This window comes from Bacillus cereus group sp. N12 (genome assembly GCF_016483575.1).
GTDB lineage: Bacteria > Bacillota > Bacilli > Bacillales > Bacillaceae_G > Bacillus_A > Bacillus_A toyonensis.
Genome location: NZ_JAEHBO010000004.1, coordinates 115,344 through 173,014 on the forward strand (window position 1 = coordinate 115,344; position 57,671 = coordinate 173,014).

Sequence of the window (57,671 nt, forward strand, 5' to 3'; positions counted from 1 at the left end):
TCTGGATAAATAAGTGCTCTTCTACGCTCTGCGTAAGGCGTTGCACCATCAAATTGCACAGCAACATCTCCTTGTCCAATTACCATAGAAACAATTTGTTGCTGTCTTGGATCAAGGAAATCTGTTAGTTTCACTTGATGGTACTCTGCTGCTCGCTTCCACTCTAGCACTTTATCTACAAAGACCTCTTCATCAGGTCTGAAATGTTCGTAAATGCTCATGTATTTAGCCTCTTATTACAAGAAATAGCTGAACAAACTGAACAAACCACTTTTAGCAAGTTTTAACGCAAAAATCGCAACGAGTGGAGAGATATCAATCATACCAAACGGCGGAATAAATCTGCGAAATGGTTCTAAATACGGTTCACAAATACGTGCAAGAAAATCTCCAAAAGTTGATTCCTTTGCACCAGGAAACCATGATAGGAGGATGTAAATGATAAGTGCCCACGAGTAAATCTCGATAGCAGTAAGTAAAACATTTAAAACGGTTGTCATGGCGTATTACCACCTCTTTATATTTGTTTCTTCTTCTTCGCCGAATAATTCTGAAATTGCACCAACAATATCTACATTTTCAGGTGTACACATAAATGTTTTCGGTCCTATTTTTTGAATGTCCCCGCCTATAGCGTATACAGTACCACTTAAAAAGTCAACGATACGTACTGCTTGATCAGTAGACATTCTTTGCAAATTAATTACAACAGCTCGTCTACCTTTCAAATGGTCCGCAATACCTTGCGCTTCCGAATACGTGCGTGGTTCTAATAAAACAACTTTTGAAGATTGCTTTGCCGTTTCAATACTCACAACATTTTGTTTCGGTTGTGCTTTCGGAAACGTAACATCTTGTTGTTCCGGCGGATCTTGCTGCTTCTTCATGTCCGTTTGCTCCTTTTCATAGCTATATTGAGCTGCTTCTCTTTCTTCTGGTGTATCAAAAAAGAAGTATTTTACTTTTGACCAACTCATAATAAGATTCTCCTTCCTTTTACGCTTTTCCTACTAAAATCGTTCCCAAACGAATATATGTAGCACCTTCTTCAATTGCAATCGTGTAATCATTGGACATTCCCATTGATAATTCTTTACATGGCGCATGTAATAGATTTAGCTCCTGCACCTCTATTTGTAGCTTGCGCAAGTCCTTAAAGCAGCGACGAACTTCTTCCTCTTCTTCTGTAAATGGCGCCATCGTCATTAGTCCAACCACTTCAATCTTATCCAATTCTTGCAAACTTTGAATAAAAGAAACTGTTTCTTCTATTGCCAATCCTTGCTTTGATTCTTCAGATGAGGTTTTCACTTGAATAAAGCATTTCACTATCTTATCAGCACGTTTCTGAATTTCTTTCGCCAGAGAAAGACGATCTAACGAATGTAAATAATCAATTTCATTAATGATTTCTTTTACTTTTCTCGTTTGTAATGAGCCAATAAAGTGCCAATTAACTTTTGAGCCAAAATGCTCGTATTTCTGTAAGAAACCTTCATTTCTATTTTCACCTAAATCGATAATTCCAGCTTCCATTACTTCGTTTGTTTTTTCAATCCCTACAGTTTTTGTAACTGCAACAAGTTTAATATCTTGCAACGAACGTCCAGCTCGTGTGCAAGATTCTTTAATAGCTTCGTTTACAATTATTAAATTTTCTTGTACTGTCACTTGTTTTCTTCCTCCTTAAAACCTATGAAACTCAACATTCTCCCTGTCTTCCCTTGATCACGACGATGAGAGAAAAATAGTTGTTCTTCACAGCTTGTACAAAGAGATGACATTACAATATGCTCTTCTTTTATGCCTGCTTGTACACATAATATACGATTAATTTCTTTTAAATTAATTGCGTACTGTCCATCAGAAATTTTTTTATATGGGACAGAACCGTTTACTACTTGCTGTGCCGCTGTTAACACTCTATCATCAACAACATAACAACAAGATCCGATTGCCGGTCCAATTGCAACATGAATTTCATCACTTGAAATCCCTTCTGCACTCCATTTTTGAATCATTTCATTTGCAATCTCTTTTACAGTCCCTTTCCACCCAGCATGCGCAAGTCCTATCATACCATGTGATGGTGCATAAAAATAGAGTGGGACACAATCCGCGTAACAAGACGTTAAAAGAACATCGTTATTAGTCGTATAAATGCCATCTGTTTTTGAAATGCCATCCTCATATGAATAGACGCCACTTCCCTTTTCTTGTTGTCCTACTTTTTCAACATGGTGATCATGAACTTGTTCAGAGCAAATCCAGTTTTCCAATGGTTTTTGTAACTTATTTGCTAAAATGCGTCTGTTTTCATGAACGTTCTCCACGATATCATTCACATGTAATCCTAAATTCATCGCATGAAAGGAGCCCGTACTTATCCCACCATCTTTTGTCGTAAATCCAGCAGTAATGTTTCCAAGTTCTTTCCACGCTTGTAAATACAGTATACCGTCCACATATTTAAATGGTTCTCTCATAAAGCGGCTCCTTTTTAATTAAAATAACAGAAAAAAGCATGGTACTTCCTGTCTATTTTACCATACTTTTATTTTTTCATAATACCAACAGAAAAAAAAGAGGAATTTGTAATATTCTTTATGAAATTGTCGGTGTTTGTATTGATTCTGTTACAGAATTAACAGGATTTACTCTTACAAGTATGACATCTTCCCCGATTTTCATAACTTCCTCCCAAGGAACTATAATTTCTACGTCTTTCCCAAAAATCCCAAGCATACGTGCCTGTTTGGAAATAATAATAGAGCAAATCTTCCCTGTATCGATATCAATCTCAATATCTCCAATATTTCCAAGCCTTTTCCCATCTGAAATATTTATAACATCCTTCATCTGTAACTCTGAAATCCGTATCACTCTCATCCTCTCCCTTATATGGCGAATTGGAAGTACACAGACTACTGTATTTCATATTAACAGGAAGTAACCGCTACTAAGGTTCATATTATTTTCATTATATGAACACGACCTCATTGCTATGAACGCAAACTATAGTACATATAAAAAGACCTCACCATAAATGGTGAGACCTTATCCTTGAATCGTTTTATTCATTTGTTTAATAGCCGATTTCTCTAAGCGTGATACTTGAGCTTGAGAAATCCCGATTTCTTCTGCAACTTCCATTTGTGTTTTTCCTTGAAAGAACCGTTTTCGAATAATCATCTTTTCACGATCATTTAAACGCTTCATGCCTTCTTTCAGCGCTAACTCTTCAACCCACTGCTCGTCCTTTTGTTTTTCATCACTTAATTGATCCATAACAAAGATAGGATCTCCCCCATCGTTATAAATCGGCTCAAATAATGACACTGGATCTTGAATCGCATCTAAAGCAAATACAATCTCTTCGTGAGTCACTTCTAGCACTTTTGCAATATCCATTGCTGTTGGTTCTTTTGAATTTTCTGCGATCAATTTTTCTCTTACTTGCAACGCTTTATACGCAATATCTCGTAACGAGCGAGATACGCGAATCGGATTGTTGTCACGCAAATATCTGCGTATTTCTCCAATAATCATCGGCACAGCATACGTTGAAAATTTTACATTTTGGCCTAAATCAAAGTTATCAATGGATTTCATAAGTCCGATGCAACCAACTTGAAATAAATCGTCAACATATTCCCCTCTGTTATTAAATCTTTGGATGACGCTCAATACAAGACGTAAGTTTCCATTCACTAATTTCTCTCTTGCGCTTATCTCTCCACTTTGCATTTCACGAAATAATTTACGCATTTCTTCATTTTTTAGTACTGGAAGTTTTGCTGTATCAACACCGCAAATTTCTACTTTGTTTCTCGTCAAAGTGTTCCCTCCTATCGGGAGTTGCTGTACAGTGTAAAGTATTTCCTTTGAAGGGGATTTTATGCATGTGGTTTTCTCTTCATTTTTCATTTTAATTCCCCCTTCTTCTACAACTAAACAGAATAAGACCAGCCTACATAAAGGCTGGTCTTATTCTTTACACCATTTTATTAAATTCTTTTCGTAACCTTTTTATGATTCTTTTTTCTAAACGTGAAATGTATGACTGTGAAATCCCAAGCATATCCGCCACATCTTTTTGCGTCTTTTCCTCTTCTCCAGCAAGCCCAAATCGAAGCTCCATAATTTGTTTTTCCCGATCATTTAATTGGTGCAATGCTTTCATTAGAAGATGACGATCTACAGTAGCCTCTAAATCTTTTGTAATAATATCATCATCTGTACCTAATACATCTGATAACAACAGTTCATTCCCATCCCAATCAATGTTAAGCGGTTCATCAAAAGACACTTCCGAACGATTTTTATTATTTCGGCGCAAATGCATTAAAATCTCATTTTCTATACAACGAGATGCATATGTTGCTAATTTTATTTTCTTTTCTGGATTAAATGTATTTACCGCTTTAATAAGGCCAATTGTTCCTATACTGATTAAATCTTCAATATTTATCCCTGTATTTTCAAATTTCCTTGCTATATATACAACTAGCCGTAAGTTGCGTTCAATAAGTAATGACCTTGCCGCTTGATCGCCTTTTGGCAATTTATTCAAAAGAACTTCTTCTTCTTCTTTCGTTAACGGCGGTGGCAACGCTTCACTTCCACCAATATAATAAATTTCATCGGTCTTAATTCCTAGTTTCAGCAATACTTTATACCAAAGGTATACTAAATAAAATTTTAATTTCATCATATTATCCCGCCTCTCATAATTAAGCAATTACCATTTTTTGCGAAATCAACATTTTTGGATGTACAATGCATTGATACTCTCCATTGGTAGACAGTTGTTGTGTATTTAACCCAATCAATACTTTGTTTACAACGATTGAACTACCTTCATGATCAACTTGCACACTATCCGGCTTAATTGCCCACAAAAATTGACTCTCTACTCCTACTGCTCGGAAAGGAATTAAGCGTAATTTTGTCGCCCATCCAGAATCTTTTTCTGGTATTTGAGGAATTTCTGTTTTGGAATAAATTTGTTCTGTTAACCAAGATGGCAAACAATGTTCTAATGATGAAATATGCATAATCATTACGGGTGTTTTTGTTAACGGGTCGTAAAGTTGATTCCCACTGTCAATTAAACCTGCTAGTTCCAATTCTTCTTCAGCTAATTGAATTTTCACTTTCACGATTTGGTCATAGTGTATTTTCGTGATTTCTACGCTTTCAATACGCTTTTTAGAAAAATAATAAATTACTGGAAAACCTAAAATAACAAACAACCAACTAATTGGATCACCGTAAGAAATCGATTGAGATCGAACCAATCCATTTACCATCTCATTCGTTTGCAAAAAGAAATGAGTTCCCATTAATCCTCCACCAACCATAAAAGTGACAAAGTAAAAAGTAAAAACAGTTTGTGTATAATTTCTAAACGTTGTAAACCCAAAGGCTGTATACACAATAAGTAACGAGTACAGTAGTTTCATAATCGGATGTGTCATCATAGAAGCAAAAGGAGTAAAGGCAAAAATAACAATGGTGGAACCTATAAATGCCCCTAACACAAGCCTCCATCTTTTGATCTTCTTTTTTAACACGGTAGCTGTTAATAAAAGTAAAAGAAAATCAATGCAGGCGTTTAACAACCAAACAACGTCGGCGTAAACAACCAAACAATTCACCTCTTTTTTTAAGTTGAGACTAGTATAATGCATATCCAATGGGAAAGTGTGTCAATTTGCGGAGGTGTTTTTTTGTTATTTTGTGATTTCTAGACATAATCTGTCGGTAAAAAATAAAAGTATAGTTTCATAGAATGATATGTTTTTATTTTTTACCGACAGATGGGCTGAACTATATGTAACGAAAATTAAAAATCCTGTACTACAACTTTAACGCGCAATTTTAATCAGTAGAATCGGTTCCTTTTAACCCACATAAACCGAGCTTTTACGGGCAGTTAATGCGAGATAAATTTAAATATACAAAATAAAAAAAGACCTGCTTAGCAGGTCTTTTCCATTCAGAAACAAAAAAGGAGCATGAATGCCCCTTTTTTTATCGTCTACGACGGTTACGTAAAAATGCTGGAATATCGATATCATCTGAATCTGAATGACGCTCATGTACAACCGGCTCTTCACGCTTCATTTCACGTTTTACTTCACGTTGTTTTGAAGGCTGAGCTACTGGTTGTTGCTGTTGTTGCGTGTGATTCGCATTCGGACGAATCATTGGTTTTGGTGGTTGAGTTGCAATACTATCATCAAAACCAGTTGCAATTACAGTTACAATGATATCATCTTTTAATCCTTCATTAATAACAGAACCGAAGATCATATTTACTTCTGGATCCGAAGCTGAAGCTACAATGTCTGCTGCTTCTTGTACTTCGTATAAGCTTAAGTTAGCTCCACCCGTAATATTCATAATAACACCTTGAGCTCCATCAATAGATGTTTCTAGTAATGGACTAGAAATCGCTTTTTTCGCAGCTTCAGCAGCACGATTTTCCCCATTACCAGAACCGATACCCATTAAAGCAGAACCTCTATTAGACATAATTGTTTTTACGTCTGCGAAGTCTAAGTTAATTAGACCTGGTGTAGCAATTAAATCAGAAATACCTTGTACACCTTGACGTAATACGTTATCTGCTTCACGGAACGCTTCTAACATTGGCGTATTTTTATCAACAATCTCTAATAAGCGATCGTTTGGAATTACAATAAGTGTATCTACATTTTCTTTAAATGCCGCAATACCAGATGCAGCTTGTGTTGCACGCTTACGTCCTTCAAACGTAAATGGACGTGTTACAACACCAACTGTTAATGCACCTAGTTCTTTTGCAACTTGAGCAACAACTGGAGCTGCACCAGTTCCAGTTCCGCCGCCCATACCAGCAGTTACGAATACCATATCTGCACCACGAAGTGCTTCTTGGATCTGTTCTTTACTTTCTTCTGCCGCTTTTTTCCCTACTTCAGGGTTTGCGCCTGCACCAAGTCCACGCGTTAATTTTCCACCAATTTGCATTTTTGTTTCAGCTTTTGATAGATTTAACGCTTGTGCATCAGTATTCACAGCGATAAAGTCAACACCTTGTACACCGTGCTCAATCATACGGTTTACAGCATTGTTTCCGCCACCGCCGACACCGATAACTTTTATATTCGCTAATTGATCTTGAGTAGTATCAAACTCTAACATGTCGAAATCCCCCTAGAACCTCATTTTTCGTGTCCAATTTTAATCCCATAAATAACGGAATACACGTTTTACTTTTGACATCATACGGTCATCATTTTGATTATTATTGTTTTGATTACGGGTTTTTTGTTTCGCAGGTTGTTGTTGTACCGGCATTGGTGCTGGTGCTGGTACTGGTTCAAAATGTTCTTGCTTTTCCTGCACATTTTTCCCACGTAATTTAGCTTTTTGATATGAATGTTTAATTAATCCAACTCCACTTGTATATTGGGGCTCACGCACACCAATATAGTCAGGAGTTGCTACACGAACATTTTCATGTAAAATATCATATGCAAGATCAAGAACACCTGGCATAGAAGCTATTCCACCAGTTAGTACATACCCAGAAGCTACTTGCTTTACTCCTAACTTACGTACTTCATCTTGAACAAACATTAAAATTTCCTCTACACGAGCCTCGATAATATCCGATAACTCCAACTGAGAATATTGTTCTGTTTGATCGCTTCCCATAATAGGAACCGTAAACATTTCTTCTTCCGATGCTGTATCATAAAAAGCATGTCCATATTTCAACTTAATTTGATCTGCATTTTCTGTTGAAGTTTTCAACCCAATCGCAATATCCTTCGTTATATGGTCTCCACCTAATGGTAATACGCTTGTCGCTTGTAACTCTCCATCTTTAAAAATAGATAAAGTCGTAGATCCTCCCCCCATATCAACAAGGGCTACTCCTCTATTTTTTTCATCCGAAGATATAGCAACTGTTGCAGCCGCTAAAGGTTGAAGACAAATATCAACAATTTCAAGACCTGCTTTTTCTACACAACGAAGTAAGTTATGTAGTAAGGTTCTCGATCCTGTAATAAGTGTACCTTCCATTTCTAATCTTACACCGATCATTCCACGTGGATCGTTAATCTCGTCAAGACCGTCTACGATGAACTGTCGAGGTACCACATCAATAAACTCACGTTCTGGAGCAATTGACACAACTTGTGCTGCATCTAGAACGCGTAAGACATCTTCATTCCCGATTTCACGATCTTCATTTGAAACAGCGACTACTCCATGACAAGGAAGTAGCTGTACCTGGTTTGCATTGACACCTACTACAACTTGCTCAATGTGGATTCCCACCATGCGCTCAGCTTGTTCAATTGCTTTTTTAATTGATCGAACAGTCTCATCTATATCGACTATCGATCCCTTCTTTAAACCATTCGATTTTACATTTCCAACACCAATAATGTTTAAGCTGTCATTAACCATTTCACCAATGATGACTTTAACATTGGATGTACCGATGTCAAGACTAACATATATTTCATTGCTGTTCATTCTTTGGCACCTCCTTCTTTATTTATACCATACAACTCAATATATGGAACAACAATCGCAACTTTACTATTTATAAGAAAAATATTCAACGTCTTTATACGTTTCCCTTTTTTAACCCTATATTTTTCTTATTTTTATTTAACATTCATTTAAGAATATCGCAGTAACCTGTGAAGAACTGCTTATCTTGAAATAATTTTATTTCAAGTGTAAAAATTACCGCCAAGTATAAGTCTACACTAAGATGTACTCATAGAAAAGTGAAACTTGTACCAATCCTAGTATGAATCTAAGAATTTTTACATATTTTTCATCAAATGAACCATTCTAGTAAATTCATATGCATATGATAGAACATTCGTTTCTCTTTTTTCTATATTAATGCAGTGAATACTACCGTTCTATTCTTTTTTTTCTTCTACACCTAACTCTTTCGTATATGCACCTACTTCTAAGTCAATTAACACCTTCTTACCTGGCTCAATTGTTTTTAAAATAAGTGGATAAGTTTCCATGCGCTTTGCGAAATTTTGAATCGTAGTGCTCACTTCATATCCTTCATTCATATATAAAGTAAGATGGTCTTCATTCGCATTCGTCGGTGAATAACGAATTTCAGAAATAGACCTTAAAATAGTCGGAGTTAACTTTTCTAGTTCAGCAATTAGTCCCTTCATTTTCTCCTCTTTAAAAGGTTCAAAAATTGGTGCTGCAACAGGAAGTTTTCCATTCGGGAGTACATCAAGTGTTTTCCCATTTTCTAATAACGGTTGTAATTTTCCATCTTTGTTTATATAACCAATCGTTACATATTCTTTAATATGAACATCAATTTTGTTTGGAAAACGCTTTTTTACATTTACTGCTTTAATTTCTTTTCGTTTCGTTAAATTTTCTTCCGCTTTATGTGCTGTCACTCGGAAATAACTTGTATCATATGTCACACCTGATTCCTTCATTACTTGGTCATCTGTCATATAATGATTTCCATACACACTTATCTTTTTTATATTACTAAGCGGAGACCGAAAATAAATTAAAAAGAGTACTAATAAAAATAAAATTGATATGTATAAAATCAACCGATGATTAACATTTTTTTTGTTTTTTTTCTTTTGATTTTTTAATTTTGGTACACGATCTTGTAGTTTAATCACTTTACTATTTTTCATGTACGATCCCCCTATGTAACATAAAGAACGGCATGTTCCTCATGCCGTTCTTATCTTCTTATTATAACATAAATGATAATGAGCGGAATGAATAACCGTTATCTTCCAATGATTTCTACTTCTGTGTGCATTTCTACACCAAATTTATCCTTAATTGTATGCTTTATTAATGAAATCAAATCTAATACATCTTGCGCTGAGGCTCCCCCAGTATTAATAATAAAATTCCCATGCATTTCAGAAATTTGAGCTCCACCTATTTGATAGCCACGAAGCCCAGCTTTCTCTACTAAATCTCCTGCAAAATACGGGATTGGATTCCGAAACACACTTCCAGCACAAGGATGATTCCACGGTTGTGTTTCACGGCGGTAATCTTTATTCTTTTGCATGTTTCTTACGATTTCCTCACGCTCTCCTACCTGTAATTGAAACTCCGCCTCCAAAACAATACCAGGACGTTTCGTTTGCAATACAGATGTACGATATGAAAACTCCATTCCTCTATTCGTTAACCATTCAATTGTTCCGTTTTCAAATAGAATTAGAGCCTTTGACAATATGTTTGATATGTCTGATTTATGTGCTCCAGCATTCATATACACTGCACCACCGACACTCCCTGGAATACCACTTGCAAATTCCAATCCAGCCAACCCTTGGCGACTAAGTAATGTTGACAATTTAATAAGGGGATATCCGCCACCAACTCTTACCCTATGTTTTTCGACCTCTAAGTGGTCTAATCCTTCTCCTAAACGAATAACAACGCCTTCTATCCCTTTATCAGATACAAGAAGGTTTGAACCTCGACCAATTACAGTCCACTTTATTTTATATTTCTTTACTAACTGCAATATTTTCTCAATACCGGCAACATGCTTTGGCACAATTAAAATATCAGCTGGTCCACCTATCTTCATAGTTGTATAACGTGCTAACGGCTCGTTAACTAACACGCGACCAACATTTGCTTCTATAAGCTCATTTACTAATTGTTCCATAGACGCTCTCCCCCAATATTAAGTTTCCTTATTACAGTAATATGCAGGGCGTTCACCTAACGTTATTTTTTCACAAGCTTATTCATTACTCCATACAACTTATTTGCTGCATCAGGAATACCTAGTTGCTTAGCAGCTAGCTTCATATTTTGTAATGTTTGTGTATCTAATAAAATCTCATCAATATCACGAATAAGCGTTTCAGCTGTTAATTCTTTTTCAAGTAACATTTTCGCCGCTCCTTTATCAACAACTGAAAGTGCATTCTTCTCCTGATGGTTATTTGTTACGTACGGACTCGGAATTAACACACTCGGCTTACCTAATGCTGTTAATTCTGCAAGTGTTGTTGCTCCGGCTCTTGAAACAACAAGATCAACGCCAGTTAGTACCTCTGGCATATTATGAATGAAAGGTTTAATAATAACATTATTCGGATTGCCTTTTTCCTTCACAGCATCCATCACTTTTTCATAATGCACTTCACCTGTTACGTACAATACTTCGTAACTTTTATTTCCAAACTGTTCAATCGCTTCTACGAAAGCATCGTTAATCGGTCTAGCTCCGCGACTTCCCCCAAAAATAAGTACGGACTTTTTAGGAAGAGATAGACCAACTGAACGTTTCCCTTTCATTCCGTTTTGATCCATTACCTCTGATGCTCGCGGATTACCTGTCATTACCACTTTTGACTGTGGAAAATGTTCTGTAGCTGCTTCAAAACAAACCGCAACTTTATCAACGTAACGACTTAAAAATTTATTCGTTACACCTGGTACACTATTTTGTTCATGTACAATAGTTGGAATATCTAGTTTTGCTGCCGCATATACAACAGGTCCACATACGTATCCACCCGTTCCAATCACTATATCCGGATTAAAACGACGAATATATCGTTTACTATCTTGTACACCCTTTAGAAAACGCATAACCGTTTTCACATTATCTAACGATATTTTCCGTTTGAATCCACTTATAACAATAGATTGGAACGGAATACCAGCTTTTGGAACGATGGTACTCTCTAATCCATTTTCTGTACCAATGTATAAAAATCTTGCTTCCGGATTTAATTTTTTTATTTCTCTAATTAAAGCAAGAGCTGGATAAATATGGCCTCCAGTACCCCCACCACTTACTAATACTCGCACTACTAATTCCTCCACTTCCCTGTTCTTATTCAATTGTATTTATTTCCATATACATATTGTATTTTCCACACATACGAAAAACCCTGTCTTTTAAACAGGGTTTAATAGCGAGAATGGCGACTTATATTCAATAATACACCTACTGCCATTAACATTAAGGTCAAACTTGATCCACCATAACTTAAAAATGGCAAAGTAATACCTGTAACAGGCATTAGTCCCGTTACAACACCAACATTAATCATTACTTGAATCGCAATCATCGCCACAATACCTACTGCTAAAAACGTACCATATAAATCTGGCGCTCCTAATGCTATACGAATCCCGCGCCATAGTAATAGACTAAATAATAATAACACAAATGAACCGCCAATAAAACCTAATTCCTCGGATAAAATTGCAAATATAAAGTCTGTTTGTGGTTCAGGTAAATAAAGAAATTTTTGTCTACTTTGCCCAAGTCCAAGCCCAAATAAACCACCAGGTCCAATTGCGAGTAACGATTGAATAATTTGAAATCCACTTCCGAGTGGATCCGACCACGGATCTAAATATGATGTGATGCGTTTCATTCGATATGGTGCTGATGCAATTAATCCTACAAATCCTGCTACACCAAGCAAACCAAACATTGCAAAATGAAAGACCCTTGCTCCCGAGATAAATATCATAATAATACATGTCCCAACCATTACCGTTCCCGTACCAAGATCTGGCTGTAACATAATCATCCCAAAAGCAAGAAATACAAAACTAAGAGCAGGTAGTAATCCACGTTTAAACGATGTAATTAACTTTTGTCGTTCCGCTAAAAATTTCGCTAAAAAAATAATCATCGCGAATTTCATAAACTCTGACGGTTGAATGGAAAATGCACCGATTCCAATCCAACTTCGTGCTCCCCCACGGACAAGACCTACTCCTGGAATTAGAACGAGAATAAGAAGAACGAAACAAACTAGCAAAATTACTTTTGAATATGTCCGCCACACCCAATAATCAATTTTCATGATAAAAAACATAGCCACTACACCAATACTCGCAAACAACAATTGTCTTTTTGCAAAAAAGAATGAATCCCCCATTTTATAAGAGGCCCAAACCGCACTCGCACTATAAACCATAATCATTCCGATTGTTAACAACGCAAGTGTAACGATAATAAGAATATAATCAGGCGTCTTCTTCATTAGCCATGAACACCACCTCTTTAGGCAGAATCTTTTGCCCTATGTAACAAAACATCAGTAGGTGTTAGCCTACTGATGTTTTGATTTACTTTATATAAGTTTATGCACAGCTTGTATAAAAATGTCTCCTCTTTCTTCAAATGTTTTAAATTGATCCCAGCTTGCACATGCTGGGGAAAGAAGAATTACATCGCCCTCCGTAGAATGAGCATAAGCTTTCACTACTGCTTCATCTAAAGTGTCGACACTTTCAATTATATCTAATCCCACTTTTTCTGCTGCTCTTACTAATTTTGGTGCTGTTTGTCCAAATGTTACAAGCGCTTTTACATTTTTGAAATATGGAATTAAATCATCGAATTCATTTCCACGATCAAGCCCACCTGCTAATAAAACAATTGGTTGTGTAAACGCAGATAAAGCTTTCTCAGTCGCTAACATATTCGTCGCTTTTGAGTCATTATAAAACTTACGGTTGTTAATAGTTGTTACATATTCTAAACGATGTTTTACACCTGTAAAACGTTTTAACACAACCGTAATAGCTTCATTAGAAACACCTAATAGTTTCGCAATACTCATCGCAGCTAAAATATTCTCTAAATTATGCTGACCAGGTAAAACAATATCGCTTACTTCAACAACTTTTTCACCTTTGAAATAAAGAGCGTTATCTTTTATACACGCACCATCTTCATTTTCTTTCGCTGTCGAGAATAGTATTTTTTGACCTTTACTATAAGCAGATAAAGCCATCACATCTGCATCATCTGCATTTATTACACTATAATCGTTTTCTGTTTGGTTTTTAAAAATATTAGCTTTTGCTAAACCATATTCTTTCTTCGTCCCATGATAATCTAAGTGGGCCTCAAATAAGTTTAAAAACACAGCGATTTTAGGCTGGAACGATTCTACTCCCATCAGTTGGAACGATGAAAGTTCTGTAACTACAACTTCATTCTCTTTTGCATCCTGTGCTACTTCACAAGCTACAGTGCCTATGTTCCCTGCAATAATAGGATGCTTTCGTCCTTCTTTTAGCATTTCAAACGTAAGCATTGTCGTCGTCGTTTTACCGTTAGACCCCGTAATACCAACAAATGGCGCTTCTGAAATACGGTATGCTAATTCAACTTCCGTAACGATTGGAATCTGCTTTTCTTTCGCAGCAACTAATATTGGGTTAGAATACGGAATCCCTGGATTTTTTACTACAAGAGAAATATTTCTCTCTAATAATTCCAAAGGATGCCCCCCGCATACAACGTCCATTCCTTTTGCTTGTAATTCTGCAGCAAGCGTATTTTCTGCTAAAGGCTTTCCGTCATTTACAATAACATTTGCCCCTAATTTTTGTAACAAGGTAGCTGCTGCATAACCACTTTTTGCAATGCCTAATACAAGAATATTTTTATTTTGAAATTCAGTTACAGTTTTCAATTACATCCACACCCCGATATAAATTCCTAACATAGCTAATAAAAATCCTACAGACCAAAACGTCACAACGACGCGCCATTCTGACCAACCACATAATTCATAATGATGGTGTAATGGACTCATTTTAAAGACACGCTTTCCGGTTGTTTTAAACGAAATGACTTGAATAATAACAGATAAAGTTTCCATTACGAATACTCCACCAATAATTACAAGTAACAATTCTTGTTTTAGTAAAATTGCTACAGCTGCGATCGCTCCACCTAAAGCTAAGGAACCCGTATCTCCCATAAATACTTTCGCTGGATTCGCATTGAATACTAAAAATCCAAGTACAGCTCCTACAACTGCCATACAGAATATTGCTACTCCGAATTGCTCTTGTGCCACAGCAATAATACTAAACGCTCCAAATGCAATAGCGGCAGTTCCCGATAATAAACCATCTAAACCATCAGTTAAGTTAACTGCATTCGACCCACCAATAAGCATAAATAATACAAGAACAAAATACGCCCAGCTTAGTTCAAACTTAACATCCGTCCCTGGAATCATAATGTATGTGTGAAATGCTTGCCCTTTTCCAATTAAAAAGAACGCAATTGCAATAATAAGCTGTCCTAGTAATTTTTGTTTCGATGTTAAACCAAGATTTCTTTTCTTAACTACCTTTATGTAGTCATCTAAAAAACCAATTAATCCATAACCAAATGTCACCAATAATAGTAACGAAACCTCTGCACGTAAATGATTAAACTTAATTGCCATAATTAAGGTCGTTACCATCATAGATACATATATGACAATACCGCCCATCGTTGGTGTCCCTGATTTTTTTTGATGTGACTTCGGTCCCTCATCACGAATACTCTGTCCGAACTTTAATTTTCTTAAAAATGGAATAAACAGTGGCGAAAGGGCAACAGAAATTAAGAATGCTACCCCTGCCGTTACTAATAAACCTTGCTCAAGCACATGTAGTCCTCCTCTCACGTTGTTACTCTTCGTTGTTTAGACGCCCTGTAATTGCTTCTTTAGCAACTTCACGATCGTCAAAATGATGAACTTCTTTACCAATAATTTGATACGTTTCATGCCCTTTACCAGCAATAATAATAATATCTTCTGCTTTGGCTTTCGAAATAGCATAACGTATCGCTTCTTTTCGATCAACAATTACTTCATAATTATTCCCTTTTGCATCTTTTATCATATCATCTAGAATAGCCACTGGATCTTCGCTTCTTGGATTGTCTGATGTATAAATCGCTTGAGTTGCATATTCTACCGCGACACTTGCCATCACTGGCCTTTTCGTGCGATCTCTATCACCACCACAACCAACGATACAATACACATCACCGTTCGCAAACTGTTTCGCTGTTTTTAGAACGTTCTCTAAGCTATCAGGTGTATGTGCATAATCCACAATAACTGTGTAATTTTGTCCTCCATCAACAACTTCAAAACGTCCAGGCACACCAGCAAGCTCTTTAATTACATCAATAATTGTTTGTAAGCTTACGCCCGAAACAAGGCCTGCTGCTGTAGCAGCCAACACATTGTATACATTAAACTTACCAATTAATTTCATCGTAACATCTACACTTTCATACGGTGTTACAAGTGTAAATGTCGTACCACCGCTCGTCATAACGATATCTTTAGCCATAATGTCACTTGAAACATCTATACCGTAAGTTACAACAGTTGCCGCTGTGCTTCTCATATACTCTTCCGTAACTGGATCATCGCTGTTCAATACAGCGTATTTTTTACGATTATGATTATAACTATTGCCAAGCTGTGCAAAAAGCAAGCCCTTCGCATGTTTATATTCTTCCATCGTTTTATGATAGTCTAAATGATCTTGTGTTAAATTCGTAAATACTGCAACATCATAATCGCATCCGTGTACACGCCCAAGATCTAAAGCATGAGACGAAACTTCCATTACTGTGCTATCTACACCTTGTTCAACCATTTTTGAAAACGTCTGTTGAAGTGTTAGTGCATCTGGTGTTGTATTTTTCACCTCAAATGTTTCATCACCGATTTTCATATTAATCGTTCCAATTAGCCCTGTTTTGTGACCATGTGCGCGCATAATTTCATCCATAATATGCGATGTTGTTGTCTTTCCATTTGTACCTGTAATACCGATTAAATGTAACTTGTGTGTTGGTTGACCATAAAAATAATCAGCTAAAACCGCTAACGAACGAAAAGTATTTTTCACAAGTACAACTGGAACGTCAACATCAATTGGTCTTTCCGCAACAATAGCAGCCGCTCCTTGTGCCGCTGCTTGCTTAGCAAAATTATGGCTATCAACCGTATACCCTTTCATACATACAAATAAGCTTCCTTCTTTCACTTTACGTGAATCAGCTTCAATAGATGTGATTTCTGGATTTTCTTTTGGAACAACTGGAAAATCATGCAAACATGATACAAGTGTATGCAACTTCATTTCACTAAACCCTCTCTACATTGTTTATTTATCTCTTTTTTAGTAAGCAACACATTACCTCCTAGTTAATTTAAATAGGAGGTACGTGCTACTATCGTCTAATACATAGACCTATTTATTAATGAGACACTTCCTGTCTCAAATTAAGTAACTCTTCTATAAAGAACTCACTTCCACCAATTGTACCATAAAACACATTATGTTACCTTTAATTCCCGAAGTAAATTCTAATTTTTGAGCCTTCTTTTACCTTGGCCCCAGCTTCTGGTGATTGTTTAATTACTTTCTCTCCATCTCCGCTTATATCTAGCTTCAAATCAACAAGTTGAGTTTGTAAATCTTTCTTTTTCATGCCAATTAAATTCGGAACTTCAACAGTTGGTGTGTCGCCCCATTTATATTCTTTCTCAACTTGTTCTTTTCTAGGTTTCACTCCCATAACAGGAAGTGCATCCCGAAGAATATTCCCAACAATTGGAGCCGCTACTACTCCACCAAATTGAGTGACTCCTTTTGGATTATCGACAGCTACATAAACAACAATTTGCGGATCATCCGCTGGAGCAAAACCAATAAAAGATACTATATAGTTATTCTCTAAATATTTACCATCTTTCACCTTTTGAGCAGTACCTGTTTTTCCACCTACACGATATCCGTCAATAAACGCACCTTTACCAGATCCCTTCGCCACAACATTCTCTAATGCATAACGAACTTTTTCTGAAGTTTCCTCGGAAATAACTTTCCTTTTATCAACAGGTGTTTTTTTACTAACAACTTGATTATTTTTCGGATCAATAAATTCCTTAGCTATATATGGTTGGTATAACGTTCCACCATTTACAGCCGCTGCTACAGCTGCTACTTGTTGAATTGGTGTAACAGAAACACCCTGCCCAAATGAAGTTGTTGCTTGCTCAACTGGACCCACTTTATCTAAATTAAATAAAATCCCACTACCTTCACCTTGCAAGTCGATTCCAGTCTTCTGTCCAAAGCCGAAGTTGCGAATGTATTTAAACAATCTGTCTTTACCAAGACGATCACCAAGTTCAATAAACCCTGGGTTACACGAGTTTTGAACGACTTCTAAAAACGTCTGGCTACCATGACCTCCAGCTTTCCAACATTTTAATCTGGCTCCACCAACTTCAGCTGCTCCATCATCATAAAACGTATCTTTCTCTAAGTCTACTAAATTTTCATTCAAAGCGGCCGCTAACGTAATGATCTTAAATGTTGAACCAGGCTCATACGTACTCCATACAGGTAAATTTCTATTATACACTTCTGGAGAAACACTTTGAAAATCTGCTGGATCAAAACTCGGTCGACTCGACATGCCTAAAATCTCACCATTTTTTGGATTCATTGCAATTGCAATCATACCGTCGGGATTATATGTTGACTCTGCGATATTCATTTCTCTTTCCATAATTCTCGTAATACGCGCATCAATTGTTAAGCCTAAGTTCAATCCAGCTTCTGGTTTTTTGAAATCATCACCAATATTAGGCATTCTTTGTCCTTTCGCATCTGCAAAAAAACGGACATGACCTTTATCACCATTCAGCTCTTTATCATAATATTTTTCTAACCCCATAAGACCTTGATTATCACTACCTGCAAACCCTAATACGTGTGATAAAAAATTCCCAAATGGATAGTACCGGATAGAATCCTCTGCAATATAAACTCCCTTTAAACTTAATCCTCGTACCTCTTTCGCTTTGTCATGCGATATTTTCCTGCCACCCTTATCTAATCTTACAATTGATTCCTTTTTTGTAACCCTCTTATAAATCTCGTCTTTTTCCACACCTAATACTGCAGCTAACTTCTCTGCAGTCTCTGCTGGTTTTTCAATTTGCCTCGGCACTACAAATACCGTTGGGGCACTTTTATTTGTGGCAAGTTCCACACCGTTTCGGTCTAAAATTTTCCCTCTTTCAGGCTCAAAAGTAATATTACGACTCCACGAATCTTTCGCGCGATCCGTTAACATATTCCCAAGAAAAAACTGTACATATCCAAGACGAATATCGATGATAGTGAAAATAAGTATACCTGATATAAGTATAAAAATAAGTCTTTTTCTAACCGTTACATTTGATACACGCATATTGGAACAAGCCTCCCTTACGCCTAGCTTGTTCCAATATATGCTTGTACTTATTTAATTAGAACTCCTTGCTTCTTACCATTATGGTTTTTCTGCTTCTTGTTGCGGTTCAAGTGGCGGCACTAGTGTTACACCTAATTCTGTACCCGGTTGCAGTAACGTTCCTTCTGCTACACTTTGTTCAGTTACGTATCCGGTACCAGAAGGTTTTAAGTTAAGCTGTAATGTTTTCGCCAAATTCATAACATCACGCAGTGCCCACCCTTGTATATTTGGCATTGTTGGCTTATCTCCCACTAAGAAGACTCGATCGCCTTTTAATGTTTGTTCAGTTGCTTTCGGTACTTGTTGCTGCACTTTTCCTTCACCAAGTATGATTGGACGGAGTTTTGCTTTTTCAATTGCTTTCCCCGCTTCAGCCATCGTTTTACCAGTTACATCCGGAACAGCAGTTTGTTGCTCTTTTAAATGTTTCTTCGGATCTTTCACTTCATTTGGCTTTATCTTTAAATACTCTAAACTATTTTTTGTTACATATTTAAAAATATCAGCTAACGGCTGTGCACCGTTCTCATCATCTTTCAATTTCGGCTGTTTAACAGCTACATACACAACAAGTTGCGGATCGTCCATCGGCGCCATCCCTAAGAATGAGAATATATAATTCTCTCTCCCTGTCATATAGCCACCTTTTCCATCCGGAATTTGCGCTGTCCCTGTTTTACCACCAACTGAATATCCATCGACTTTATAAGCAGTTCCTGTTCCTTTTGGAGATGTAACAACACGTTCTAACAACTGTCTTACTTGCGCTGCTGTTTCTTTTGTAACCGGCTTTCCTACTTCTTCTGGTTTATGCTCTAATTTTACTTCCCCTGTTATCGGATCTACAATTTTGTCAATCGCATATGGTTTCATCATTTTCCCATCATTTGCAATTGACGTTGCAGCTTGTACAAGCTGAATTGGCGTTACAGTAGAACCTTGTCCAAAAGCCGTTGTTACTTGCTGTATTTGCTGATCAAATAAAATTGTATTAGAACCTTCACCAGGTAAATCAATATTTGTTTTCTCATCTAGCCCAAAAGCATTAATATATTTACGGAAACGTTCTGGACCAAGTTTTTGATCACCTAAAATAGCAAACGCTACGTTTGAAGATCTCTCTACCCCTTCATCGAAGGTAATAGAGCCCCAGCCAGCACCGCCATTATGATCTTTTATTTTCCGGTTTCCAACTTGATATGTACCAGACTGATAATAATCTTGTCCTTTGTACACACCTTCATTAATAGCTGCCGCTAATGTGAAAATTTTCATTGTTGACCCCGGTTCAAATGCATTTGAAATCGCATCATTGAAGAAATATTTAATTTGACGATCATTAGGATCATAACTAGGTTTAGTAGACATCGCTAATATTTTTCCAGTTTTCGGATCCGCAACAATCCCTATTAAACTTTCTGGATCATATTGTTTACTCGCCGCTTTCATCGCATCTTCTAAATAACTTTGAACCCGTTGATCCATTGTTAAATACACGTTATCTCCATTTTTTGGTGCCTCTACGTTCACTTTGCCACCATCAAGAGATACACCTTTACGATCGCCTGTATATGCTACCTTTCCGTTAGAAGCGCTTAAATATTTATCCAAACTTTTTTCTAAGCCAAATTGTCCTACCGAAGTTCCCTTTTCATTTGGTTTCGCATGACCTATGACGTAAGACGCAAAATCACCGTTTGGATACACTCTTGCATTTTCTGTAATAAAAGATATTCCCGGCAAATTCAGTGCCTCTATTTGTTTCTTCTGTTCTCTCGTCAAATCCTTGCCTAGTGTTCCAAATTCGACTTGACTTCTGCCTTCCTTATTTAATGCAGCTAAAATATCCTCTTCGCCTTTTCCTAGTACTCCCGCAATTTTCTTTGCAGTATCCTCTTTATTCTCAACAGGTTTCGCACCTTTTAATTCAGCTACAAGTTTATAAGAGTTTGCATCTTGCGCTAACACATGACCATTTTGGTCATAAATCGTTCCTCGATTCGCTTCGAGAACTCCTGTTTTACTATGTTTTTGCCTAGCAAGTTCATCCAAATCCTGATTATGCACTGTTCCTGTCGCTTGTATGTAAAAAAATCGGGCTAATAACAGCAAAAAGAGCAGGAGGAAAAATATCATAAAATAACCTGCTCCTTTATTGGTATGAAATTTAGTCATATTTTTCTTCATCTTTCCTTCACACCTATTGCCTTACTTGAGGCCTTTCACATTATTCGCATTAATTTCTAGCCCATGTTTTTTTGCAACTTCAGCGATTCGTTCATAGCGACTTAGCTTCTCTACTTCAGCCTGCAATTCTTGATTTTCTTTTTGCTGCTGTACAATTTTTTCTTCGATCGTCGCTGCTTCTACATTAACTTGATAAAGCCCTGCTTTATTCCCAATAAACGCTACACAGGCATACAATAAAAAGCCAATAAACGCTACATACATCAGTTTTTCGACCCTTGTAATCTTTGCTTTAACCTTCGGCTTAACCATCTGCTGCGGGGGCGTTTGAATTTGTACCTCTTCTTGCGCTTGTTGTTTGTACTTTACAGCTAAATTAGTCATACCTCTCTCTCCTTTTTATCGTTTTTCAGCGATTCTCAACTTCGCAGAACGCGCTCGATTATTTTCTTCCAGCTCTATATCAGAAGGTAAAATCGGTTTTCTTGTAATAAGCTTTAATTTCGGCTTAAATTCATCTGGGATAATTGGTAACCCTGGCGGCAATTGCGGCGTTGTACTATTTCGCTTAAATGTTGTTTTACAAATACGGTCTTCTAATGAATGGAATGTTATAACACTAACTCTTCCACCAGGCTTGACCATCTCAATAGCAGATTCCAACGCTTCTTCAAATACTTTCAATTCATCATTTACAGCAATACGGATTGCCTGGAAAACTCGCTTCGCAGGATGTCCACCAGTTCTACGCGCAGGAGCCGGAATACCTTCTTTTATTAGTTCCACTAATTCTCCTGTCGTTTCAATAGCTTTATTTTCACGATACGCTTCAATTTTTCTTGCTATTTGCTTTGAAAATTTCTCTTCACCATACTGGAAGAAAATTCTTACGAGTTGTTCATATGACCAGCTATTTATAACATCATATGCTGTTAATGGGGCATCTTGATCCATCCGCATATCTAACGGTGCATCATGATGATAACTAAAGCCTCGCTCTGGTGTATCTAATTGTGGGGATGAAACACCTAAATCGAATAAAATACCGTCTACCTCTGTTATGCCTAATTCCTGTAGTTTTTCAGATAAGTAACGGAAATTGCTCTTTACCGTTATAAACTGCTCACCGTATGAAGAAAATTTTTCTTTTGCATTTTGAATCGCTATCTCATCTTGATCAAAAGCAATTAATTTTCCCCCATCAGTCAATTGGGATAATAAATAAGAACTATGTCCTCCTCCCCCCAGTGTACAATCTACATATGTACCATCTGGCTTTATATCTAAGCCGTCTACTGTTTCTTTCAAAAGTACTGTTACGTGTTTAAACATTGTTGCACCTACTCTTTTTCCAATTAATTTATGTTAAATGTATTTCTTCCTCTAAACGTATTTCTCACGATCAGAGAACGAAATACTACTAAAGAACGACTCAGTTAACTTACCAACAAAGGCAGCATACTATACAAATCGCTATTTTCTTTTATTATATACTAAATTTTATCATTTTTTGCGGGAATTTAAATAAAAAACTGTCGAAAAAGAGAATAATACGTTTACATTTTGTGTGATTTTGTCATATATTTAAGTATCCTACATATATACAATCTCTACCAGTTATAAAATGATAATTCAGAAAAATTTCACTTCACAGTAAATTCAACAGAATAAAAATAAAATCCTGCTCCAAAGAGCAAGATTCTATAGTTTTATAACATGATGTTTTCCATCCCAAGAAAATGAATTCTCCATCACTCGATCAACGAAATCCAAACCGAACTGATTTAAATAATAACATACATTCCACACGCGCTCTTGCGGAGCTCCTAATGGACGAATTGCACATTGTATACGGCGGAATTTATTTAGTTGAACTTCATGTTTTTTCTCAACATTTCTTTTCAACATTCTTTCTAACAGTTCAATTTGTTCATTAATTTTCAACTCATTCTTCCCTGCGAATTCACTTAATCCTGGATCTATTTTTTTCACAAACTGTTGTAATGATGTATGAATATCAATAATTTCTTTTTTCGCCTCTACAAATCGATCGTCGATTGGTTCCTCTATTTGATCAGACAACCAGTTTTCACGTAATTTATCTATATCATGTAAAAACGGATCATTTTCTTGCAACTGTAAATCATTTAAATCTGTCGCTATATCTCTCTCTATATAAGTCATTGTAAGACGAGGAACGACAGGCGGCATTTGGAAACCAACAGTATGGAATACTTGTTGCAGTTCACTCCAATAAGCTATCTCCCCTGGACCTCCAATAAACGCTAGCGTAGGAAATACATGCTCTTGCATAAGAGGACGTGTTACAACATTATTACTAAAACGCTGTGGACTTCTCTCCAACTCTTCAATCAATTCTTCATATGAAAAAGAATGTGTCCCATCTTTTCCGACAAACTTTCCTTGATTGTCTTCAAGCAGCACTCGCTCATTATCGATTTCCATGAATATATGCACTGCATTAGACTTTGTTTCAATAATTGGTTTATACCCTAATTCTTTAATTACTTCCTGCTGATTGTGAAGCCCCTCTTGCACTTCTTTATACTTGCTTATAATACGTTTGAAGAATGGAACCTCTAACTTCCTTAATTCAGGATGATGCGAATCAACAAGAATTAAACCAGAATTAGCAAACATTTTTGTAATAAGGTAAGCAAAGAAATCTACATACGTATTCGATTTATTCAAAGCATCATCTACAAATCGTAATACATCCTTTGTAAAATTCGTTTCTGGGTATGTTTTAAAAATCTCTTCCATCCATTTTCTACAATCTTCAACAGACAGTTCAGACTCAGAAGCACTCGCCTTTTTCGGATTACGGTCATGAAAAATAGTCTTTTTTATTTTTTTATTTTTCGTTACAAAAGTATGATTAATCTCATCCATATCATGATCTTCACCAGCAATCCAGAATACAGGAACGACTTTAACGCCTAAACTTTCTTCCTTTTCCTTTGCAAGCTGTAAAATTGAAATAACTTTATGAATTGTATAAAGCGGTCCAGTTAATAACCCCGCTTGTTGTCCAGCTATAACAACATATGTATTTTCATCTCCAAGCGCTTTTACATTTTGAATTGTAGATTCTCCCGCTTGCAATTTTGTATTATATTCTAATAAATGCGCTACTAACTCTTGGCGGAAAAACTTCCTTTCACGCAAATCATGTAAACGTTGTTTAAAAGCAACTTCTGTTAACATATAATCAAAACACGACTGTATCTCTTTTTTACCGTTCATATAGTCCGCTACAATACCTTGTTGCGGAACAGAGATTTCGTTTATCTCCATATAATTCTTCCTTTCGTATCCAGTTCTCTCACCAATCCACATTGTAGTCAATGTTTCACGTAAAAGCAAAGAATAACACTTATTCTTTTACTTCTAATCCTTTTATTGCATCGAACAAAAATTGAAGTGTCGGAACTGGTCGTTGCTGTTTCTTAGCTTCCTCTAACACATATCCAACAATCGCATCGATCTCCGTTTGTCTATTCGCTCTTACATCTGCTAGCATAGATGATGTATTATGAGACGTTCTTTCACATATACCTCGTACCATTTCCCATACCATTTCTTGTTCTTCACTAACAAGAAATGCAACTTCCCTAAATACTTGCTCCATCATTTGATAAAAAAAAGGATTCGTAATTAACTCACCGTTCTGAACCCGCAATAACGCTGTCAATGGATTAATACATACATTTACTACTAATTTTTTGTACATAATACCTTTCCAATCAGCCTCTATTTGAATTGGAAAATGAGCAAAAGGAAAATAATTGAATACTTTTTCAAAATATAAAGATGGACCGCGCACTACCCCAAACTTCGTTATACCTATTCCAGTATGATGGACCGTATACCTTTCTTCTTTTTTCGCACCGTGTTCTACAATACCAACAGCTATATTCTCATTCCTTATTTTCTGTATAGCATGAAGATGCGACATTCCGTTTTGCAAAAAGATTAATGATGATTCTCCTTGCACAAACGGTAATATGTCATTTATATGGTATTGCTTCACAGCAATAAATGTATAATCTAACTTCTGATCTAACATATATTCTATCGGTAAAATGGATGGAAATACCGTTTCACGTTTCCCATCTCTAATACAAGTTACACCTGTTTTATTCAATTCTTCAGCCTGCTTAGCCGTCCTTGTAAACAACGTGACATCTTGATTACTTTTTTGTAAATAAAATGTATATAATAGACCAATAGCACCTGATCCTACAATTCCAATTTTCATTTTCACCCAAGGAATTCATATTAAATTTCCTTGCCTTCCCTCCCTTTATATCTTTCTAATTCACATGCACACATCCTACGCTTGCACTGACTCCTAACAGATAAATGCAACCTCTTCTTTCACTATGTATATACTACCTATTAATGTGCTTCTATTCTTAGTTTAGCAAATCCTCAAAAAAAATAATAAAAGAAATATACTATCTTCTTCATAAAAATAAAAAAATAAGTTATAATATTATTATAAATATTTTTACTTTTCTGGATTCAACAAGATAAGAAAAGGATGTGATGTAATGGGATTCCCAAAAGTTGAGCGCTTGCTCATCAATTATAAAACATTAGATGAATTTAAAAAATTTAAAGGTTGCGGAGCTCTAGAACTATCTATGTTGGAAGAGTTACAAGCAAACATTATTGAAAACAATAGCGAATCACCATTTTATGGTATTTATTATGGCGGATCACTAATCGCACGTATGAGTCTATATATGAAAAGGGATGGTGGCGAACCATTTGAAATTACTGGCCCTTACCTAGAACTTTATAAACTTGAAGTGTTACCAACTTTTCAAAAACAAGGATTTGGACAAATGCTTGTGAATTATGCAAAACAACTACAGTTCCCAGTTAAAACGATAGCACGTATCCATTCGGCTGGTTTTTGGGATAAATTAAATTTCCAACCTGTATCAGTAACTAATGGTGATTTTTATATTTGGCATCCAGAAACAAATATGAATGCGATTACAAACGAGGAATCTGCATAAGAAATAAAAAAACAGCTGCGTAACAGCTGTTTTTATTTCTTTAACTTCTCTAACTTTCCATTCGAACGAACACTATTTCTTTCCGCTACCATTACACTTCTTTTTTGATCGATATAATCAAGTAATGTTCTATACTCTTCCTCATATACTGATAATCGCTCTAGAAGTCGTTCTCTCTCTGTTTGTAGCGATTCAACTTGTTTTTGCAACACCATTAAAGAGTTTTCATCTTTATAATTTTGCAAGAAATCAATAACATCATTCAGTGTAATTGACGTAGGCTCTAATACCTCCGTCTCTTTCGCTTCATAATTTTCTACTTTACGAAGTTGTTTCGCTTCTTCAATACGTTCTTTATATTGCTTTCTCACGTAAGAATTCCATCTAAATCCACATGCTGCTGGTGTACGAGACAAATGTCTTCCCACTTCTTTAAAGGCAGAAAGTTGCGTTCCACCTTCTTGAATATGCCGGAGTACTACTTCTGCCAGAAGCAAATCTTCATCATCAGTCCAAGCATCTTGTCTTGTTGTCGCCATCTCTCTAGTCCTCCCTATGCATTTTTTATTAAGCATATGCAGTTACTAGAAAAGATAGAATACAACAACTAAAGAATAAAACAAAAAAAAAAATAAACGTAGAAGATATCTTCTACGTTTATTTTCCCGCAATTACTTGCTGATTACTTCTTTACCTTTGTAAGTACCGCATGCTTTACATACACGGTGAGCTAATTTCGCTTCACCACAGCTTGGGCACTCTACCATACCAGGTACTGATAATTTGAAATGCGTACGACGCTTTCTTTTTACTGTTTTAGAAGTTCTTCTAAAAGGTACAGCCATTCTTCCCACCTCCTTAAAAGAAATAATTATTTTCATATGAAGGCCTAAACCAGTCTTCCGATTATTTGTCAAAAAACTTTGCAAGTCCTGCCAATCTTGGATCAACAGCCTTTTCTTTGTTTTCTTCCGAAATCACTTGCCAGTCTTGACCTTGCATCGGTGCTCCACCAGAAACATCATCACTGAAAATTTGCATTGGAATCTCCAAAAGTATATTTTCCTTGATTACGGGCAGTAAGTCAAGTACTTCTCCTTCTAAACAATGAATTTCAGCTTCTGTTTCAAACTCTTCTTCTGAAGTTTGGAACACCTCAGTTGTTTTAATGTCAAATGGTAATGTCACATCTACTAAAGAGCGAGAACATGGTAAAACCATGCTTCCAGTTATATGTAGATGGAACGTAAACTTCCCGGAGCCAAAATCAACTCTTCCTGTTACATGAACAGGATTAATTTCACGAATATCTTTCTCGACCTCTTTTAGCTCACTTACATCTACCATCTCATCCAATGTCAATCCTTTATTTCTCAATTTATTCAATTGATGGATGGACCATTTCATATCATATCACCTCAAGGCAACAAACAAAATTATAGCTAGCCATTTTATATTTGTCAATGTTTTTTCTTTACACTATAATGAAGTCATCATAGTAAATAATATATAGAGTATCATGTTTTCCAAAAAGATGCTACATCGAAAGGAGAGATTATCATAAAAGCCAGTGGTATTGTCGTTGAATATAACCCTTTTCATAACGGTCATGATTATCATGTGCAACAAACAAAAAAGTTAACACACTCTGATATTATAATTGCCGTTATGAGTGGCCCTTTTTTGCAGCGTGGTGAGCCCGCACTCATTTCCAAATGGTATCGCACTAAAATGGCCTTAGCAAGCGGTGTAGACCTTATTGTAGAGCTTCCATACGCATTTGCAACACAAAAAGCTGAAACTTTTGCAAATGGTGCTATTTCCATCTTAAATGCCTTACGCGTTTCTGAAATTTGTTTTGGCAGTGAAGATGGACAAATCGAAAATTTTTATAATACCATCTCTGTACAAAAAAACGAAGAAGCGACTTTTAATCGTCTCGTAAAGCAATTTATGAGCGCAGGTAATAGTTACGCCAAAGCTACATCTGAAGCCTTTCTACACATTTTACCATCCCAAAAAAACATCGATATGTCACAACCAAATAACATTTTAGGCTTTCAATACATAAAAGCAATTCTGGCGCAAAATAGTTCTATACAAGCACAAACTATAAAAAGATACGCATCTCATTATCACGATGAAACATTTAGCAACCAACATATCGCAAGTGCAACGAGTATTCGTAAACAACTCTTTAGCGAAAATGGTTCATTTACAGAAATTGAGCCTTTTATCCCGAAAGCAACCGCTTCTCTTTTAGCAACTTATAAACAAAACTTCGGGATATTACATAATTGGGAACAATACTTTTCATTTTTTAAATACAAACTTATGACGATGTCTCCAGGCGACTTACGACATATATATGAAATCGAAGAAGGTTTAGAGCATCGTATTTTATCAAAAATACAAAACAGCTCTTCCTTCCACTCATTCATGGAAGCATTAAAAACAAAACGTTATACATGGACTAGATTACAAAGAGCCTGTACACATATTTTAACAAACACGACAAAAGAAGAGATGCATACAGCAAATATAGAACAACATGCACCGTATATTCGTCTACTCGGCATGTCACAAAAAGGACAAACTTATATTTCAAAAAACAAGAAAAAAATAGAACTTCCAATCCTTACTCATACAAAAAGTTTTGACCATCCTACTTTACATATAGAGCGAAAAGCCAATTCTGTATATTTCTCTATCATACAAGAACCATTACGGACACAACTACTAAAACAAGACGTAACACACCATCCAATTCGTTACGATGAAACAACTACAACGTTTCTATAAGAAAAACCTCTCTATTTCAGAGAGGTTTATTTTTTTTCACCCATTTTTTCCAAATACTTCAACGCATCATCCAGCGTATCCACTGGTACAACCTTCATTTTTGTTTTAATATCTTTCGCAGCCTCAAGTGCATCTTTATAGTTGGATTTCTCCGCACCTTTTTCATTTGGCGCAAAAAACACCTCAGCACCCGCATCACTAGCAGCTACCACTTTTTGCTGTATACCACCAATTGGGCCAATTTCTCCCTTTTCATTAATTGTACCTGTTCCAGCAATTTCATGTCCTTTTGTTAAATCTTCTTCTACAAGTTGATTATATATTTCTAATGTAAACATTAAGCCTGCTGATGGCCCACCTATTTCATGGGAATCAATTTTCACTTTCGGATCTACTACTAACTCTCTTTCCGTCACGATAGAGACACCTATACCTACGCGGCCATTTCCATTAGGAATTGTCTTTACATTTAAATTTTCTTTTAACTGTTTTCCGCCTCGCATGTACTCAATATTTACTGTATCTCCTTCTTTTTTCCCTGTCATATACTCAATAAATTGATCCGTCTTTTCAAATGTTTTTCCGTCGACAGCTATGATGATATCTCCAAGCTTAAGCTTCCCCTCTGACGGCATACCCTTCGCTACACCAGCAACTAATACACCTTTATTTTCAAAAGAAACAGTACGATTCGCTTGTTTATACGCATTATAAATTGCTGCATTTTGCGAGTCTTTCATTGCATAATTTTGGCGGAATTGATATTCTTCATCACTCTCGCCCCTTTGCAATATTTCTTCCGCCTTCGAAACATGTGTATATTTATTAAATTGTGCCGCTATTAAATTCACCACATTTGCCGGCCCCATCGAAACCGTTACAAGCATAAAATCACCAGATTCTTTTGTTCCACCCTCAACCTGGACATACGGCTCTAATTTCGCAGCCATTCCTGGTTTTGTTACATAGTACGGTAAACGCACATAAACAAGTAACATCGCCAATATCACACCTATTAAGATTGCATATATAAACCGAAAACGCTTAAACATTATGTTTCTCCTTCCACTGCTCAATTAATAAATAAATATTTGAAACATGTTTTTCTGCTTCTACTTCTCCGACTCGAATAATGTCTTCAATGTTTGTAAAAGCACGTGAACTAAATTGTTCCACAGCTGGTCGCATCATTAAATCTGATGCAATTTGCCGATTCATTACAAGCTCATGCTGCATAATTTCAATACTTTGCATAATTACATCATAAATAGATGTAACCTCACCATTCACCTTAATCGGAGATACATCAACAGCAATAACAATATCGGCACCTAACTCTTTTACAACCGAAACTGGGATGCGATCAATCACTCCACCATCTACTAATAATCGTCCATTTACCTTTTCTGGCACAAACACTCCAGGGACAGATATACTAGCCCTCACCGCATCTGCAACAGGACCACTTGTAAAAACCACTTTCTCTCCCTTCAATATGTCAGTAGCCACAACAGCTGTCGGGATATCTAACTCTTCTAAATTTTTATTATATGTAAACATTTTAATCATATCTTTGACACGTTTACCAGCAATAAACCCCATTTTTGGTACCGTGAAATCTAAATAGTATTTCCTCTTAAAAACAGTCGCCAATTTATACAATCGTTCAACGTTACAGCCAGCTGCATAAAATGTACCTATTAAGGCCCCCATACTACTCCCTGCAATCATATGAATCGGGATACCCGCTTCCCTTAAAACTTTTATAACGCCAATATGAGCAAATCCTTTCGCTCCCCCAGATCCAAGCGCTAAACCAATCTTCGGTTCTTTCATTTTTCTCACCCTTTAATTTTTTTCATCCCTTTTTCATACTTATGGTCTAAATTCACCACGTATCCACGTATACTGAAATGAACGTTTTTTGGGACAAAGGGGGATTTACTTACATGTATGAAAAATGGAAAACCGCTTTCCTTACCATATCAACACTATTTTTAACCTTTTCTCTTGTACTCCACCCCCAAGCTGCTTTGCAAGCTTCCATTCGAGGGTTAAATATATGGTGGGAAGTTGTATTCCCTTCACTATTACCGTTTTTCATCATTGCGGAACTTCTAATTAGTATCGGTGTTGTAAAATTTATAGGCGTTATATTAGAACCACTCATGCGACCACTTTTTCGCGTTCCAGGAATAGGTGGATTTGTTTGGGCAATGGGCATGGCCTCAGGGTTCCCTGCTGGCGCCAAATTAAGCGCTAGACTGCGTAAAAGCGATCAAATAACACAAATTGAAGCCGAGCGCCTCGTATCTTTCACAAACTCTTCTAATCCACTTTTTATTTTTGGAGCTGTTTCTATCGGTTTTTTCAATAATCCGAAATTAGGAATCGTACTAGCTGCTGCACATTATTTAAGCAACCTTGCCGTCGGATTAATAATGCGTTTTTACGGGCATAACACATCTTACACAAACGATAAACAAACTACTAAAAAACGTCCTTTTCAAAACCCTTTTTTAATCCTTCACCAAACACGCTTGCAAGAAAAAAGACCAATAGGAAAATTACTTGGGGACGCTATCGTTTCTTCCATTCAAACATTACTTATGATTGGTGGATTTATTATTTTATTTTCTGTGTTAAACAAAATGATTACTGTATTCCATATTACAGCAACTCTTTCTTTTATTATGCAACATATTTTATCATTCTTCCAACTAAGTACTGATTTTAGTATTCCGATATTATCAGGTATTTTTGAAATGACACTCGGAAGCCAAATGATTAGTCAAATAAATGAAACACCCCTTCTGCAACAAGCGATGGTAACAAGCTTCATTTTAGCATTTAGCGGCCTTTCAATTCAGGCACAAGTTGCTAGCATACTAGCTGAAACGGATATCCGATTTAAGCCATATTTTTTCGCACGACTTATCCAAAGTATTCTTGCTCCTATTTTTACGTTTATATTTTGGAAACCTTTTTATGAGAAAGTAAGTTCTTTCTCACCTATGGAAAAAGATATTCCCGTATTTTTATCCAATCATTCTTCTACACTACTTGAAATTTGGACATCTTTTGTACACTACGGACCGATTTTCACATTATTTTGTTTATACTTATATGTTATCTTATTGTTTTTACGCATGAATAAAGAAAAACCCCGTTCACTTTAACGGGGTTTGAAACTTTTCTTTTAAAGCACGCTCTACAATAGGAGGCACAAGATCTACTACACTTCCTCCATACCTCGCAACTTCTTTCACAATACTCGAACTTAAAAATGAATATTGGTTGTTTGTCATTATAAAAAAGGTTTCAATATTTTCATCTAATTTTCGATTCATAGAAGTAATTTGCATCTCATATTCAAAGTCAGAAACCGCTCGTAAACCACGTAAAATTGCATTTGCATTACGCATTTTTGCATACTCCACTAATAGCCCGCTATGCGAATCCACTTTTACATTTGGGATATCCTTTGTTGCTTCTCGAATTAAATCTAGACGTTCTTCAACTGAAAAGAATGGTTTTTTTGATGAATTGTTTAAAACAACTACGTACACTTCATCAAACACTTTTGCTCCCCTTTTAATAATATCAAGATGCCCAAGGGTAATTGGATCAAAACTCCCTGAAGAAATAGCTATACTTGTCATTCTGTCTCCTCACCTTCATACTTATAAATCGATATTGCTGTAATCCCATAATTTTCAGCTCTTACTTTTACAAGATCCCCTATAGAATCAGGTAAAACAACATCATTACCATGCTCTGACATAATTAATCCATCTCTATGTAGCAATCCATGTTGATCCATCACACTAATCAAAGATATAATTTTTTGATCTTTATATGGAGGATCTATTAGTATAAGATCGAATGACATTTCACGCTTTATGAGCGCTTTCACCGCACGCTCTGCATCATTTCGATACACTTCAGCTTGTTCATGTATTCTACAACTTTCTAAATTTTGATGAATGACTTTTATTGCTTTACTATCTCGATCAACAAAAATCGCTTTTTCAATCCCTCTACTTATAGCCTCAATTCCAAGGCCACCACTACCGCCAAATAAATCAAGAGCGGTACCACCATCAAAATAAGGGCCTATCATATTAAAAATAGATTCTTTTACTTTATCCGTCGTTGGACGTGTTGTATTGCCGGGAACCGCTTTAAGTGGGTGCCCTTTACATTTTCCTGAAACTACTCTCATCTGTTGTCACTACCTTTATTTCAATCTATCGAGCGCTTATAAAATAATTTCCCACTTCAGTAACCGCTGCAAAACTATATGTAACTTTCACCTATCCATAAGAAACTTTCTCTAAAAATAATCGCTCGTCATTTTTTATGTATTTATCTCGCCATTCGCTAACACAAACCCATTATGTACATTAATTCCACTTTCCCCCGCATTAACGGGCAGTAAAACTCCCAACTCAAAATTCGGTTAGAACAAAAAGTGAGGTGGGAAATTAACTGCCCGTAAACGCCCGATTAGTGAAGGCTAATAATCAGCGGGGATGCCCCCACTGATTAAAGTTTCACTTTATCTTTTTTTATCCTATCATAAAATAAAAAAAAGAAAAATAAAAAGCCAAACATAAAATTTAAATTCATTATGTATATCTTCATTTAGATTGGACATAAATAATTATAACAACATCACCTTCGATGTTGTTGCCAACCGCGGAGAAGACTTACGTTTCCCCATAAGTTCTTCCTCCGGTTTCTCCTCTCCCTTTGCCTTCTTACTAGTACATACTAGTATAAGAAGGGCCCTGCTTTGCAGGGTTTTTTTCTTTGTCTACTTTTCATTTAAAAAGTGAGATGGTACAGTAAAAGAAAGAGGAGGAAAAGATATGATTCAACGCTTTATAGAACTTGGAGAAGGCTACTCTGATTTATATGAATTACTTGAAATTGCCAAAGCAAACCAAGAACGTATAACACATATGTTACAATTTGAAACAATTAAAAACGAAAAGAAAGTATGCTCGCTTGTTGTAATATTAAAACCGACCACTACTGGTGATTTCCAACCATTATACATATGTCGTGAAGGTATTCCTATGCCTGAAAATAAAAAAAGTAAACGTGTCATTTTATTTGAAGAGATGGCAGAAAAACTAGGAAAAAAAGTGACCACATTTACTGTAAAACCGTCCACAACTTTCCCAGAAAAAGAACTATTTTTCAATCATCTAATTGGTATTTTACGAATGAATAATTTCATTCCTCCAATGAAATAACAATTTATTTAAAGTAAAAAAATCCCACGCTAAACGTAGCAGGGGATTTTTTTACTTTAACTATAATCGTATTCTTTTGCCCGATCAGGACGGGAATTTTCAAATTCCGTTTTTAAAAACGGACGGTACGACTGTTCTATCTTTTTCACAAAAGGAAGTTTATTCAACTTATGCATCATATGCTCAATTTGTTCCATATCACAATATACAACGGCATATTTTAATCGTTTTGATATGTAATGTATGTTACCATATTTTCTTAAAATCTTGGCATGTTTCAATGAATGTAAATAAACAATCATACTTTGTCGTTGCCCGAACATAATCTTCTCCATCTTCTCCTTTTAAAAACTTATATTTTATATTTTTTGAAAACTAACCAGAAATTTATGACATAATGAAACAAACTCTGTATACGTTTTCTTACATCTTCTAAAAAACGGGGTACATCACCCCGTTTTTTTACAACCGCAACCTCCGCCAGTACCGCAACCTCCGCCACAGCCACCAGCATCGAAAAATGGATTTCCTGTTGGAACTTTAATAGAAGAGGATACCTCAGAACCAATTGCTACACTAACTTCATCTAATAACTTTTGTAAAGCAGTTTCTGCTCGTTTAAAGGTTGCAATCTTATCATGCAAGTCTACAGAACGCTTTAATTCCCTCATTTTTGTTGACACGATAGTATAGTCAGGATGGTATTTCCCAAAACGCTGCACTTCCTCATATCGTTCCTTCATCGCTGTAAATTGCTGAATTAATGTCTGAACTTCCACATCCTCATGCAATTCTTTATAACACTTACGATAATCTTCTGCTATATCTGAACAGATGATCGCTTTTGCAAGCTGCTCTGCCTTATCTAATATTAATACGCTTTCTAGCGTCGCTACAATCATGAGAGACACCTCCGAGTATTCATCATACCACATTTAGAATAGAACTACTAATTGAAGTGACTCACTTAAAAGAAAGATATGACTCTAACTATTTTCAAACAATCTCAGATACGCTTATACATTAATATGTTCCGCAATATTATATTTAAGAACATCCCATTCTCCGCCGTTTTCTTTCACATAACTAATACATGCATTTTTTAACGGGGTCTTAAACGTAATTTCATCTGGTGCAATTGCATGTAAAATAGCTTTTATCGCATGTGAATGAGCAACAATAATAATACGTTTACCAGAATGAGTTACTGCAACATCTTCTAAAGCAGCAAAGCAACGAGCTACAATTTCTTTATCTAACTCCATACCTTCTACTTTACCCTCCGCAATTAACTCTCTAACAGTCGCAACCGGCTTCCCTGAAGCTTCTCCAAAATTCCGTTCAACAAATCGTTCATCTAATAAAATGGATTGTAATCCAGCTGCCTCTGCGATTTCCTTAGCCGTTTCTTGTGCTCTAATTAACGGACTACTTATAATAATATCCCACGATTCTACTTGCAAAGCAGCCGCACTTTGACTCGCTTGCTTTTTCCCAACTTCATTAAGTGGAATATCTTCACGCCCCTGAATAATCTCTTGAAAATTCCAATCAGTTTGTCCATGTCGTACTAAACAAATTTCCGTCATGCTGCAACTCCTTTTTTAAATAATCCGCTTCTATTGTAACAAAAGTTCTGCATGACGGACATAGTTTTCCCTTCCAATTATGTCGTATTTTGCTGCTTCATATACTGAAACATATCAATCATGATCGAAGCAACCGCCAATTGATTTTGAAATTTTTCTACTTTATCTGGTATCGTTTTTTTGAAATGTTGCATAGCAGCCAACTCAAAAGCTTCTTTTTCTTCAGGATTTCGGGTTAACTTCCTATACCAGTATGGCTGCTCCCTAATATAACGCGATAAGTCCTCATCAGCCTTTATAAACTCCATAAGTTCTTCTCTCATCATCTTTCCCCCTAATCCTTTTGAAAGAAAAATGGATTATTTTCTTTGGAAGTACTTTGTTCTTGTTGCGTGCGACTTCCTTGAAACTGTTGAATAACTTGTTGCACACTCCCGATAGCACTCGTCACATTAGCTAAATGATGCTGCATTTGTTCCACATCTAGCTTTTTAAAAAAAGAAAGCATTTGTCCCATCACATCAGCAGTTTTTTCCTCTTCAGTTCGATTGTCTTTTTCCTTCTCTTTTTTATTTTCTTTTACTGAAGAAAAGGCAGGCGCTCCATCAGGTCTATAAGTTGCCCATATTGGATCTTCCTCACCAAGTAAGTACCATTCTTCATAAAATTGCTGCCAAGTTTTTTGACCACTTCTAACGTCATGAACCATTTTAGGGTGATGGTTTACAAATTCTTTAAACTGTTGAACCGATGGATGTAACGGTCCTTTTGTTGTTGGCATAATCCTCACCTCTTCATGTATATCTACTTATATTGTAAGAAAAAAAAGGCGCATGGTTCGCCTATTTTTAGACGATTCATGCACCTTTTTTTACACTACTTAAAGTTTCACTTTATTTTCGAATAAAGTTTTGCGTATAAAATTTATCATATACCCCAACACCTAATCCGGTAAATTGTTCATTAAATAAATTTTTTCTATGCCCCTCACTATTTAACCAACCTTGTACCGCCGCAATTCCATCACTATGTTGTGCCGCTATATTCTCACCAGCAAGCTGAAATCCTACTCGTCCTCGTTGTAAACGATCTCCTAACGTACCTAATGTAGGTGAATCATGTGAAAAGTAATTATTGTCTTTCATATCTTTGCTATGTCCAATAGCAACATCTGCTGTTTGTTGATCCCACGTTAACAATGGTAGTTCATGACGACTTCGAATAATATTTGTTAAATCAAAAATTTGTTGCATATTCCCATTCTCTACTTGTTTCATCTTTTCTGGTGTTAATGGTTGTTCTGCTATTAATTCACCTGAATAAACAAGCTGATACGGTCTTTGGCGCAATAACGTTTCATCATCCATATAACGAACACCAACGAGTTCATGTGTGAAATGATCAAAATATAATTGTGCCCATCCATCTTCTACAGGTACTAACGGCTGTTCCATTACTTCCGTATCAGATAACTCAAATTGATAACTATTCTTCCCTCTTTTTAATGAAATCTCATGCGAGAGCGGATTCTTTTTGTATACATCTTCATATTTTTCATTTATATAATAAGGCGGTACCTTAACTTGTTCACCAGCAACATACGCTGTTACAATTTTACGTTCAGCAACTCCAAATTGAACGTACTGATTTAAATCTTGATTGTACACCCACCATTCATAACCGTAAGCAGATGGCTCTATTCGAGCTGGTTCTCCCCACTTTGCCAATAGATTTTCAGAATCTCCACCAATCATATTTAAAACAGTGTCTGAGGAGTCCTCATCGACTTGTTTTTTCTTTTTCACAATTTTACTTTCTTGTTTTGATTGAGATGGGGTTAATATATATTGTGAAACGAGTAATTTCCCGTATAAATCAACAGCTAAAATTAAAAATGTAATCATTACGATACGCAATAATTTCTTCAAACGATATACCTCCTGCACAAAACATAAAATTGAGATATACACAAATCCTTTTATTTCCTTTTTTGTGTGTACCGTACTCTTTTCACTATATCATATTTTCACAAAAAAAGTCTGGATTATCCCTTTTCTCTCAATATGAATTGCACTTTCTTATTATTCATACTATTATAAAAATAATGATGTAACATTAAAAAAGGAGGTATTATATGCAATTTACAAATACGAAATTTAATGGGGCCGTCGTTGATTTATCCCTTTTAACTGAGATTATGGAAAAGAACCATTTTGTACTAGCTGGACAGTGGGATTACGAAAGAGTTACATACGATTATAAATTTGAAATATTAAAGGATATTTATTACTTACGAGTGCGCGGGGTTGCTGTTGAAGGCGACATTGGCAGCAGACACGCTGAAGTAAAACTACTCCCTCCCTTATTAGGAAAACATTATTATCCTCACGGTGTTGAATATGGTGATGATGAGACTTTCCCAACAAATGTACTCCAAAAAAGCGAACAACTCCTACAAAATGTAGAAAAAGAGTTAAAAGAATTTCAAATTATTGAGTAAACCGAACAAGCGCATCAATATGATGCGCTTGTTCTATTTATTTTCCTTAAGAATGAATCGTCTTTTTAACTGGATACCCATAAATGGATCCATCTTTCACTTTAATCTCATCTTCCCAGGGAACTTTATACTTACCTTCAGCTAAATCTTTTACAAACGTATACGGGTTCTCTTTCACTCCACCAGGAGTCGCTACATATCCCCTTGAGCCTAAATTATATATATTATTTTCGAGCCCCCATCCTAATCTAGCCTGATCTGCTAGCTCTGGATATACTTCGGCAGTAACAATCTCCCAAGGGTTTCGGTGCCCCTGCACTAAAGTAGTCCCATCAAAATTACATACTTGTCCTTCACCAAAGTAATAAAATACACCATCATAACCCGCTAAGTTCACTGACAATGTATACATTAAATTTTGCCATGCATTTGAACGATTGGTTAACATCCATTGTTCACTAACTTGTGTGCTATATCCGGAAATACGGATCAAGACATTCGCACCTTTATAGGCTGCTTCACGGGCTACTTCAGGGAACATGCCATCATGACAAATACAAACAGCTAATTTACTCCCTCCAGGTCCATCACAAACAGGTAAGCCTAAATCTCCAGCTTTCCAAGGCTCGACCGGCACCCAAGGATTTAACTTACGATACTTCAAAATCATTTCACCCTGTGGATCAATAATAATCGCTGTATTATAAGGTTCTCCACCATCAGGATTTCTTTCCATTATAGAAAAAACACCATACACTTCAGATTCTTTACATGCCTCAGCAAATAAGTCTGTTTCTGGCCCAGGCACTGTACATAAAAACTCTTCTGTAGTCCATTTTTTTGTATTGAGCCCTTGTGTACTATATTCGGGAAATACTATTAATTCTAATCCAGGATAACCTGATTTAGTTGAATGAATTGTTTTTATGATTTGTTTAATTTGTTTATCAATGTCTGCACGTGACTCTACTACCGGTACTGGATATTGAATTAACGCTGTTAAAAAACCACTAATCGGCTTTACCATACTTCCGCTACTACCCATTTAAATTCCCCCTTAAAATAGTTCGTGTTTATTAAAGATAACAATATAAATTTGTAACTCTCTAAAAAACTTGCACTACATATGGAATTATTACGCATGAAAGCTAGTAGTAAATTTTATATCCACTTTTAGTACACGCCAACACTAACTTAACACGAAAAGATTGAAAATTCAATCTTTTATAAATACCTAAAGCTAAAACTAAAAAAAGAAAAAGCATATGGAATCCCATACACTTTTTTACTTAGTCTGTAAATATGGCGGCAATTGTTGCAACTGCTCCTTATCCTTTTCGCGTTCTCTACGCGCCCATTTAAAGAATACATAGCCGATAATCGTACCGTACACTATTTCCTGGACAATTTTCATAATGATACCGCCCGTTTGTTGGTCTTGTACTACTGGCATCCAGTGCAAAAATTCTGGTCCAGTTATATTTAATTCTGATAAAGTTCCCGCAGGTACGCATAGTTCCATCGCTTTCATCCAAGCAGCTGAATCCGTATACGTTGCAAATAACGGTGCAGTTGCAAAAATTATTAATGCACAAGCTGGCGTTAATAATATACCGTTAGCAAACATATAACCAAGTTTCTTTATATCACTTAACGTTTGATATCCTGGTAACGGATTTAACATCGGCCACCACATCATGATTGCCGCAAAAAATAATATAGCGAGGCAAATCGGATGGGCAATTTGGCTTTGTTTTACTGCATCAAAAACAACTGGCAAATGATAAAAAGAAAACAGTCCATTAAATACAAACAATGCAATAAGCGGTTTAGCAAAAATTTTCAACATAATTTGAACTAGCTTAAAAGAAGTAATATAACGATATAACCAAACTGGTATACCAAGTAATAATAAAGGCGGAACTGCAATATACATGACTGCCATTTCAAACATATGTGCACTAAATATAATATGGCCAATTAAATCAATAGGTCCACCCTTTACAAAATACAAAAGAACAATTCCAGACGTAAAATAAAAAATTTGCTTTTTACTTACCTTCGTCGCATTTTCAAATCGAGTTCTATATGGTCCAATAATTAAGAAGTATCCAATAAGAATCGAAAGCATAAATAATAAAAAGAATGGACTCCATAAAGCTTGAAAGCCAAATATCCATAAGTTACTCATTGTCACCCCCACCTTCCTAATGGTTATCCTTCCACATAATGTGAAGAGGGGGCTGTGACAACACAAGCCCCCTTATTCTTCACTTTTCAAATCCACACGATTGTCATAAAAGCTAAAATTGTAATTAATCCTATTAACAGGCCAGAATACAGAAAGAAACTTGCAGCCTCATGCCCTTTATGGCTCATATGCATAAAATAATACAATTGAAAAATTACTTGCACCACTGCCAATAGTAAAATAAACGGAACAGAGAAGGTTGGACTAAAAGTTTTTGGATATGCTACCGCTACAAATGCAACTAATGTCAGGAAAATCATTAGCGCAAACGTAATAACTTGGTGCTTCATCTCCTCTGCACTTTTTCTCTTCCGATAAACAAGATCCACCTTAGGATTATTTGTTTGTCTTATCGCCATTGTTTATCCCACCATTCCCATTAAATATACTACAGTGAAAATAAACACCCAAACTACGTCAATAAAGTGCCAATAAATTGATGCAACATAAAACTTTGGTGCGTTGTATAAATTTAAACCACGCTTCGCATTTCTAAAAATTAATGTTAAAATCCAACACAATCCAAACAATACGTGAAGTCCATGTGTACCAACAAGAGCATAAAATGCAGAGCCAAATGCACTACTTCTCATAGTATGCTTAAATTCATGTGTATAATGATAAAACTCATATATTTCAAATCCCAAAAACCCTAAGCCAAGCAACACTGTTACAAGTAGCCAAAGTTGCATTTTCTTAAAATTAAAGTTTTTCATATGGTACATCGCATATACACTCGTTAAACTACTCGTTAATAAAAGCATCGTCATAATGAAAACGAGCGGCATTTGAAACATCTCTTGAGATGTTGGTCCACCATTTGTAGAGTTTTTTAATGCTAAATATGTGCCAAACAAGGAAGCGAACAATACTGTTTCGCCTCCAAGAAATAACCAAAAACCGACAAACTTATTTTTCCCCTCAAGGGTTGCTTTTTCAGGCTCTGCTGGAAATGTTTCATTCGTTAATTTTTCATCTACATGCATTATGCCTTGCCCCCCTTATCCTCTAAATCTTCCTTATGAATATGATATCCATGATCATCGACTACTGAACGAAGGAACATTGCGCCAAATGTAATGATTAAACCAATAATTGCTACTAATAACCAGAACTTATCTTTTCCACCTTGCATATACATTGCACCGAATGCCGCTATGAATAAGCCTAGAGAAATGATAAATGGTGAAAATGAAGCATTTGGCATATGAATATCACCAACTGGTTCCGCCGCCGTCATCTCTTTATTACCTTCACGTTTTTCAATCCAAAACGGATCTAACCCGCGAACAAATGGTAATTGTTTGAAATTATATTCCGGTGTAGGTGCTGGCATTGTCCATTCTAGTGTACGTCCATCCCATGGATCACGACCAGCCTTCTCTTTTGATACAGTTGTTTTTATTACATTGAATAGAAGAACAATCGTTCCAAGAGCCATAAACACAGCTCCAATAGAACTAATCATATTCCCCATTTCCAATCCTTGCCCCTCAAGATATGTGTAGTAACGACGTGGCATTCCAATCAATCCAAGGAAATGCTGAATAAAGAATGTTAAATGGAAACCGATAAAGAATAACCAAAATGTTATCTTACCTAATGTTTCATTTAATATTTTATTAAACATCAGTGGCCAATAATAATGAGCCCCTGCAAGTAAACCAAATACAACACCACCGACGATTACATAATGAAAGTGCGCTACTACGAAATAGTTATCATGAAATTGATAATCAGCTGGTGCAGATGCAAGCATAACGCCTGTAACTCCACCCATTACGAATGATGGAATAAAAGCTACCGCCCACATCATCGGTGTTGTAAAACGAATACTTCCGCCCCACATTGTAAAGAGCCAGTTAAATATTTTAATACCTGTCGGAACCGCAATTGCCATTGTCGCAACTGAGAAAATAGCATTTGCAACTGGACCAAGGCCAACAGTAAACATGTGATGCGCCCATACCATGAATCCTAAAAATCCAATTAATACTGTCGCAAACACCATCGATGAATAACCAAATAATCGTTTTTTCGAAAATGTCGCGAAGATTTCTGAGAATATTCCGAAAGCTGGGAGTATAAGAATGTATACTTCCGGATGACCGAAAATCCAGAATAAATGCTCCCATATAATTGTGTTCCCACCTAATGCTGGATTAAAGAAACTTGTTCCAAATAAACGATCTAACATTAAAAGTCCTAATCCTACAGTTAACGGCGGAAAAGCAAATAATATAAGTGAAGATGTTACAAACGTTGTCCATGTAAACATTGGCATACGCATATACGTCATTCCTGGCGCACGCATATTAATGATTGTAACAAGGAAGTTAATACCTCCAATTAATGTACCAATACCTGAAATTTGCAAGCCGAGTACATAAAAATCAACACCATGGCCTTTAGAAGCTAAAGCTAATGATGCATAAGATGTCCATCCTGCATCAGGTGCTCCACCTAAAAACCAACTTAAATTTAAAAATACTCCACCAAAGAAAAATAACCAAAATCCGAGTGAATTCAAAAACGGGAACGCTACATCACGCGCACCAATTTGAAGTGGCACGGCGGCGTTCATAAATGCAAACACGAGTGGCATAGCTGCGAGGAAAATCATTGTTGTACCGTGCATCGTTAATACTTGATTATAAGCATCCCCAACAAGAAAAGCGTTGTTAGGAATCGCTAATTGAAGGCGAATAAATAGTGCTTCTATTCCGCCTATTATAAAAAACAATCCACCTGCAATTAAATAGAGAATGGCAATCTTTTTATGGTCTACTGTCGTTAAATAATCCCATATGACAGCACCCATCCCCTGTTTTTTTGCTACAGAGCTCACGTTTTCAACCTCCCCTTCGCGAATAATCCCTCTTTACTTTTCAATCTTTAACGTTTGTAAGTATGCATTTAATGCATCAATTTGATCATCCGTTAAGTTGCCATATTTACCAGTCATTTTATTTCCTGGCTTCATATTTTCAGGATCTTTCAGCCATTTTTTTAAGTTTTCTTCATTATTTTCGGCAATACCAGCAACCGTATCACGATCAGCAAAGTTTGCTAAGTTTGGTGCGATACGAGCGGAAGGTGGTCTACTATCATTAGATCCAACTGCATGACAACCAATACAGCTTTTATTAAATATTTCTTGGCCCTCTTGCGCCTTTGTTGAAGCTACTTCTTTTTTCCCATCAATCTTCTTCATATCAGCAAGCCATTTTTTGTACTCGCTTTCATCTAAAGCTTTCACTTTAAATTGCATTAAAGAATGTGACGGGCCGCAAAACTCTGTACAAAAACCATTATAAGTGCCCGATTTATCTGCCTTTAACCACATTTTGTTTACATTGTCTGTATTTGTATCCATTTTACCAGCTAAAGATGGAACCCAGAATGAATGTTTAATATCGGCACCCTTCAAATTCAAATACACTTTCTTACCTGTGGGGATAACTAAATCTTGCGAAGTTACTATTTTTTCTGATTTATAAGAAAATTCCCACCAATAAAGATTCGCTGTTACATCAACAACGATCGTATCTTTATCAATATTCTTTTTCTCCATCGCACTTACATCAGCAAGTTTGAATGTATATGTAACCGTCGGAACAGCTAAGATTAGTAAAAGAATAATCGGAATAACTGTCCATATAATTTCTAGTTTGTGATTCCCTTCAACTTGTTCTGGAATATAATCTTCCTGACCTTTCTTTTGTCGGAAACGCACAATTACATACAAGAAAATAATAGTAACTACTAGTACTACTCCTACCATGATCGCACTCGCTAGTAAGAGCAGATCATATTGCATTTTTGCTACTTCTCCTTGCGGAATTAAAGTAGATTGAAAGGCTTTACCGCATCCCCCTAACAGTAAAGCCAGCAGTGAAACGAACGAAAGCAGTCGCCACTGTTTCTTCATACAAACAACCCCCACTTTCCTTGTGAATTAGATTGTACTTTATAGTTAAGTAAAGTAAATCTCAACGTAAAGAAATCCAATTATGTCGTTGTCTTAGAAGAATGTAACTACAATCATTGATACAAATAAGATTGTTAAATAATTTAGGGAATAAACAAACATTTGTACGGACCATTTGATGTCATCCTTCTTACGGAAGCCATAAAATCCTAAAACGATCCATCCGATGTTAAGCAATGTTGCAAGTACCATAAATGTTATCCCAAGTCCACTCATATAAAATGGTAGTGGTAATAAACATACTGTCCAAATCATAATTTGGCGTTTCGTAATTTCAAATCCATGAACTACAGGAAGCATTGGAATTCCTGCATTTCGATATTCATCAACACGTTTCATCGCTAACGCAAGGAAATGTGGGATTTGCCAAATAAACATAATTAAAAATAACATCCAAGCAATTGGATGGCCTAAAGATGGATCAATTGCTGCCCATCCAATTAAAGGTGGAACTGCTCCAGAAATACTACCTACAACAGTATTTAGCGTATACTTTCTCTTTGTCCATAAAGTATATAAAACAACATATGTGAAGGCACCAATAAATCCCATTAATACTGCCATCGGTGTTGTTAATAATAAGAATACAAATCCAAGTAGTAATATAACTAGTCCAAATGTAAGTGCAAAACCTGGTTTATACTTTCCTGTAACCGTTGGACGGGTTTTTGTTCTTTCCATTAACGGATCGATGTCTCGATCAATGTAGTTATTTAAACAACATACCCCTGCCATAATTAATCCGGAACCAACGATTGTAAAAAATAGCTTATCCAGATTGTCCATCACACTTAATCCATTAAAGTGTAACGCCAACCAAAATCCTGTAAATACAGTAAGTGTATTTGAGTTTACAATCCCCATTTTAACGAGCGCTGATAAATCTTGTAACCGAGTTGTTTCGGGTACACTTGTTACAGCTGACTCATCATGCAGCTCACTTGTTGCATGGTTCATCACTTTAACCCCCTCTTAAAACTTTCATCTTTCTTTTTGCGCCTATTTCGAATGAAATAATTCGCTTCTATATAGCAATATTATTACAGTAGAAATATTGTTAACCCATTCTACTACTAATCTACGCCCATACTCCAATATATTAAATCATATTTCCCGAACATTTTGTGAAGAAAACATGAACTTTTTGTGTCGAATATAAAAAAGCTTACTTCTTACTTATCCTTATCATAACATGATGTTACTTTCTATAATAAACTATTTTGTCATATTTAACACGTATTCTCCCCATTTCTTTTCAAAATAGCCTATTTTCCTCCTAAAAATTCCCTTATAAATTCTATTTTCACACCCTTTTTCTCCCCTTTGTCTTCCCCCTCCATTTCTTTGCTATTTTATTATTTTTTATATATCATAGGAACTAGCGCGTTTTATTCTATACATAATGGAATGAAAATATTTCGCAATAACTTCATAGCAGAAAGATGGTGAAAGAGATTGCAACGCTTTATTAAATGGTTAGCAGTCATTACAAGTCTTGATTTATTAGTAGTATTATTAGGAGGCGCTTTAGTTACAAAAACAGGTTCTGGCCAAGGCTGCGGTAAATCATGGCCGCTTTGTAATGGTGAGTTAGTTCCATCTAATTTATCGATGGAAACTATTATTGAACTAAGTCACCGCCTTACATCAGGATCAGCAGGAATACTTGTCACTCTCCTTTGTATTTTATCCTGGAAGTATTATAAACATGTGCGCGAAACAAAAACGTTAGCAATTTTATCCTTCGTATTTTTAGTTGCACAAGCATTAATGGGAGCGGCAGCCGTTGTTTGGGGTCAAATGCCAGCTGTACTTGCTATCCATTTTGGTATTTCCTTAATTTCATTCGCTTCTGTTATTTTGTTAACGTGTCTTATTTTTGAAATTGATCAGAAATTTGATGCACGTTCACTTATTATGGATAAAAAAATGAAATTTCACATTTATGGTGTAACAATTTACAGTTATATCGTCGTCTACACAGGGGCTTTAGTACGTCACGAACGAGCTAGCTTAGCCTGTCCAGACTTTCCTTTATGTAGTAAAAATAGACCATGGCCGACTCAATTACATGAGTGGGTTCAAATGGGGCATAGAGCTGCAGCGATATTAATATTCCTTTGGATACTATACGCAATGATTATTGCTATTCGTCAATATAAGCAACAAAGCGTAGTATACTGGGGATGGATTATTTCCTTTATTCTTGTAACACTTCAAGCTATTGTTGGGATTTTAGTTGTATATACAAATGCTAGTTTAGCAATGGCATTATTACATTCCCTATTCATTTCTTGCTTGTTTGCTGTATTATGCTATTTAGTTATGTTAGGAACAAGAAGTAAAGTGAACGCAAAAGAATCCGAATCAACTTCTAAACAAACAAAATAATTTAAACCTAAAATCCCTTGCCGAATCAGCAAGGGATTTTTTGCAATAAAAAAAGAGCTGTATTTACACAGCTCTTTCCTTATTTTAGTGATCTAATTCAATAAGTAAATCACCCGTTTGAATTGCATCACCATCGTTAACATATACTTTCTTCACTTTACCATTGAACGGCGCTTGAACTGTCGTTTCCATTTTCATCGCTTCTGTAATTGCCATAGAATCGCCTTTTTTCACTTCATCGCCTTCTTTTACAACTACTTTAATAACCGTTCCTGGCATCGTTGCGCTAATATGGTTTGGATTTTCACGGTTTCCTTTCACACGTTGTGCAACTGTTGCTTTCACACTTTCGTCTTTCACAACAATCTCACGTGGTTGTCCGTTAAATTCTAAGTAAAGAATACGATTTCCATCCGGCTGAGGTTCTCCAATTGATACTAGTTTAACCATCAATGTTTTACCTTGCTCAATTTCCACATCAATTTCTTCACCAAGTCTCATACCATAGAAGAATGTCGGTGTATCAAGCACAGATACATTACCATACATCTCAGCAACTTTTTCGTAGTCCATAAATACTTTCGGATATAACGCGTACGCAACTACATCGAAAATCGTTACTTCGCGTCCAAGTTTATGGAATAACTCTTCTTTTAAAGCATCAAAATCTACTGGCTCTAACAATTCACCCGGTCTTACTGTTAACGGCTCTTTCCCTTTTAAAATAATCTTTTGTAATTCTTTCGGAAAACCACCGTACGGTTGACCTAAATCACCAGAGAACATTTCAACAACAGATCCTGGGAAATCCAAAACATGTCCACGCTCTAAAATATCTTGTTCTGTCAAATGGTTTTGAACCATAAATAATGCCATATCACCAACAACTTTTGAAGATGGCGTTACTTTTACAATGTCTCCAAACATGTCATTCACACGACGGTACATTACTTTCACTTCATCGAAGCGATCTCCTAAACCAACCGCCTTTGCTTGTTGCTGAAGATTACTATACTGCCCACCCGGCATTTCGTGCATATATACCTCTGTGTGAGGTGCATTCATACCACTTTCAAACGGTGCATAGTATTTGCGTACATCTTCCCAGTAATGAGATAGTTTTTCTAATGAATCTATATTAACATCTGGTTGTCTTTCATTTCCGCCTAATGCGTAGTATAGTGTGTTCGCACTTGGTTGTGACGTTTGACCTGCCATTGAACTCACCGCTACATCGACAATATCAACACCCGCTTCAATTGCCTTCGTATACGTTAATATACCGTTTCCGCTCGTATCATGTGTGTGCAAGTGAATCGGAATCGATACTGTCTCTTTTAATGCAGAAACTAAATCGTATGCAGCATTAGGTTTTAATAAACCTGCCATATCTTTAATACCTAATATATGAGCACCTGATGCTTCTAATTCTTTCGCCAAGTTTTTATAATAATTCAAATCATATTTACTACGTAACGGATCATGAATATCTCCTGTATAACACATTGTCGCTTCTGCAATTTTGCCAGTATCTCGTACAGCATCAATCGCAACTCTCATACCTTCTACCCAGTTTAAGCTATCAAAAATTCGGAATACATCAATGCCAGCTTGAGCAGAACATTCCACAAATTTTTGAATTAAATTATCTGGATAGTTTTTGTAACCAACTGCGTTTGAAGAGCGAAGTAACATTTGGAATAAAACATTCGGCATTTTTTCACGAAGATCTAGTAATCGTTCCCATGGATCTTCTTTTAAGAAACGATACGCAACATCGAACGTTGCACCGCCCCACATTTCCGCTGAGAATAAGTTCGGTAACATTCTCGCTGTCGGCTCTGCAATTTGATGTAAATCTTTTGTACGAATACGAGTTGCAAGTAGTGACTGATGCGCATCACGGAATGTTGTATCAGTTAAAAGTACACGTTTTTGATCTTGAACCCACTTTACTAATCCATCCGCTCCCCGCTCATCCAAAATTTGTTTTGTTCCATTTTGTATCGGCTCTGAGTGTACTACATTTGGTATACGAGCATCCGGGAAAATTGGTTTCTCTTTTTTCCCTACTCCCGGGAAACCATTTACTGTTACTGAACCAATGTAATTTAACATTTTCGTTCCGCGGTCTTTACGTTTCGGGAATAAGAACAGTTCAGGTGACGCGTCAATAAACGACGTATCATATTCTCCTGATAAGAAGTTTTTATGTTTTACTACATTCTCTAGGAATGGAATATTTGTTTTAATACCACGAATACGGAATTCTTTTAAGTTACGTTCCATTTTTGCAGCAGCTTGTTCAAAAGTAAGAGCCCAAGTCGTAACTTTTACAAGTAAAGAATCGTAGTACGGTGTAATAACTGCACCTTGGAAACTATTACCTGTATCAAGACGAACACCAAAGCCACCGCCTGATCGGTACGCCATAATTTTTCCTGTATCCGGCATAAAATTATTTAGTGGGTCCTCAGTCGTTACACGAGATTGGATTGCAAATCCGTGCACAACCACTTCTTCTTGCTTCGGAACACCTACCATTTTACTATGTAATGCATGTCCATCAGCTATTAAAATTTGCGATTGAACGATATCCACTCCTGTAATCATCTCTGTAATCGTATGTTCAACTTGAACACGTGGGTTTACTTCTATGAAGTAAAACTCATCACCTTTTACAAGAAATTCTACCGTTCCTGCGTTTAAATAGTTTACATTTTTCGTTAACTTCACAGCAGCTTCACAAATACGTTGACGCAAATCATCTGAAAGCGAAACGCTTGGTGCGATTTCGACAACTTTTTGATGGCGACGTTGCACAGAACAGTCACGCTCGAATAAGTGAACAACATTGCCTTCTTCATCTGCTAAAATTTGTACTTCTATATGTTTAGGTTTTTCAACGAATTTTTCAACGTATACTTCATCATTACCAAAGGCTGCTTTTGCTTCTGATTTCGCGCGATTATACGATTCTCTTAATTCTTCACTAGCTCGTACTATACGCATACCTCGACCGCCACCACCAAGGGACGCTTTAATAATAATCGGGTAATCATACTTTTCAGCAAACTCTTCGACTTCTTCTATTGAATCTATTGGGCCATCACTACCAGGAATAACCGGAATTTGTGCTAGCTGCGCTTGTGTTCTTGCTTTCACTTTATCTCCAAACATATCTAAATGCTCACTTTTCGGACCAATAAAGATAATTCCTTCTTCTTCACAACGTTTTGCAAATTGGATATTTTCTGACAAGAAACCATATCCAGGGTGGATTGCATCTACATGATTGCTTTTCGCAATCTCAATAATGCCCTCAATATCTAGATAAGCATCAATTGGCTTTTTCCCTTCCCCAACTAAATAGGACTCATCGGCTTTATAGCGATGATAAGAACCGCTATCCTCTTTAGAATAGATTGCAACTGTTTTTAATCCAAGTTCCGAACAAGCTCGAAACACACGAATTGCAATCTCTCCACGGTTAGCTACCAATACTTTTTGAATACGTTGCAGCTTTGTCATGATTTTCCCCCTCTACTTTCCTACCACTTTAGAGATAAAATATATACACACCATAAAAAGCGTGAAGTTCTTCACTTTCCACATTATATTATACTTAGAAAGTTTCACTTTATTTTTATCCATCATACCTTATTTTTTAACAAATGATAAGTTTTCTGTGCAATTTGTTTCACAAAAATAGTATAGCATACCTCTTCCTTTTCGAACAACCTAATTGTATATCACATTTGTTTTAATGTGATATATTTTTCGGATATAAAAACAATTAATATATCACATTTGAAATTACTTTAAATAAAAAAACACATTGTGCTCTACAGCACAATGTGTTTTTATTTTACAACTACAAGATGCGGTCCACCTTGTTCTCTTTCTTTAACTAACTCATTTTGTTGTTTTTCTTGTCTTTTCACATGACTAGCAATATTCAATAATATCCCCATCGCAAGTAGATTAGCTAACAAGGAACTTCCGCCGTAACTAACAAAAGGTAACGGTACCCCAGTAAGCGGTATTAATCCAGACATACCACCGACATTGATAAACGTTTGAACTCCAAACAAACTTGCAATTCCGATGGCTATTAAACTTCCAAATGGATCTGTACACTTTTGCGCCACTCTAAATGAGCGAATGATAATTAACAATAAACAGATTAAAATGATAGCTACACCTATAAAGCCTAGTTCTTCAGATATAATCGCCATAATAAAATCCGTTTGGGGCTCTGGTAAGTATCCATACTTTTGCACACTATTCCCTAACCCCCTACCATTTAACCCACCTGAAGCAATTCCAATAAATGAATTTACCAATTGGAATCCATCATTTTGAGGATCGTTAAACGGATCCAGAAAAACTGAAAATCGCGCTTTTTGGTATGAACTCAATTTATAATTCCCAATAAAATACAATATTGGGACCCATACTACAGACGTTAATAAGAATCTTTTTATCCATAAATTAACACTAACTCCTGAACAAAGAAACATGATTCCTACCGTTCCCGCAATTAACATATCGGTACCTAAGTCATTTTGCTTTAAAATTAAAAACATGATTAAACCAATACCTAAAAGTACCGGTCCCGATCCTTTGAAAACGGACGTATTTGTTTCTTGCCTTTTCGCAAAAAAATGAGCCAATACGAGAATAACTGTTATCTTTACAAATTCCGCAGGCTGTATTCCAAATATCCATCCATTTGCACCATTTACTTTCTTAGTGAAAAAGGCTGCTGCCGCTAATAAGGCAACACTAGCACCGTAACTCCCCAATAAGAAAATTCGTTTTCTCCACACTTTATATGGGATAATAGCCATAATTATTAATACCATTGTCCCAGCAGCTAAAGTAAGTAATTGTCTTTTAAAAAAGAAATTTGCTGGTTTATCAAACCGCGAAATCGCAACAATGGAACTAGAACTATATACCATTATGACTCCCAGCACACATAAAATAACAAGAGGAAGTAATAATGAATAATCCATTGATTTCCATATTCTTTTCATTTCATTTCCTCTCTCTGTTTCAAATTAATTATTGTTGTATTCCATATGTATATACGTTCTTCCTGCTTTATTATACAAATAAAAAGCTCAAACTGTTTTAGTTTGAGCCCCCATATTTGAACCCGTTATTGTTGTTTGTTTGTAAATGCTTCATGAAGTGCAGATAACTCACGTTCGAGCTCTCCTAACATTGCTTTCCCTTGCTCTTCTGCAATAAGACCAAGGCGAACCGCAAAATCGACCTCGCGGGATAGTCCAAACATTTGTGTGTCTAAAACTTCTTCATATAATGGACATTGCGGCATTGTAAGATGGTCCATTTGCACCTTAATAAGTCTTAAAATCTTCTCTGCATCCGCTTGTAGAAGGGCTAGTGCCTTTTCCTGATGATTTGATACTGTCTCAGACGCCAAATTGATTCCCTCCGTTTCCGTCCTACTCTCTCATATCTATTAATATTAGCGATTGTTTTAATAAATTGCAATAGAAACATTTTTTGTGACAACAGTGTCTAATACTATTATACTGAAAAGTGGGAGTATAACACAAATGGGGGAACAACAATGAGCGAAATTTTATTTATTAATGGAAAAGTACGTTTTCCAATCACTATTGATCCAACTGTTTGGATTTTTGACGATCGAAAAGTAGATTTGACAACTTACTTTGATGAAACTAGAGAAAACACGTCTGAACTAGAAGCTTACTTAAAGAACACTTCAGAACATTGGGATCGTGAAATCCGTGATGGTGCTGCCTTCCCGCCAATACAACAAAGTGTAAAGAAATATAAAAAAGAACAGCTGATTACTGGGACATTTGGTATACCATTTCATCCATTTCTTGCTAACGCCGAAATTTTAGAGGACGCTATGCAAGTTGAAATTGAAACAGTAGATACTATCATTACACTTCCATTAGAAACGGTCAACAAGGCCATTCTTGGTTTTTCAAAAGAAGGAAAACCATTAAAAGAGGACGGACCTGTACATCTATATTTCAATGATGGATCTAATAGACAAAATCCAATCCGTAACATCCGTAAATTCACAATTATTTAACGAGTATACTTGAAAGAAAAAAAGGAGTGAGCTGAAGCTCACTCCTTTTTACAATAAATCCGCTGCTAGTTGAGCTAAATTCGAGCGCTCCCCTTTAACAAACTTTACATGACCACTAATACGTTGCTCTTTAAATTTCTCGACAACGTATGTTAAACCGTTATTATATTCATCTAAATATGGATGATCGATTTGCTGAGGATCTCCCATTAATACAATCTTACTTTTCTCTCCTACTCTCGTTAATATCGTCTTCACTTCATGCTTCGTTAAATTTTGTGCCTCATCAATAATAATGAATTGGTCTGGAATACTTCTGCCACGTATATAAGTAAGAGCCTCTACTTCAATCGAACCCATTCCAGCTAAAATAGCATCTAATTCCCCTGGCTTTTTCGTATTAAATAAATACTCTAGATTATCAAAAATCGGCTGCATCCATGGTCTTAACTTTTCTTCTTTTTCTCCTGGTAAATAACCGATATCTTTTCCGACTGGAACAATTGGTCTTGCAACAAGTAATTTTTTATATAACCCTAAATCTTCCGTTTGCATTAATCCCGAAGCTAACGCAAGTAACGTTTTTCCTGTACCAGCTTTCCCCGTTAACGTTACAAGCGGAATATCTTCGCGAAGCAACAATTCTAATCCCATTATTTGCTGCACGTTTCGTGGTCGTATCCCCCACACTTGCTCATTGTGAAAAATAAGTTTCTTCACCTTCTTACCTAAGTGATCTACAATGCCAAGTGCAGAACTAGAACCCCCAAGTGCATCCTTCATTACCACAAACTGATTTGGATAAAAAGGATGATTTGCAATTTCAGATAAAGGTAATTCACCTTTTTCATAAAAATAATCCAATTGTTCTTTTGATATATACCCTTCTAAAAAACCTGAATATATATTATCTACTTCAATTACGCGATCACTTAAATAATCTTCAGCCTTCAATCCAATTGCATCAGCTTTTACCCTTACGAGCACGTCTTTACTTACTAAAATAACAGACTTCCCGTCCTCTTTTTCTTGTTCTTCTAAAGATAGATTTTTCGCTACTGCTAAAATTCGATTATCATTTGTTTTTTCTACAAAAATATCTTGTAGTTGAACAAATGAACGATGATTTAATTCAATACGAAATGTACCGCCGTTTTCTAGCGGAATACTTTCATGCAGCTTTCCTATTTCACGAAATTTATCTATTAACTTAGATACATAACGAGCATTTCGTCCTACTTCGTCCATATAACGTTTCTTCGAATCAACCTCTTCTAATACAACTGCCGGAATCACTACTTCATTGGTTTCAAATGAAAAAATAGATAAAGGATCCTGCAAAAGTACATTCGTATCTAACACATAAATTTTATCCAACCTGTTACCCCCTGACTCCACTTTTAAATTTGTAGAACAAGGGTTTCATCCATAAAATATGGACGAACCATTGTTATAATTATATGTACCGTATAAACGAGGTAGAATCGAAAATTATAGCAATTAAACCTTTTCTTTATTTTTTATTCATTTCTATTCAATATATTACTTTTAATTTTAATTATTAACGTTAAATCACAATAACTGATTCCAAAAGTTAATGAACAATTTTCTTATTCATCTCACTTATAATTCTTTTATCCCTACCAACACTTGGTTATCCAGTTTTTTTGCTGCCCGAAGATCGTATGTTTTTTCATATTTTGGTTCAATTGCAAGTTTTGCTCCATAAAACATAACATCACGTACTTCTTGCACACTTACTTCTATTACAGCTAATTTTAGAGGAATGCCTTCCATTCTATCTGTCAAAATTTCACCTGCACCACTTATGGAAAATACGGATCCATTCGCCATTATAGTCAATACCACTCCCGGATTGCGCCTTATATTTTCCACAATACGTGAACGTTGATCTACCGCAAATCGAATACTAGTTTCACTCACTGCATACACCCAAGAAATAGCACTTACGTTAGGAACTTGTTTTTCGAAATCTGTTGTTGCTACCATAACAATACATTCTTTACGGAACGTTTGTACTAAATCATCTGTTAATGTAGGCTCTACTACATTCGCCATATTTCCACCTCCAAATATACTTAATATATCCTTATCATAACTTATTTTTCGAATTGCGAAAATATTATTTTTTCCTCCTATTATTCAAAAACATCATACTTCCATGATATACTTATACCGATAGAATTCGTATTGAGGTGACGAAATGAGAGTCAAATGTATGATCTGTGATAAAAAAGATATGTTAGATGACGAAAATCCTACGGCAAAAAAACTGCGTAATCGCCCTATTCATACATATATGTGCATGGAATGTTCGGAACGAATTGCAGAGCGTACGATGGAACGTCATGCAAGTGGTAATTTCCGATTATACCGTGATAAAAAAGTTGAAGACGATTGGTAAAATATAAATAAGTCCTTAATCATATCGATAAGGACTTATTTATATTTTTCAGGTTCACGATTCATCTGATCCAAAAAACAATCAATAGCTTCTAATGGAAATCTCACAGATTTTCTTTCCCCATCAATTTCATATGTAATCAAATACATTTCCTCATTCTTTTTAACTTCCACATCTCTTAATTTATGTTCTTCATATATCATATTTTGAAATAACAAATACGTTTCTTTCGCAGCACTATCATCGGGGCGTGCTTCCGCAACTGTTTTAATCGTTAACCAATTATATAGTGCATCTTGTACTGAACGCATGTCATTAATTCCCCCTCATCCTACTTTTTCTTGTTTTGCTTGACGTAAGCGCAATCTATAAATTCCTAGTACAATTGCTGCTACAACAAGCCCCTCCCCAACAGGTAAAAATACAGCAAAAAAGGTTAACACTGTACATCCAATTGCTAAAGAAATATATATCACGATATTTTTTAGTACAGATAATTTTCTAGCAAATCCTAAATTATAAACGAGAGCACTTAATATAATAATCGTTCCATAAAGTAACCACATTCCTAATTCTGGATTTTCATCCACCTTACATAATTTAGCAAAAAAAGACATCCTTTCTAACACACTCTTCCCCCCTAGCTATAAAAACAAGTTTTCTTTATACACTTAATACAAGAGTAACTCGCAAAAAAAATACTGTCCACAAAAAAGAATAAATATTCTAAAAATAAATAAAACAAAAAAACAACTACCTTTTGGAAAGGTAGTTGTTTTTTTGTTTTTACGCTTCTACAGATTTCTTTTTCTTAGCAGCTCTTTCGCGCTCGCTCTTATCAAGAATCTTTTTACGTAGACGGATTGATTCCGGAGTCACTTCACAGAACTCGTCATCGTTTAAGTACTCTAATGACTCTTCTAAAGTCATTAAGCGTGGTTTTTTCATTGTTGAAGTTTGGTCTTTCGTTGCAGAACGAATGTTAGTTTGTTGTTTCATTTTTACAACGTTAACTGTTAAATCATTTTCACGTGTATGTTCTCCAACAATCATACCAGCATATACTTCTGTACCTGGTTCAACGAAGATTACACCGCGATCTTCAACTTGCATAATACCGTATTGTGATGCTTTTCCTGTTTCAAGTGAAACTAGAACACCTTGACGACGTCCACCTACTTGTCCAGCGTGTACTGGTTGGTAGCAATCGAATGTATGGTTTAAAATACCGTAACCACGAGTTAATGTTAAGAATTCTGTTGTGTAACCAATTAAACCACGTGCTGGAACCATGAAAGTAAGGCGAACTTGACCGTTTCCGTTATTCACCATATCTAACATTTCACCTTTACGTGCACCCATTGATTCCATAATAGAACCAGTGTATTCTTCAGGCACATCGATTTGTACGCGCTCTACAGGCTCACATCTTACGCCATCAACATCTTTAATAATTACTTCAGGTTTAGATACTTGTAGTTCATAACCTTCACGACGCATGTTTTCAATTAGGATAGATAAATGTAACTCACCACGTCCAGATACGATCCACGCATCAGGAGAATCTGTATTATCTACACGTAAACTTACATCTGTTTCTAATTGTGAACGAAGACGCTCTTCAATTTTACGAGATGTAATGTATTTACCTTCACGACCTGCAAATGGGCTGTTATTTACAAGGAATGTCATTTGTAGTGTTGGCTCATCAATACGTAATAATGGTAAAGCCTCTTCATGCTCAACTGGGCATACTGTTTCACCAACGTTAATGTCTTCCATACCTGAAACAGCTACTAAATCTCCAGCTTTTGCTTCTTCAATTTCTTGACGTTTTAATCCAATGTAACCAAATAATTTCGTTACACGGAATTGTTTTACACTTCCGTCAACCTTCATTAATGCAACTTGTTGTCCTACTTTCATAGTACCGCGGAATACGCGTCCAACTCCGATACGACCAACGT

General features: G+C 36.1%; 60 protein-coding genes (2 of these 60 cut by a window edge). 8 read left to right on the top strand and 52 right to left on the bottom strand.

Annotated features, from left to right (window positions below; translation table 11 throughout):
• The 24 genes from JDS92_RS03755 to panE all read right to left on the bottom strand — a co-directional run.
• Positions 1 to 221: the 5' end (the start) of a YlmH family RNA-binding protein gene (locus JDS92_RS03755; RefSeq protein WP_000029703.1), read on the bottom strand. The gene continues 547 nt to the left of window position 1, outside the view; 221 of the gene's 768 nt are visible here — the first part of the coding sequence; it begins with the start codon at positions 219 to 221; its stop codon lies beyond the left edge, outside the window.
• A 15-nt stretch (positions 222 to 236) separates the two neighbouring features.
• A complete protein-coding gene (locus JDS92_RS03760) occupies positions 237 to 500 on the bottom strand; it encodes a YggT family protein (RefSeq protein WP_000214326.1) in 264 nt (87 codons plus the stop codon).
• Positions 501 to 506: 6 nt separating this feature from the next.
• A complete protein-coding gene (locus tag JDS92_RS03765; RefSeq protein WP_199631520.1) occupies positions 507 to 977 on the bottom strand; it encodes a cell division protein SepF in 471 nt (156 codons plus the stop codon).
• Between the two features lie 19 nt (positions 978 to 996).
• On the bottom strand, positions 997 to 1,671 hold the full coding sequence (locus JDS92_RS03770; RefSeq protein ID WP_199631521.1) for a YggS family pyridoxal phosphate-dependent enzyme: 675 nt from the start codon (positions 1,669 to 1,671) through the stop codon (positions 997 to 999).
• Positions 1,668 to 2,486 (bottom strand): peptidoglycan editing factor PgeF, encoded by an 819-nt coding sequence (gene pgeF, locus JDS92_RS03775; protein ID WP_001209013.1) that lies wholly within the window; start codon positions 2,484 to 2,486, stop codon positions 1,668 to 1,670. Before pgeF ends, JDS92_RS03770 begins: the two co-directional genes overlap by 4 nt.
• Positions 2,487 to 2,604: 118 nt before the next feature.
• Entirely contained in the window at positions 2,605 to 2,889 is a 285-nt protein-coding gene (locus tag JDS92_RS03780) for a YlmC/YmxH family sporulation protein (RefSeq protein WP_033660757.1), read from the bottom strand.
• Between the two features lie 168 nt (positions 2,890 to 3,057).
• Positions 3,058 to 3,837: an RNA polymerase sporulation sigma factor SigG gene (sigG, locus tag JDS92_RS03785; RefSeq protein ID WP_000197755.1), complete on the bottom strand. Its 780-nt coding sequence runs from the start codon at positions 3,835 to 3,837 to the stop codon at positions 3,058 to 3,060.
• Between the two features lie 157 nt (positions 3,838 to 3,994).
• On the bottom strand, positions 3,995 to 4,714 hold the full coding sequence (gene sigE / locus JDS92_RS03790) for an RNA polymerase sporulation sigma factor SigE (protein WP_000976947.1): 720 nt from the start codon (positions 4,712 to 4,714) through the stop codon (positions 3,995 to 3,997).
• 19 nt (positions 4,715 to 4,733) lie between these two features.
• Positions 4,734 to 5,651 carry a sigma-E processing peptidase SpoIIGA gene (gene spoIIGA, locus JDS92_RS03795; protein WP_199631522.1) on the bottom strand — a complete coding sequence of 306 codons (918 nt, stop codon included), beginning with the start codon at positions 5,649 to 5,651 and terminating at the stop codon, positions 4,734 to 4,736.
• Positions 5,652 to 6,036: 385 nt separating this feature from the next.
• A complete protein-coding gene (gene ftsZ / locus JDS92_RS03800) occupies positions 6,037 to 7,191 on the bottom strand; it encodes a cell division protein FtsZ (RefSeq protein ID WP_000888977.1) in 1,155 nt (384 codons plus the stop codon).
• 39 nt (positions 7,192 to 7,230) lie between these two features.
• Positions 7,231 to 8,538, bottom strand: coding sequence for a cell division protein FtsA (gene ftsA / locus JDS92_RS03805; protein ID WP_001087556.1), 1,308 nt, complete (start codon positions 8,536 to 8,538; stop codon positions 7,231 to 7,233).
• A 401-nt stretch (positions 8,539 to 8,939) separates the two neighbouring features.
• Positions 8,940 to 9,710 (bottom strand): cell division protein DivIB, encoded by a 771-nt coding sequence (gene divIB, locus JDS92_RS03810; protein ID WP_000798216.1) that lies wholly within the window; start codon positions 9,708 to 9,710, stop codon positions 8,940 to 8,942.
• Between the two features lie 98 nt (positions 9,711 to 9,808).
• A complete protein-coding gene (murB, locus tag JDS92_RS03815) occupies positions 9,809 to 10,714 on the bottom strand; it encodes a UDP-N-acetylmuramate dehydrogenase (RefSeq protein WP_000437053.1) in 906 nt (301 codons plus the stop codon).
• A gap of 62 nt (positions 10,715 to 10,776) precedes the next feature.
• A complete protein-coding gene (murG, locus tag JDS92_RS03820) occupies positions 10,777 to 11,871 on the bottom strand; it encodes an undecaprenyldiphospho-muramoylpentapeptide beta-N-acetylglucosaminyltransferase (RefSeq protein WP_199631523.1) in 1,095 nt (364 codons plus the stop codon).
• Between the two features lie 101 nt (positions 11,872 to 11,972).
• Positions 11,973 to 13,064, bottom strand: coding sequence for a stage V sporulation protein E (gene spoVE, locus JDS92_RS03825; RefSeq protein WP_000753526.1), 1,092 nt, complete (start codon positions 13,062 to 13,064; stop codon positions 11,973 to 11,975).
• A gap of 90 nt (positions 13,065 to 13,154) precedes the next feature.
• On the bottom strand, positions 13,155 to 14,507 hold the full coding sequence (murD, locus tag JDS92_RS03830; RefSeq protein ID WP_000860109.1) for a UDP-N-acetylmuramoyl-L-alanine--D-glutamate ligase: 1,353 nt from the start codon (positions 14,505 to 14,507) through the stop codon (positions 13,155 to 13,157).
• Complete coding sequence (gene mraY, locus JDS92_RS03835) at positions 14,508 to 15,482, bottom strand: phospho-N-acetylmuramoyl-pentapeptide-transferase (RefSeq protein ID WP_087969781.1); 975 nt, start codon at positions 15,480 to 15,482, stop codon at positions 14,508 to 14,510.
• A gap of 22 nt (positions 15,483 to 15,504) precedes the next feature.
• A complete protein-coding gene (locus JDS92_RS03840; protein WP_000766323.1) occupies positions 15,505 to 16,980 on the bottom strand; it encodes a UDP-N-acetylmuramoyl-L-alanyl-D-glutamate--2,6-diaminopimelate ligase in 1,476 nt (491 codons plus the stop codon).
• 208 nt (positions 16,981 to 17,188) lie between these two features.
• Entirely contained in the window at positions 17,189 to 19,105 is a 1,917-nt protein-coding gene (locus JDS92_RS03845) for a stage V sporulation protein D (protein ID WP_001266240.1), read from the bottom strand.
• Between the two features lie 81 nt (positions 19,106 to 19,186).
• Entirely contained in the window at positions 19,187 to 21,337 is a 2,151-nt protein-coding gene (locus JDS92_RS03850; RefSeq protein ID WP_000739951.1) for a penicillin-binding protein, read from the bottom strand.
• Between the two features lie 21 nt (positions 21,338 to 21,358).
• Positions 21,359 to 21,721 (bottom strand): cell division protein FtsL, encoded by a 363-nt coding sequence (ftsL, locus tag JDS92_RS03855; protein ID WP_000182809.1) that lies wholly within the window; start codon positions 21,719 to 21,721, stop codon positions 21,359 to 21,361.
• A gap of 15 nt (positions 21,722 to 21,736) precedes the next feature.
• Positions 21,737 to 22,669: a 16S rRNA (cytosine(1402)-N(4))-methyltransferase RsmH gene (gene rsmH / locus JDS92_RS03860; RefSeq protein WP_000472506.1), complete on the bottom strand. Its 933-nt coding sequence runs from the start codon at positions 22,667 to 22,669 to the stop codon at positions 21,737 to 21,739.
• 369 nt (positions 22,670 to 23,038) lie between these two features.
• Positions 23,039 to 24,655, bottom strand: a complete 1,617-nt coding sequence (gene bshC / locus JDS92_RS03865) for a bacillithiol biosynthesis cysteine-adding enzyme BshC (RefSeq protein WP_199631524.1) — start codon at positions 24,653 to 24,655, stop codon at positions 23,039 to 23,041.
• 79 nt (positions 24,656 to 24,734) lie between these two features.
• Positions 24,735 to 25,619, bottom strand: a complete 885-nt coding sequence (gene panE, locus JDS92_RS03870) for a 2-dehydropantoate 2-reductase (RefSeq protein ID WP_016109034.1) — start codon at positions 25,617 to 25,619, stop codon at positions 24,735 to 24,737.
• 295 nt (positions 25,620 to 25,914) lie between these two features.
• Between panE and JDS92_RS03875 the strand changes: the two genes are divergently transcribed.
• Positions 25,915 to 26,388, top strand: a complete 474-nt coding sequence (locus JDS92_RS03875; protein ID WP_000506686.1) for an N-acetyltransferase — start codon at positions 25,915 to 25,917, stop codon at positions 26,386 to 26,388.
• A 32-nt stretch (positions 26,389 to 26,420) separates the two neighbouring features.
• Here the strand turns inward: JDS92_RS03875 and JDS92_RS03880 are convergent, their stop codons facing one another.
• From JDS92_RS03880 to JDS92_RS03890, 3 genes are all read right to left on the bottom strand, one after another.
• Positions 26,421 to 26,927, bottom strand: coding sequence for an RsfA family transcriptional regulator (locus JDS92_RS03880; RefSeq protein ID WP_199631525.1), 507 nt, complete (start codon positions 26,925 to 26,927; stop codon positions 26,421 to 26,423).
• Positions 26,928 to 27,059: 132 nt separating this feature from the next.
• The gene (gene rpmF / locus JDS92_RS03885; RefSeq protein ID WP_001984764.1) at positions 27,060 to 27,233 is read right to left on the bottom strand and encodes a 50S ribosomal protein L32; all 174 of its coding nucleotides are present in this window, start codon (positions 27,231 to 27,233) and stop codon (positions 27,060 to 27,062) included.
• A 61-nt stretch (positions 27,234 to 27,294) separates the two neighbouring features.
• Positions 27,295 to 27,795: a YceD family protein gene (locus tag JDS92_RS03890; protein ID WP_000872142.1), complete on the bottom strand. Its 501-nt coding sequence runs from the start codon at positions 27,793 to 27,795 to the stop codon at positions 27,295 to 27,297.
• A gap of 153 nt (positions 27,796 to 27,948) precedes the next feature.
• Here JDS92_RS03890 and JDS92_RS03895 point away from each other — a divergent pair, with 153 nt between their 5' ends.
• Positions 27,949 to 29,190 carry a nucleotidyltransferase gene (locus tag JDS92_RS03895; protein WP_199631536.1) on the top strand — a complete coding sequence of 414 codons (1,242 nt, stop codon included), beginning with the start codon at positions 27,949 to 27,951 and terminating at the stop codon, positions 29,188 to 29,190.
• 26 nt (positions 29,191 to 29,216) lie between these two features.
• On the opposite strand, the gene JDS92_RS03900 is transcribed toward JDS92_RS03895, so the two are convergent.
• Positions 29,217 to 30,242, bottom strand: coding sequence for a SepM family pheromone-processing serine protease (locus JDS92_RS03900; protein WP_000476315.1), 1,026 nt, complete (start codon positions 30,240 to 30,242; stop codon positions 29,217 to 29,219).
• Positions 30,235 to 31,026, bottom strand: coding sequence for a patatin-like phospholipase family protein (locus tag JDS92_RS03905; RefSeq protein WP_000662585.1), 792 nt, complete (start codon positions 31,024 to 31,026; stop codon positions 30,235 to 30,237). The genes JDS92_RS03900 and JDS92_RS03905 overlap by 8 nt, the downstream gene beginning before the upstream one ends.
• A 113-nt stretch (positions 31,027 to 31,139) precedes the next feature.
• On the opposite strand from JDS92_RS03905, the gene ylbJ reads away from it, so the two are divergent.
• Positions 31,140 to 32,369 carry a sporulation integral membrane protein YlbJ gene (gene ylbJ, locus JDS92_RS03910; RefSeq protein ID WP_199631527.1) on the top strand — a complete coding sequence of 410 codons (1,230 nt, stop codon included), beginning with the start codon at positions 31,140 to 31,142 and terminating at the stop codon, positions 32,367 to 32,369.
• Here ylbJ and coaD read toward each other — a convergent pair.
• The gene (coaD, locus tag JDS92_RS03915) at positions 32,361 to 32,852 is read right to left on the bottom strand and encodes a pantetheine-phosphate adenylyltransferase (RefSeq protein WP_000200597.1); all 492 of its coding nucleotides are present in this window, start codon (positions 32,850 to 32,852) and stop codon (positions 32,361 to 32,363) included. The two genes, ylbJ and coaD, sit on opposite strands and share 9 nt — an antisense overlap.
• The gene (gene rsmD, locus JDS92_RS03920) at positions 32,849 to 33,415 is read right to left on the bottom strand and encodes a 16S rRNA (guanine(966)-N(2))-methyltransferase RsmD (RefSeq protein WP_199631528.1); all 567 of its coding nucleotides are present in this window, start codon (positions 33,413 to 33,415) and stop codon (positions 32,849 to 32,851) included. The genes coaD and rsmD overlap by 4 nt, the downstream gene beginning before the upstream one ends.
• A 649-nt stretch (positions 33,416 to 34,064) precedes the next feature.
• Here rsmD and JDS92_RS03925 point away from each other — a divergent pair.
• Entirely contained in the window at positions 34,065 to 34,454 is a 390-nt protein-coding gene (locus JDS92_RS03925) for a DUF7147 family protein (RefSeq protein WP_000616007.1), read from the top strand.
• A gap of 56 nt (positions 34,455 to 34,510) precedes the next feature.
• Here JDS92_RS03925 and JDS92_RS03930 read toward each other — a convergent pair whose 3' ends face one another.
• From JDS92_RS03930 to JDS92_RS03955, 6 genes are all read right to left on the bottom strand, one after another.
• Positions 34,511 to 34,777, bottom strand: coding sequence for a YlbG family protein (locus JDS92_RS03930; protein ID WP_002093356.1), 267 nt, complete (start codon positions 34,775 to 34,777; stop codon positions 34,511 to 34,513).
• A gap of 126 nt (positions 34,778 to 34,903) precedes the next feature.
• Positions 34,904 to 35,356, bottom strand: coding sequence for a YlbF/YmcA family competence regulator (locus JDS92_RS03935; RefSeq protein WP_000634357.1), 453 nt, complete (start codon positions 35,354 to 35,356; stop codon positions 34,904 to 34,906).
• Between the two features lie 114 nt (positions 35,357 to 35,470).
• Positions 35,471 to 36,043: a histidine phosphatase family protein gene (locus JDS92_RS03940; protein WP_000134952.1), complete on the bottom strand. Its 573-nt coding sequence runs from the start codon at positions 36,041 to 36,043 to the stop codon at positions 35,471 to 35,473.
• 77 nt (positions 36,044 to 36,120) lie between these two features.
• On the bottom strand, positions 36,121 to 36,366 hold the full coding sequence (locus tag JDS92_RS03945; RefSeq protein WP_001206442.1) for a YlbE-like family protein: 246 nt from the start codon (positions 36,364 to 36,366) through the stop codon (positions 36,121 to 36,123).
• 11 nt (positions 36,367 to 36,377) lie between these two features.
• Positions 36,378 to 36,824, bottom strand: coding sequence for a YlbD family protein (gene ylbD, locus JDS92_RS03950; RefSeq protein WP_001143329.1), 447 nt, complete (start codon positions 36,822 to 36,824; stop codon positions 36,378 to 36,380).
• A gap of 112 nt (positions 36,825 to 36,936) precedes the next feature.
• Positions 36,937 to 37,971, bottom strand: coding sequence for a CAP domain-containing protein (locus JDS92_RS03955; RefSeq protein ID WP_199631529.1), 1,035 nt, complete (start codon positions 37,969 to 37,971; stop codon positions 36,937 to 36,939).
• Positions 37,972 to 38,177: 206 nt separating this feature from the next.
• Between JDS92_RS03955 and JDS92_RS03960 the strand changes: the two genes are divergently transcribed.
• The gene (locus tag JDS92_RS03960) at positions 38,178 to 38,543 is read left to right on the top strand and encodes a YugN family protein (RefSeq protein ID WP_001160935.1); all 366 of its coding nucleotides are present in this window, start codon (positions 38,178 to 38,180) and stop codon (positions 38,541 to 38,543) included.
• A 46-nt stretch (positions 38,544 to 38,589) separates the two neighbouring features.
• Here the strand turns inward: JDS92_RS03960 and JDS92_RS03965 are convergent, their stop codons facing one another.
• The 7 genes from JDS92_RS03965 to ctaB all read right to left on the bottom strand — a co-directional run bounded on the left by JDS92_RS03965 (position 38,590) and on the right by ctaB (position 45,742).
• Positions 38,590 to 39,588: a formamidase gene (locus JDS92_RS03965; RefSeq protein ID WP_000535796.1), complete on the bottom strand. Its 999-nt coding sequence runs from the start codon at positions 39,586 to 39,588 to the stop codon at positions 38,590 to 38,592.
• 240 nt (positions 39,589 to 39,828) lie between these two features.
• Positions 39,829 to 40,734: a cytochrome c oxidase assembly factor CtaG gene (gene ctaG / locus JDS92_RS03970; protein ID WP_199631530.1), complete on the bottom strand. Its 906-nt coding sequence runs from the start codon at positions 40,732 to 40,734 to the stop codon at positions 39,829 to 39,831.
• 86 nt (positions 40,735 to 40,820) lie between these two features.
• Positions 40,821 to 41,153, bottom strand: coding sequence for a cytochrome c oxidase subunit IVB (gene ctaF / locus JDS92_RS03975; RefSeq protein ID WP_001007827.1), 333 nt, complete (start codon positions 41,151 to 41,153; stop codon positions 40,821 to 40,823).
• Between the two features lie 3 nt (positions 41,154 to 41,156).
• On the bottom strand, positions 41,157 to 41,780 hold the full coding sequence (ctaE, locus tag JDS92_RS03980) for a cytochrome c oxidase subunit III (RefSeq protein ID WP_000557861.1): 624 nt from the start codon (positions 41,778 to 41,780) through the stop codon (positions 41,157 to 41,159).
• Positions 41,780 to 43,615 carry a cytochrome c oxidase subunit I gene (gene ctaD / locus JDS92_RS03985; protein ID WP_170957719.1) on the bottom strand — a complete coding sequence of 612 codons (1,836 nt, stop codon included), beginning with the start codon at positions 43,613 to 43,615 and terminating at the stop codon, positions 41,780 to 41,782. The genes ctaE and ctaD overlap by 1 nt, the downstream gene beginning before the upstream one ends.
• Before the next feature lie 60 nt (positions 43,616 to 43,675).
• Positions 43,676 to 44,725: a cytochrome c oxidase subunit II gene (gene coxB / locus JDS92_RS03990; protein WP_000745270.1), complete on the bottom strand. Its 1,050-nt coding sequence runs from the start codon at positions 44,723 to 44,725 to the stop codon at positions 43,676 to 43,678.
• 93 nt (positions 44,726 to 44,818) lie between these two features.
• On the bottom strand, positions 44,819 to 45,742 hold the full coding sequence (ctaB, locus tag JDS92_RS03995; protein ID WP_001015063.1) for a protoheme IX farnesyltransferase: 924 nt from the start codon (positions 45,740 to 45,742) through the stop codon (positions 44,819 to 44,821).
• A gap of 498 nt (positions 45,743 to 46,240) precedes the next feature.
• On the opposite strand from ctaB, the gene ctaA reads away from it, so the two are divergent.
• Positions 46,241 to 47,176: a heme A synthase gene (gene ctaA, locus JDS92_RS04000; protein ID WP_001188753.1), complete on the top strand. Its 936-nt coding sequence runs from the start codon at positions 46,241 to 46,243 to the stop codon at positions 47,174 to 47,176.
• Between the two features lie 84 nt (positions 47,177 to 47,260).
• Here ctaA and pyc read toward each other — a convergent pair whose 3' ends face one another.
• From pyc to JDS92_RS04015, 3 genes are all read right to left on the bottom strand, one after another.
• Entirely contained in the window at positions 47,261 to 50,707 is a 3,447-nt protein-coding gene (gene pyc, locus JDS92_RS04005) for a pyruvate carboxylase (protein ID WP_199631531.1), read from the bottom strand.
• A gap of 332 nt (positions 50,708 to 51,039) precedes the next feature.
• The gene (locus tag JDS92_RS04010) at positions 51,040 to 52,218 is read right to left on the bottom strand and encodes an FtsW/RodA/SpoVE family cell cycle protein (protein WP_199631532.1); all 1,179 of its coding nucleotides are present in this window, start codon (positions 52,216 to 52,218) and stop codon (positions 51,040 to 51,042) included.
• 125 nt (positions 52,219 to 52,343) lie between these two features.
• Positions 52,344 to 52,631, bottom strand: coding sequence for an Fpa/YlaN family protein (locus tag JDS92_RS04015; protein WP_000135695.1), 288 nt, complete (start codon positions 52,629 to 52,631; stop codon positions 52,344 to 52,346).
• A 150-nt stretch (positions 52,632 to 52,781) separates the two neighbouring features.
• Here JDS92_RS04015 and JDS92_RS04020 point away from each other — a divergent pair, with 150 nt between their 5' ends.
• Positions 52,782 to 53,279, top strand: coding sequence for a hypothetical protein (locus JDS92_RS04020; protein ID WP_097880919.1), 498 nt, complete (start codon positions 52,782 to 52,784; stop codon positions 53,277 to 53,279).
• A gap of 48 nt (positions 53,280 to 53,327) precedes the next feature.
• Here the strand turns inward: JDS92_RS04020 and JDS92_RS04025 are convergent, their stop codons facing one another.
• Complete coding sequence (locus tag JDS92_RS04025; protein WP_000358079.1) at positions 53,328 to 54,656, bottom strand: PhoH family protein; 1,329 nt, start codon at positions 54,654 to 54,656, stop codon at positions 53,328 to 53,330.
• A gap of 246 nt (positions 54,657 to 54,902) precedes the next feature.
• Positions 54,903 to 55,358, bottom strand: coding sequence for a pyridoxamine 5'-phosphate oxidase family protein (locus JDS92_RS04030; RefSeq protein WP_000024575.1), 456 nt, complete (start codon positions 55,356 to 55,358; stop codon positions 54,903 to 54,905).
• Between the two features lie 145 nt (positions 55,359 to 55,503).
• Here JDS92_RS04030 and JDS92_RS04035 point away from each other — a divergent pair, with 145 nt between their 5' ends.
• On the top strand, positions 55,504 to 55,704 hold the full coding sequence (locus tag JDS92_RS04035; protein ID WP_002093346.1) for a YlaI family protein: 201 nt from the start codon (positions 55,504 to 55,506) through the stop codon (positions 55,702 to 55,704).
• Between the two features lie 35 nt (positions 55,705 to 55,739).
• On the opposite strand, the gene JDS92_RS04040 is transcribed toward JDS92_RS04035, so the two are convergent.
• From JDS92_RS04040 to typA, 3 genes are all read right to left on the bottom strand, one after another.
• Positions 55,740 to 56,015, bottom strand: a complete 276-nt coding sequence (locus JDS92_RS04040; protein ID WP_001258146.1) for a hypothetical protein — start codon at positions 56,013 to 56,015, stop codon at positions 55,740 to 55,742.
• A gap of 15 nt (positions 56,016 to 56,030) precedes the next feature.
• Positions 56,031 to 56,333, bottom strand: a complete 303-nt coding sequence (locus JDS92_RS04045) for a YlaH-like family protein (protein WP_000893661.1) — start codon at positions 56,331 to 56,333, stop codon at positions 56,031 to 56,033.
• Between the two features lie 157 nt (positions 56,334 to 56,490).
• Positions 56,491 to 57,671: the 3' portion of a translational GTPase TypA gene (typA, locus tag JDS92_RS04050; protein ID WP_000914753.1), read on the bottom strand. Its footprint extends 664 nt past the window's final position; the window shows 1,181 of its 1,845 coding nt (coding positions 665-1,845); the start codon falls outside the window, past its right edge — the gene reads right to left on this strand; its stop codon occupies positions 56,491 to 56,493.

What these genes read in the sequence shown, in the direction of transcription:
- JDS92_RS03945 (WP_001206442.1), bottom strand. Translation starts at nt 36,366, where the DNA reads ATGAGAGAAGAACTTATGGAGTTTATAAAGGCTGATGAGGACTTATCG.
- JDS92_RS03960 (WP_001160935.1), top strand. Translation starts at nt 38,178, where the DNA reads ATGCAATTTACAAATACGAAATTTAATGGGGCCGTCGTTGATTTATCC.
- ylbD (WP_001143329.1), bottom strand. Translation starts at nt 36,824, where the DNA reads ATGCCAACAACAAAAGGACCGTTACATCCATCGGTTCAACAGTTTAAA.
- divIB (WP_000798216.1), bottom strand. Translation starts at nt 9,710, where the DNA reads ATGAAAAATAGTAAAGTGATTAAACTACAAGATCGTGTACCAAAATTA.
- JDS92_RS04030 (WP_000024575.1), bottom strand. Translation starts at nt 55,358, where the DNA reads ATGGCGAATGTAGTAGAGCCTACATTAACAGATGATTTAGTACAAACG.
- spoVE (WP_000753526.1), bottom strand. Translation starts at nt 13,064, where the DNA reads ATGAAGAAGACGCCTGATTATATTCTTATTATCGTTACACTTGCGTTG.
- rsmH (WP_000472506.1), bottom strand. Translation starts at nt 22,669, where the DNA reads ATGTTTAAACACGTAACAGTACTTTTGAAAGAAACAGTAGACGGCTTA.
- JDS92_RS03850 (WP_000739951.1), bottom strand. Translation starts at nt 21,337, where the DNA reads ATGAAGAAAAATATGACTAAATTTCATACCAATAAAGGAGCAGGTTAT.
- ylbJ (WP_199631527.1), top strand. Translation starts at nt 31,140, where the DNA reads ATGTATGAAAAATGGAAAACCGCTTTCCTTACCATATCAACACTATTT.
- coaD (WP_000200597.1), bottom strand. Translation starts at nt 32,852, where the DNA reads ATGACAAGTATAGCTATTTCTTCAGGGAGTTTTGATCCAATTACCCTT.
- ctaE (WP_000557861.1), bottom strand. Translation starts at nt 41,780, where the DNA reads ATGCATGTAGATGAAAAATTAACGAATGAAACATTTCCAGCAGAGCCT.
- JDS92_RS03845 (WP_001266240.1), bottom strand. Translation starts at nt 19,105, where the DNA reads ATGCGTGTATCAAATGTAACGGTTAGAAAAAGACTTATTTTTATACTT.
- JDS92_RS03765 (WP_199631520.1), bottom strand. Translation starts at nt 977, where the DNA reads ATGAGTTGGTCAAAAGTAAAATACTTCTTTTTTGATACACCAGAAGAA.
- JDS92_RS03965 (WP_000535796.1), bottom strand. Translation starts at nt 39,588, where the DNA reads ATGGGTAGTAGCGGAAGTATGGTAAAGCCGATTAGTGGTTTTTTAACA.
- ctaF (WP_001007827.1), bottom strand. Translation starts at nt 41,153, where the DNA reads ATGGCGATAAGACAAACAAATAATCCTAAGGTGGATCTTGTTTATCGG.
- JDS92_RS03780 (WP_033660757.1), bottom strand. Translation starts at nt 2,889, where the DNA reads ATGAGAGTGATACGGATTTCAGAGTTACAGATGAAGGATGTTATAAAT.
- ftsA (WP_001087556.1), bottom strand. Translation starts at nt 8,538, where the DNA reads ATGAACAGCAATGAAATATATGTTAGTCTTGACATCGGTACATCCAAT.
- JDS92_RS04020 (WP_097880919.1), top strand. Translation starts at nt 52,782, where the DNA reads ATGAGCGAAATTTTATTTATTAATGGAAAAGTACGTTTTCCAATCACT.
- ftsL (WP_000182809.1), bottom strand. Translation starts at nt 21,721, where the DNA reads ATGACTAATTTAGCTGTAAAGTACAAACAACAAGCGCAAGAAGAGGTA.
- pgeF (WP_001209013.1), bottom strand. Translation starts at nt 2,486, where the DNA reads ATGAGAGAACCATTTAAATATGTGGACGGTATACTGTATTTACAAGCG.
- JDS92_RS03880 (WP_199631525.1), bottom strand. Translation starts at nt 26,927, where the DNA reads ATGGCGACAACAAGACAAGATGCTTGGACTGATGATGAAGATTTGCTT.
- ctaB (WP_001015063.1), bottom strand. Translation starts at nt 45,742, where the DNA reads ATGAACCATGCAACAAGTGAGCTGCATGATGAGTCAGCTGTAACAAGT.
- JDS92_RS04010 (WP_199631532.1), bottom strand. Translation starts at nt 52,218, where the DNA reads ATGAAAAGAATATGGAAATCAATGGATTATTCATTATTACTTCCTCTT.
- JDS92_RS03930 (WP_002093356.1), bottom strand. Translation starts at nt 34,777, where the DNA reads ATGTTCGGGCAACGACAAAGTATGATTGTTTATTTACATTCATTGAAA.
- JDS92_RS03925 (WP_000616007.1), top strand. Translation starts at nt 34,065, where the DNA reads ATGATTCAACGCTTTATAGAACTTGGAGAAGGCTACTCTGATTTATAT.
- bshC (WP_199631524.1), bottom strand. Translation starts at nt 24,655, where the DNA reads ATGGAGATAAACGAAATCTCTGTTCCGCAACAAGGTATTGTAGCGGAC.
- JDS92_RS03905 (WP_000662585.1), bottom strand. Translation starts at nt 31,026, where the DNA reads ATGAAAGAACCGAAGATTGGTTTAGCGCTTGGATCTGGGGGAGCGAAA.
- JDS92_RS03900 (WP_000476315.1), bottom strand. Translation starts at nt 30,242, where the DNA reads ATGTTTAAGCGTTTTCGGTTTATATATGCAATCTTAATAGGTGTGATA.
- ctaG (WP_199631530.1), bottom strand. Translation starts at nt 40,734, where the DNA reads ATGAGTAACTTATGGATATTTGGCTTTCAAGCTTTATGGAGTCCATTC.
- JDS92_RS03935 (WP_000634357.1), bottom strand. Translation starts at nt 35,356, where the DNA reads ATGATTGTAGCGACGCTAGAAAGCGTATTAATATTAGATAAGGCAGAG.
- JDS92_RS04040 (WP_001258146.1), bottom strand. Translation starts at nt 56,015, where the DNA reads ATGCGTTCAGTACAAGATGCACTATATAATTGGTTAACGATTAAAACA.
- sigE (WP_000976947.1), bottom strand. Translation starts at nt 4,714, where the DNA reads ATGATGAAATTAAAATTTTATTTAGTATACCTTTGGTATAAAGTATTG.
- JDS92_RS04035 (WP_002093346.1), top strand. Translation starts at nt 55,504, where the DNA reads ATGAGAGTCAAATGTATGATCTGTGATAAAAAAGATATGTTAGATGAC.
- JDS92_RS03840 (WP_000766323.1), bottom strand. Translation starts at nt 16,980, where the DNA reads ATGAAGTTGCATACACTTGTATCATGTTTGCATGATTTTCCAGTTGTT.
- JDS92_RS03875 (WP_000506686.1), top strand. Translation starts at nt 25,915, where the DNA reads ATGGGATTCCCAAAAGTTGAGCGCTTGCTCATCAATTATAAAACATTA.
- coxB (WP_000745270.1), bottom strand. Translation starts at nt 44,725, where the DNA reads ATGAAGAAACAGTGGCGACTGCTTTCGTTCGTTTCACTGCTGGCTTTA.
- panE (WP_016109034.1), bottom strand. Translation starts at nt 25,619, where the DNA reads ATGAAAATTGGAATTGTAGGATCAGGTGCTATTGGTCTATTATATACA.
- ftsZ (WP_000888977.1), bottom strand. Translation starts at nt 7,191, where the DNA reads ATGTTAGAGTTTGATACTACTCAAGATCAATTAGCGAATATAAAAGTT.
- rpmF (WP_001984764.1), bottom strand. Translation starts at nt 27,233, where the DNA reads ATGGCTGTACCTTTTAGAAGAACTTCTAAAACAGTAAAAAGAAAGCGT.
- JDS92_RS03890 (WP_000872142.1), bottom strand. Translation starts at nt 27,795, where the DNA reads ATGAAATGGTCCATCCATCAATTGAATAAATTGAGAAATAAAGGATTG.
- rsmD (WP_199631528.1), bottom strand. Translation starts at nt 33,415, where the DNA reads ATGAGAGTAGTTTCAGGAAAATGTAAAGGGCACCCACTTAAAGCGGTT.
- JDS92_RS03760 (WP_000214326.1), bottom strand. Translation starts at nt 500, where the DNA reads ATGACAACCGTTTTAAATGTTTTACTTACTGCTATCGAGATTTACTCG.
- murB (WP_000437053.1), bottom strand. Translation starts at nt 10,714, where the DNA reads ATGGAACAATTAGTAAATGAGCTTATAGAAGCAAATGTTGGTCGCGTG.
- JDS92_RS03940 (WP_000134952.1), bottom strand. Translation starts at nt 36,043, where the DNA reads ATGACGGAAATTTGTTTAGTACGACATGGACAAACTGATTGGAATTTT.
- pyc (WP_199631531.1), bottom strand. Translation starts at nt 50,707, where the DNA reads ATGACAAAGCTGCAACGTATTCAAAAAGTATTGGTAGCTAACCGTGGA.
- ctaD (WP_170957719.1), bottom strand. Translation starts at nt 43,615, where the DNA reads ATGGGTGCTGTCATATGGGATTATTTAACGACAGTAGACCATAAAAAG.